We start from the raw sequence: 57,671 nt of genomic DNA on the forward strand, positions 1-57,671 counted from the left end.
ATCGCGCCGGACTTCTGGCGTGCGTTCGGCGATCCGGTGCTCGACACGCTCATTGCCGACACGCTCGCCGTCAACAACGATCTGGCGGCGGCGGGGATTCGCGTCTATCGTGCGCAATTGCAGGCCGGATTGGCGGATACCAACCTGACGCCGTCGGTAACGGTCAACGGCACCGGTACCGTGTCGCGCACCCTCGATACGCATGCGATGGGGCGCAAAAGCGCGTTGCAGGCCACGGCGTCCTACGAACTGGATCTGTGGGGCAAACTCGCGGCGCAGCGTGACGCCGCGCGCTGGGAGTATGAAGCGACCGATGCCGACCGGGAGGCAGCACGCCTGTCGCTCATCAGCACGACGGCGCAGCTTTACTGGACGATCGGGTTCCTGAACCAGCAGATCGCCAATACGCAGAGCAACATTGCCTACACGGAGCGCATTCTGGCGTTGGTGCGCTCGCGTTACGCGGCAGGCGCGGTGTCGGGGTTGGACGTCGCACAGACGGAAGGGAATCTGGCGGACCAGCGCGCGACGTTGACGCAACTGGTGCAGCAGCGCACGGAAAACCGCAATGCACTGGCAATCCTGTTCGACCGTCCGCCGGAGCAGGCGGCTGCCGAGCCGTCGGTGCTGCCGACGCAGGCGTTGCCGGTGGTGCCCGCCGGATTGCCGGCCGAGTTGCTTGGGCGTCGGCCGGACTTGCGCGCGTCGGAACTGCGTTTGCGGGGCACGCTCGCCAATGTCGACATCACTCGTACGAGCTTTTACCCGACCTTCACGCTCACCGGGCAACTGGGAACGACGAGCACGTCGCTGGAGCGCGTGTTGCAGAACCCGGTCGGATCGCTGGGGCTGGGATTGGCGCTGCCGTTCATTCAGTGGAACACGATGCAGTTGCAGATCAAGGTGTCGCAGACGCAGTACGAAGAAGCCGTGGTGAACTTCCGCCAGCGCCTCTATACGGCGCTGAGCGAAGTCGAGAATGCGTTGTCCGCGCGTGAACAGCTGACCCGGGAAAGCGAGCAACGCGCACTGTCGCTCGCGCAGGCGCAACGGGCCGAGACGTTGTTGCGCTCGCGCTATCGGGCGGGCGCCATCGGGGTGCAGCCGTGGCTGGAGCAGCTTCGGTTGCTGCGTGCGGCGCAGACGGCGGACGCGCAGACGCGTCTGAACCGTCTGAACAACCGCATGGCGCTGTACAAGGCGCTGGGCGGCGCCGGGAATGCGTCGGATGTGAATTCACGGGGTTGAGCGGGAGGATATCGTCGCCGCCGACAGGCGTGCGGCGTAGTGTCCCGTTTGCTCGGGTGTGCAGCCCCCCTGATGCGTCGATGCGAGCATTTTCCTCATGCAGCATGAAAGATCGATCAGATGGCTCGTCAGGACGTCGATTACGAGCAGAGGCATCGCGAGAGAAAAATACAATGGCATCTTTCTCTTTCGTGTCATGACGTTCGATGTCCAGTCAACGGAATACTGCGTTCGCGGCCGCATTCGCCGGGATGGTGTCGGTCCAATCCGGGGCGGCGTTCGCGAAATCGCTGTTCCCGCTGGTCGGCAGTGAGGGCGTCGCCGCGTTACGTCTCGGCATTTCCTCTCTCGTCCTCATCGCCGTTTTCAGACCGTGGAATCTGAATCTCCGGCAACTCGGTATTTCCTGGCGGACGATGTTGGCCTACGGCGTCACGCTGGCGCTCATGAATCTGCTCATCTACCGCGCCTTCGCCTACATTCCCGTGAGCATTGCGATTTCCATCGAGGTGATGGGGCCGCTGGTGGCTGCCTTGCTAAGCTCGCGAAAGACGACCGATCTCGTCTGGATTGCGCTCGCGGCCCTTGGCATGGTGTGGCTCGCGATAGGGGATGTGCACGGTGAAATCGACATTCGTGGCGTGCTTTTCGCGCTGGCGGCGGCGTTGTTTTGGGGCGTGTATGTGATTGTGGGGCGTAAAGCCTCCGGCGGCGGCGGGCGCACGGTTGCTATGGGCATGTCGATTGCCGCGTTGATTGCTGTGCCATTGGGGATGTTGCAGGCGGGCACGGCGTTGCTCGTGCCGCATGTCCTGTGGATCGGCCTCGGCGTGGCGGTATTGTCGAGCATGCTGCCGTTCTTGCTCGATATCTATGCGATGCGTCGTTTGCCTGCGCGGGTGTTCGGCGTGTTGCTGAGCGGGTCGCCGGCGGTCAGCGCGATTGCCGGATGGTGGGTGTTGCACGAGACGTTGACGATCACGCAATGCGTGGGCATTGGCTGCGTGATGGCGGCGTGTGCCGGGTGCGCGTTGTTTTCCCGACAGCAGACCGACGTCTGACCGTCCTGGTCATTTCAAATCGAAGAGCGGGATCTTGAGACCGGTTTTCACTTGATCGAGAACGATCAGGGTCCGATAGGTGAGGATATCGGGGTTGTCGGCGAAGTGTTGTCGGATGAGCTGCTCGAAGTGCTGCAAATCCCGCGAAATCATGATGATGATGAACGACACGCCGCCGTTCACGAAATAGCACTGCTGGATCTCCTCGACGTCCCGGAAATAGCGCTTGGCCCGATCCATCACGAGGCTCCGGTCTTCGACGAGCCGCGATTCGATGACAGCGGTTATCGGGTTGCCGACAAGCTGCGGATTGAGCACCGCAACGTGACTCCGGATCACCCCCTTGCTCTCCAACCGACTGATACGACGCTGCACCGACGGCGTCGAAAGCCCAACTTTTTCCGCGATTGCCGAGTGCGACAGGTGGTTGTCGGTTTGCAGCAGGTCGAGAATGTGCAGATCAAACCGATCCAGACCGTCTTTGTCGATTTTGTTTTTCATCTGAGGCGCGGGGTGGGCTTGGCGGCGGCTTGGAAGTTTAGAGGGTGCGTTAGTTTAGCGGGTATGCGCGTGAATTGATGGCCACGCTGCTTGCGGCGTCATGGAATGACGGCTCGAAGGTGAGCGTCAATTCCATGACGGCTATGCGCGTAACGGCGCGATCAGGTGGGCGCGATCAGGCGGGTGCGATCAGGCAGGCGCGCTCAGGCAGGCGCGAATGCGGCCGCATGGCGGCGTGCGAATTCGGCGGCGGACATCGGCGCGCGACCGACTAATTGCTGGAAGGTGTGGGTCATGCGGTCGTAGCGGTTCTCGCGGTGCAACTCGGCCATGACGACCAGATGTGCGACCAGATGCGCCGGCTGGTTGGCCTCCCGGAGCCTGGCTTCCCACATCGGCATCGGCACGTTGACATACTGGATGGGGCGGCCCAATGCATTGCCGAATGCCTGCGCGATTTCGGTCATTGTCAGCGACTGCGGGCCGGTCAGTTCATAGACGTTTCCGATATGCGGCGCCGGATTTGCCAGCACAGCCGCGGCGACGGCCCCCACGTCGGCGGCGGCGATCGGCGAGGTCTTGCCGTCACCGAACGGCAGGCGGATGGCGTTGTCGTCGCGGATCCCCTTGGCCGCCGGCAGGAACAGACCTTCGAAGAAGGTGGTTGGACGCAAGTACACCACAGGCAGGCCGGACCAGCGCAGCACCTGTTCGGCCAGCCAGTGCTGCTTCTGTTGCGGGCTGCCGGTGGTCTGCGTCTCGCTCATCTGCGACAGCGTCATTTGCGACAGGTTGACGAAGGCCTTCACACCCAGGCTTTTGGCGGTCACGGCGACGTTGACGGTCGCCTCCAGGAAGTTGGGCGAAACCGACATCGTGAAGTACACCACCGAGCAGCCTTGCATGGCCGCACGTACGGCGACGATGTCCAGCATGTCGGCGACCACCACTTCGGCTCCCAGATCACGCAGCATGTCGGCGCGCGCATCCAGCGTACGCACCATGGCGCGCACGCGATGACCTTGTGCCAGCAAGAGTGGAATGGCGGAGCGCGCGGTCGAACCGACGCCGCCGGCGGCGCCGGTGATGAGGATGGTGTCTTGGGACATGAGTTGCTTCCTTGTACTGGAACGAGTGAACGGGATGACGACGGCCATGGGCGACACTACGAACACTGGCGCAACCGCCGCCAGGTCCATGCTAAGATCGGTATGTTTGAAATAACATAGTGGCACGAGAATCTAACTATGTCAAAAAAAACATAGTCAGTCGGCGTGCGTGTTGACGCAGTCAAGGAGGAAATGCGAGTGAGCGATCGGAAGGAAGCCGGGGCGAGCAAGGAAAAGCCACTGAAAAACGTTCTTCTTGCAGCAATACATAACCAGCCGCGTTCTGGCTATGAACTGACCAAATGGTTGCAGATGGCGGGGCAGCATTGCTGGTCGGTTGACCATAGCTCGGTGTATCCGGCGTTGCGCGAGATGGAGAGAGATGGACTCATCGAATCGGAGCGCTTGCCGGGAACGCGGGGGCCGGAACGCTCGATCTACAGCCTGACCGTTGCCGGACGTGAGAAGCTGACGGCCTGGGTGGCATCCGCTTCGCCGCGCCCGGCCATCAAGGACGAGCAGATACTGCGGGTGTTATGTTTCGACTTGCTGCCGCGAGAGACAGCGTTGACGCAGATCCGTGCGGTGCGGGCAGACCATCAGGCCCAGCTTGATGCCTTTCTCGCGCGGCAGGCCGTGCTGACCGAGCAGCAGCTTGGGCCGCTGCTGGTGACGCGTCGCGGCGTGTTGGCGGAGCAGGCCTATATCGCGTGGTGCGACGAGGTGGCGGAAATGATCGCCCGCAGGAAACCCTGATGTCAGGCCGGATGCCGGCGGGGCGTATGGCTTGAATGCCGGAAGATCAGCCAAGCGGTGCGGCTGGGGGGTGTGCGGGAACATCGACCTCCGCCACCCGCTTCGGCAACAGCATCGTAAACGTCGTCCCAACGCCAACCTGGCTCGCGACGTTGATCGTCCCCTTATGGAATTCGATCGCTGCGTGCACCACGGCCAGTCCCACGCCGGAGCCGTCTTCCAACACCGCGTTACTCCGTGAGCGGAACGACATCTGGAAGATGTCCTTGAGTTCGTCTTCCGGGATACCGGTGCCGTTGTCGCGCAGCACCACCTCGAACGCCTCTCCCTTGTCCGATACGCGCATGTCGATCGCCGGTTGCGCCATTGTGTACTTCGTGGCGTTGCTCACCAGGTTGATAAACGCGTGGAACAGCACGTTGCTGTCGCCGATCATCCGGCTGTCCAGCCCTTGCGGGGCTTGCACCGTGATCGTCGCATTCGGGAACATGTCCGAACCGACGCCTCGCACATCTTCCAACAGCGCTACTAGCGAAAGCTCGGCGCGCCTGCCGAATTTCGGATCGTCCAGCGACGCGCTCTGCGCCGCATCCAGCCAGTTCTGGATCAGATGGTTCAGCTTCGCTACCGCCTCACGAATCTTCGTGTAACGGGGACGCGAATCCGCCTCCTCATTACGCGGGCTGAGCAGTCGCTGCGCATGACCGTCGATCACATTGAGCAGCGTGCGGAACTCGTGCGTCGCCATCGAACGGAACGTCTTCTGGAAGTTGTTCAGGCGCTCCTCGTTGGCCAATGCCCGTTGCAAAATCGTCTGCTTGGCCGTTGCGAGCTTCTGGTTGCGCACGAGCGACGCCGTGCTGTCCTGAATCTTCGATAACGTCCGGGAGAGCGTGCCGATTTCGTCGCGACGCGATAACCACGGCAGACGCAGCTTGTCCTTGCCGCCTACGGCGTTCCCCGCCATGCGAATCAGATGCGTAAGCGGGCGCAGAATCACTGCATCCACATAAATCAGACATAGCAGCGTCACGACGATCATCGCCACGATCAGCGCGTCGATCTTCAGCAGATGCTTGCGCGCGTGCGTGTTCTTCGCCTCGACATCGCGAATCAGCGACTCGGTGCTGCGAAACACCAGCGCGCCGAACGTGCTGTTCGCCTGTGTGTACCTGGCGCTCGATTCGCCCCGGTACAACTTGGCCGCGTCGGTCAGCTTGCCGCTCTGCGCGAGCTGGAACACCTGATTCGACGCCCGACGGTACTGCGCCCACTGCGATTGGAATTTCGAGAACGCCAGACGAAACTCGTCGTGCACGAGCACCTTCTGATAACGCGCCGAAGCCGCGCTGATCTTCTCGTCGAACTCATTGGCAGCCGTGCGAATGTCGGCGAGCGCCTTGGGCGACATCGGGGCGAGCGCTTCCGATTCGACGGTCCGGAAGTCCGAAATGTAGTCGTTGAGTTCTTCCAGCACGCTCAGGTTTTCGATCTGCGCCCGCTCGGCGGCAATCGCGCGCTGCTGGGCGAAATCGACCTGATAGTGCACCGCCACGCCCACGGCGATCATCGCAGCGAGACACAACGCGAGGAGAAGATACATGCGCCCCCGAATGGGAAGCGACCGGCGGGATGACGACGAGGAAGACGCTTTCGACATGCGTGAGAGGCCCGGCGCGATAGCGCGCTCAGAGCTGAATGATATTGAGCAGGGCGGCGCGAACCACGGCTTCCGTACGCGTGGCGACGTTCAGTTTTTCACGGGCGTTGTCGATGTGGAAGTCGACCGTACGTTTGCCCAGATCGAGAATGATCGCGATCTCCGCCGAGGTCTTGCCTTTCGCCGACCATTGCAACACTTCCACTTCGCGCTTGCTGAGCCCGAACGGCAGCGGTGTACCTTCGGGCGCGGCTTCATGTTCGGTGTACTTGCGAATCACCGTGTCGAGCACGTCGAAATCCACCGGTTTGAGCATGTACTCGTCGGCGCCGGTACTGTGCCCGCGCATGATGGATGCCTTGTCGGCGTTGCCCGTCAGGAAGATGAACGGAATCTTGCGCTCGCCCTGAATGATGCCGCGTGCGCTTTCCAGAAATTCGAAGCCCGTCATGCCTGGCACATTCACGTCACAGACGATGATGTCCGGCATGAACGCCGCCAACGTGGCCAGCGCTGCCGAGAAATCGTGCGCCACCTTCACGACATACCCCCGATCTGTCAGGTCCTCGCGAATCAGGTCCGCCGAATCGTGGTCGTCCTCGATGCAAAACACTTTGGTGGGAGATGACATCCCGCTGGCCCCGGTTTTTCTCATGGAATGCCGAAATCGTACTAAAAAAATCACCGGACTACGAATTTCAGAAAATGACTTGCACACGACGCACCGTGCGCCCCCAAGCAAAGGACCGTCGGGCGGTCCTCGCGGGCATGGTGGCAGCATGTGTCGTTCAGCATTGAAACGGCAGCAGATGCCCGAACTGTTGGTAAAGCTCGGCAATCCCGTAAGCGAGGGCGCGGACCATGGTGAATCTCCTTGTGTCGATCAGGGGGCGGTGTTGTCAGGTCATGCGAAGCGCGGCAGCACGTCGAGCGCGATATCGAGGCCGATGCGTGCCAGCGATTCGAGGGGCTCGATCACGATGCCCTCTCTGCGCGAGTGATTGCGTTTCCCGGTTCAATAGCCGAAGACGTGTCCAACGTGGATGGCGCACTGCATGCCGGTGTCGAGGCAGGTTTCGCTGTAGAACAGGCTGTCGACGAGGTTCAGGATGAGGTCCATGGTCGTGTTCTCCGTAAGTGGGCGGGCGCGGCGTTTCGATCAACCGAAGACCGGGGCGATGGTGCCGAGCAGGCCGAGGATCGAGGCGAAGCCGTAGGCGATGAGTGCGGGCATGGTGTGGCTCCTTGCGGTAATGAATGCCGTTGATTCCGTTGCGTTGGTCAGGCGGCTGACGCTTCGTGACGGTTTCGCTGTGTCGCTGTCGCTGTCGTTGCGTTTGCCGTTGAGTGAAGTATCGTCGTCGCCCCTTGCCGGCGAAACTGTGATTAATACAGGCGAGGCCGATATCGGAGGATTTGGGAGGTTTGGGAGGATTAACGGGCTGACGCCATGACGTCGGCAATGCGGAGATGGCGCAACTCCGATAAGCACATGAGAGTCCTGATGTATGGATTGGAGGCGATGACGTATCCGAATCGTCAGCATGAGAAGCGCAGTCAGGGCGACTATCAGGATTAACGCTTTAAAACCGCTTAATTCGTCAATTTTCCGGTGGCGCCACTCTGCACCATCGGTTCCCGGCTGCGTCATTTTGTCGCGATGTATGGAATATGTGTCTGCGTAAGATGCGTTACGCAAATGATATATACATACATAGAGGCTTAAGATGTCCATGCATAACGTCTCGCCTGCCCGGAGAGGCACGGCAGACACGACACCCGGCACGGGTTGGCGCACGGGGTGCGCCCGCGTTGCTGCGGCGATGGCGATGGCGCCCCTGAGCGGATGCACGTTGGCGTTGCTCGACCCGAAGGGCAGCGTCGGCGAGCAGGAAAAGCATCTCATCCTGATCGCGCTGGGCGTGATGTTGCTCGTCGTCGTCCCCGTCATCGTGCTCACGCTGGTGTTCTTCTGGCGCTATCGCGAGACCAACACCGCCGCCACATACTCGCCCCAGTGGTCGCACTCCACGAAAATCGAAGTCGTCGTATGGACGATTCCGGTCGTCATCGTCGTGGCGCTCGCCGTGATGATCTGGGAGACGACGCACAAACTCGATCCCTATCGCCCTATCGAGTCCGTCGCGTCGGCGGCGAACGGCAAACCGGCCGCGGCGCCCGTGCGTGTCGAAGTCGTGGCGCTGAACTGGAAGTGGCTCTTCATCTATCCCGACTACCACGTCGCCACGGTCAACAAGCTCGTCTTGCCCGTCGATACGCCCGTCGAATTCAAGATCACAGCCGAATCGCTGATGAACGCCTTCTTCATTCCGCAACTCGGCAGCATGGTCTACGCCATGTCCGGCATGCAGACGAAGCTGCACCTGATCGCGAACGAAACCGGCATCTATGCGGGCCTGTCCTCGGCCTATAGCGGCGCCGGCTTCTCCGATATGCACTTCAAGGCGCATGTCACCTCGCAGGAGGACTTCGACGCGTGGGTCAGGCAGGCGCAGGCCGCGCCCGACACGCTCGACGCACCGACCTACGTCAAGCTCGAACAGCCGGGCACTGCCGCGCCGGTGGGCCTCTACGCCAACGTGATGCCGGGGCTGTTCGACGCCGTCGTCGGCAAGTACATGGGGCCGATGGACAGCAGCTCGCAAGGCATGCGTGTCTCGGGCAACCGTGCGATCGACGACATCATCGCCGCGGCCAATTGCCGCGTGGACGGTCAACTGGACAGCCGCGCGCTCCTTGCGCAGCGTCCCGAGCGCGACGCCGGGGCACAACCCGCCGCCCAGCGCGCGCTCACGGAGTAAGTCATGTTCGGAAAACTCGATCTCGACGCCATTCCATGGCACGAACCCATCATCATGGGCACACTCGTCGTCGTGCTCCTCGGGGGCGCGGCGCTGCTCGGCGCCATCACCTACTTCCGCAAGTGGGGCTATCTCTGGAAAGAATGGATCACTTCGGTCGACCACAAGCGCATCGGTGTGATGTACATCGTGCTGGCGCTGATCATGATGCTGCGCGGCTTTGCCGACGCGATCATGATGCGCACCCAGCAAGCCATCGCCGCCGGCGGCGAAGCCGGTTATCTGCCGCCGCACCACTACGATCAGATCTTCACGGCGCACGGCGTCATCATGATCTTCTTCGTGGCCACACCGCTCGTGCTGGGCCTGATGAACGTGATCGTGCCGTTGCAGATCGGCGCCCGCGACGTGGCGTTTCCGTTCGTCAACTCGCTGTCGTTCTGGCTCTCGGCGATGGGGGCGGTCCTCGTCATGATGTCGATGTTCGTCGGCGATTTCGCCGCCACGGGCTGGGTCGCGTATCCGCCGCTCTCCGAGTTGGGGTATAGCCCCACGGTCGGGGTGGATTACTACATCTGGTCGTTGCAGATATCGGGGCTGGGCACCACGCTCACGGGCATCAACTTCATCGTCACGATTCTGCGCATGCGCGCACCGGGCATGAATCTGATGAAGATGCCGGTGTTCACGTGGACGGCGCTCATCACCAATATCCTGATCGTCGCCGTGTTCCCGGTGCTCACCGCCACGCTCGCGCTGCTCACCGCCGACCGTTACCTCGGCATGCACTTCTTCACGAACGAGCTGGGCGGCAACGCCATGATGTACGTGAACCTGATCTGGATCTGGGGCCACCCGGAGGTGTATATCCTGATTCTGCCGGCGTTCGGGGCGTTCTCGGAGATCATCGCGACCTTCTCGCGCAAGCCGCTCTTCGGTTACAAGTCGATGGTCTATGCCACGTCGTCGATCGGCATTCTGTCGTTCTTCGTCTGGCTGCACCACTTCTTCACGATGGGCTCCGGTGCGAACGTCAACGCCTTCTTCGGCATCATGACGACGATCATCTCGATCCCGACCGGCGTGAAACTGTTCAACTGGCTGTTCACGATGTATCAGGGTCGCATCCGGTATCACTCGGCCACGCTCTGGACCATCGGCTTCATGGTGACGTTCGCCATCGGCGGCATGACCGGCGTGTTGCTCGCCGTGCCGGGCGCCGACTTCGTGCTGCACAACTCGCTGTTCCTGGTGGCGCACTTCCACAACGTGATCATCGGCGGTGTGGTGTTCGGCTGCCTCGCGGGCATTACGTTCTGGTTCCCGAAGGTGTTCGGCTTCACGCTCAACGAGCGCTGGGGCAAGATCTCGTTCGCGTGCTGGCTGGTCGGTTTCTATCTTGCGTTCATGCCGCTGTACGTGCTCGGCTTCAAGGGCATGACACGCCGCATGAACCATTACGTGCAGGCCGACTGGCAGCCGTATCTGGTCGTGGCGATGGTCGGCGCCGCACTGATCGGTCTGGGCATTCTGGCCTTCGGCGTGCAACTCTTCGTGAGCATTCGCCGCCGCAACGCCAATCGCGATCTGACGGGCGACCCGTGGGATGCACGCAGCCTGGAATGGGCGACGTCCTCACCCGCGCCGTTCTATAACTTCGCCCATGTGCCGCACATCGATTCGCTCGAACAGCATTGGGACGACAAGGTGCGCGGGCTCGCCTACGCGCCGCCGACGCACTACGACGACATCCACATGCCGCGCAATACCGGCACCGGTTTCGTCGTCTCGGCGTTCAGCTTCGTCATGTGCTTTGCGCTGATCTGGCACATCTGGTGGCTGGCCGGTGCGAGCCTGATCGCCACGATCGCCACGTTCCTGTGGCGGACCTACGACCGCGACGTCGATTACTACGTGCCGGCGGCGGAAGTGGAGCGTATCGAAAACGCTCGCTTCGCCGACCTGCGTGCAGCGCTTCCTGCGCGTCAATCCCTGCAAAAGGCCGCCTGATGTCCTCGGCATCCCTTCACCCCAATCCGGTTCACGGCGCTTCGGCCGGGAGCGCCGTCCACGATCACCACGGGCACCATGATGCCGGCGCCACCACGACGCTCGGCTTCTGGATCTACCTGATGAGCGACTGCCTCATCTTCTGCGTGCTGTTCGCCACCTTCGGCGTGCTTGCGGCGAACACGGCCGGCGGGCCGAGCGGCCGCGAGCTCTTCGAGTTGCCGTTCGTGCTCGGCGAGACGATGCTGCTGCTGCTCTCGAGCTTCACGTTCGGGCTGGCGTCGCTGTCGATGCGGCCGGGCAACGAAGCGGTCGTGCAGCGCTGGCTCTGGATCACGTTCGCGCTCGGTGCGGCGTTCGTCGCCATGGAAGTTTATGAGTTCTCGGCGCTTTTGCACGAAGGCGCCGGCCCGGGGCGCAGCGCGTTCCTGTCGGCGTTCTTCACGCTCGTCGGCACGCACGGTCTGCACGTGACATGCGGCTTGCTGTGGCTCGCGGTGATGATTCACCAGATCGGCCGCTTCGGCTTCGATCCGGTGGTGCGCCGCCGCCTGCAATGTCTGAGCCTGTTCTGGCACTTTCTGGATCTCGTCTGGATCTGTGTCTTCACTTTCGTCTATCTGCGGGAGTTCGTATGACGAGCGCTCAAGTCCACGATCACGGCGCTTATGCCTCGCAAAGCCATCTGCGCGATTACGTCATCGGGTTCTTCCTGTCGCTGGTGCTCACGTTCGCGTCGTTCGGCGCGGTGATGCTCAAACTCGTGCCGCCCGGCTGGGGGCTGGCGACCATCGTCATGCTGTGCGTGGCGCAGTTGGTCGTGCAACTGGTGTACTTCCTGCACATCGGGGCGAGGCGCAGCCAGCGTCAGAACTCGGTCATCTTCCTGTGTACGGCGGGGCTGATCGCGATCATCGTCGCGGGTTCGCTGTGGGTGATGCATAACGCCAACAACAACATGATGCCCACGCACATGTCGATCGAACGGGCGAAGTTGCGCGACTGATCATGGACCGCCTCAAATGCATGGAGGTATTCGTGCAGGTCGTGCGCGCGGGCAGTCTGTCCGCCGGTGCGGCGGTCTGTGGCATGTCGTCGGCCACGGCGACGCGTCATGTGCAGGCGCTCGAAGCCCGGCTCGGCCAGCCGCTGCTGCGGCGCAGCGGGCGGTGTCAGGTGCCGACCGCACTCGGCGAGCGCTACTTCACCGAATGCGCGGAAGTGCTCGCGCGCATCGAGAACGCCGATGCGTTGGGGGAGGTCGGGCCTGCCGGCGCGTCGATGGCTTCGGCGATTGCGCGGCCCGTCGGGCAGATACGCGTGAGCGCGCCCACGACCTTGGGGGCGCACCTGCTCATGCCGGTCTTCGCCGAATACTTGCAGACGCATCCGGATGTGGCGCTCGACCTCGCGCTCAAGGACCGCGCCGTCGATCTGGAGGAGGAGGGCATTCACGCCGCGTTTCAGGCGGGCGGCCGCCCGGAGCCGGGGCTGGTCGCGCATACGCTGCGCGGCGTGACGCACGTGGCGTGCGCATCTGCCGGTTATCTCGCGCGGCGCGGCACGCCGCGTCAGCCTGCCGATCTCGCCGGACACGACTGCCTGGGGTTTCGCTACGACGACCTGCTCGGTCGCTGGGCGTTCGACCCTGCCGGCGGCAGCGCCGGCATGCCCTACATGCCCGGCATGCCTCGAACGTCCGGTTTGTCGGGGACGGTAGTGGCCTCGCGCGACGCACGCCTGACCGCGCACAATCCGCTCGCGCAGCTTCAGGCGGCGGTGCATGGCATGGGCATCGCGCTACTGCCGGAGTACCTGCTCGCGCCGGAGGTGGCGGCGGGACGTCTGGTACGTGTGCTAGAGACGCAGGCGCAACTGTGCGAGCCGATGCATCTCGTGCATCTGGCCGGACGTTACGTGTCGTCCAAGCTCGACGACTTCGTGCGGTTCGTGGTCGCGAAGCTCGGGCCGGACGTGTGTCCGGCGCCGATGTCGTGATGTCCGATGCCGATTTTCCGGCATCGCCCGCTTGCCCGCTTGCCCCCGTGCCCCCTTGCTCCTTTGCCGACGGATCGCAGGTCGGCGACTTCGGCTAAGATGCAGCCATCGACGTCGTGGCCGATGCGATATCTCCAAGCGCGGGCCGTCCGAGCCCGCCCCCTTTGATGGTTCGATGTGGCAATCATGCGATACGGCACTGCATGGCAACGCCTGCTCGCCTGCGTGAGCGCGGGCGCGGCACTGGTCTGGGCGACGGCATCGCCCGCGCAGGCCCCGCAGTACGAGAGCGAGGCTGCGTTGATGGGCGCGGCCATCGCCTCGCCCGAAGGCGTAGGGCAGGTCCTCGACCGGCTCGTGCAAAAGTGCGGCTTGTACGGCGAGGCGACGAAGGCGCGCGGCAATGCGGCGTTGCGCTCATGGCAGATGCGTCATCGCGACTACCTCGCGCAAGGCCAGCGCGTGCGTGCCGAGCTGGCCGCCGTCTACACCGAGCCTGAGGCGAAGCAGCGCTTCGACGATCTGCTGGAGAACCAGTTTCCGAGGCTCGTCGAGCGGCAGTTCGTCGTTTATTCGAACGCCATCGACGACCAGCCGACACAGGCCGCGAAAGCCGAGCTTTGCGACGGCTATTTCAAGGCCGTCGACGACCGTCAGTTCGATCTCACCGTGAACGACCCGGCACTGGCAGCGTTCTTCGACAAGCGCATCGCCGCCGAGCGGGCTTCGTCCGCTACGCCGCCCCCACCACCGCCGGCCAGTTCACCGGCCAGTTCACCGGCCGGTTCAGCCGGCAGTTCGCCCGTGAGCAAATAACGCATCAACTCGGCGACGGGGCGAATGCGCTCGCCGAACGGTAGCGGGTCGCGTCCCCGGAAGAACAGCCCGCGCGCGACGTCGCCCCGCAGCGCCTGCGCCAGCTTGAGGTCGATGCAGAACTGGCCGATGCGCGCCACGCCGTCGCGCAGTCCGCACGCCTGCAAGCAATCGAAGCCTTCCAGACACTGACGCACTTTGGCCTTCGCCTGCAACGCGGTTTCCCGCGAGAGGTACTTCGTCAGCCACGGCGTGAGCACCGCCCTTGCAGGGAGTCCTGCCACGCTGGTGAACTCCGCGATGTCCTCCGGCCGTGCGCGTGCCAGCACTTCCTTGAAATCGGGATGCGCATCGGACTCTTCGGTGACGGCGAAGGCCGTTCCCAATTGCACACCGGCCGCCCCCTTGTCGAGCCAGTGTCGCACTTGCTCGTGTCGATGGATGCCGCCGGCAACGATCAGCGGCACACGTGTCCACTCGATGCCGAGCGCGGCGTAAATCTCGCGGCATTCGTCGAGCACGCGGTCGAACGAGAAGCGCGCCTCGCCCAGATCCTCGATGCGCGATGCCCCGAGATGCCCGCCCGCATGCGCGGGATGTTCGATGACGATGGCGTCGGGCAGACGTCCCTTCTTCATCCATTTGCGCAGGACAAGGCTTACGCCACGCGAGTCCGAGAGGATCGGGATGAGCGCGACGTGCGGATACCCGGCGGTGAGTTCCGGCAGATCGAGCGGCAGTCCTGCGCCCATGACGATGGCGTCCGCGCCACTCTCGCATGCCTGACGCACCAGCGCCGCATGCGCGCTCACGGCTTTCATGACGTTGACCGCGATAAGTCCGTTGCCCCCGGCGATCGACCGGGCTGCGCGAACTTCACGGTCCAGCGCGATGAGGTTGACGGCTTCGATGGCGGCTTTGATCTCGTGAGCCGCATGGCTGCCGTGCATGCAGTCGATGCGGGCGAGCAGGTCGGGATGATGATGGCGCAGGTCGATGCTCGCGATCGTTCCCATGCCGTTGTGCTTCGCCACCGTGCCCGCCAGCCGGTGCGCGGAGATGCCGATTCCCATGCCGCCTTGCACCACCGGCACCAGCCGGCGGCCGGCCAGCGTCAACCATTGCTCGTTCATGTCAGTTCCGTTCGTCCCATTCGTCGAATGTGCCCGTGTGCATGCCTGCGGCATGTCGGCAGGGCAGTTCCGGCAGTCTGGCATTCGCGCGGCGAACGGTTTTTGCGATGGGTCAAGCGCGGCAATGCTCAGGGGGGCGCGTCGGTGCGGCATGGCGTCGCAGTGCGCGGCACCGTACCGAGGGCGATGCCGCCGACGATCAGCGCGAGCGCGATCCACACATCGAGCCCGAGCGTCTCGCGCAGCAGCAGCGCCGACGCCAGCGTGCCGACCACGGGCACGCCGAGCAGGCCGAGCGAGGTCACGCCGGCGGGCAACCGCCGCGTGACGACGCCCGCGAGCCAATACGCGATGCCGCCCCCGACCACGCCACCATACGTCAGCAGGCCCGAGAATCCTGCCCAACCGGTCACGCGCGGCGGGCCATCGACGGCGAACGCCATCGTGCACAGGATCACGCTGGCGAGCAGCAGTTGCCACGGACTGAGTTCGAACGGGCCGTTGACCCAGCGGTGCGCACGCATATGGACGATGGCGATCGCCCAGACGAACGCGGACAGCAGCACGAGCGCATTGCCGAACACGGTGGGTCGGTCGTGCCAGTCGAAGGCGAGCGGGTTGAACATCACGGCAAGCCCGAGCAGGCCGCAGGCGAGTCCGAGCAGACGCCGCGGCGTGAGCGCTTCGCCGAGCCACAGGCGCGCCGCGGGCATCACCCAAAGCGGCGTGGTGTAGGCGAGCACGGCGGAGCGTCCCGCGCTCACATACTGGAGGCTGAGCGCAACGAGCAGCGAAAACACGGTCATATGCAGCAGGCCGACGCTCAGGATCACGGGCAGGTCGCCGCGCGCGGGCCACACCAGGCGCCGGGTCAGGGCGCAGATGACGAACAGCGTCGACATGCCGATGGCCGACCGAAGCGCCGCGCTCCACCAAGGCGAGACGTGGGCGAGCAACGCCTTGCTGACGGGCCAGTTCACCCCCCATGCCACGATGACGATGGCGAAAATCACGCCGGCATGCGAGCGCACGGCCGAACGGTGCGAGGCGAGGCGTTGCAGGCTGGCAGTCAGGTTCACGCGCCCGGACTCCGCAAGGGGATGGGGGATGGGGGATGGAAGCCTACGCCGTCCCTCGCTGAAACTGTGGACGGCGCGCACGATGCCATCACGGTAAAGCAGGCGTGGACCGTAGAGAAGCGCCAGAAATGAGAAAAACGTTAGTGCCACAAGAGCGGCGTGCGGTGCGGCGAGTCCCGGGCGGTCATGGGCCACGGGACTCGGCAAGGGCGTCAGCCCCTGGGGGGCTTGCCGCCGAGCTTCATGCACAGGCCACGCAGGAAGACGCGAATGCCGTCGCGCTTGCCCAGTTGGGGGCGGTGGCGGAAGACGTCGTAATCGACCGCTTCGATCATGTCGAGGATGCGCAGCCCACCGTGCACCACGCAGCACAACTCCAGCCCGAAGCGGCCCGGCACGCGGTTGGCGAGCGGTGCGCCGCGCAGCATCATTTTGCGGGCGAAGTCGACCTCGTAGCGCATCAGGGCGCGCCAGTTGTCGTCGTACTTCTGCGCGCCGATGTCCGCATCGGTTACGCCGAAGCGCGCCATGTCTTCCTGCGGCAGATACACCCGCACCTTGCGCCAGTCGACTTCCACGTCCTGCCAGAAGTTGATCAGTTGCAGGGCCGAGCAGATATCGTCCGAGCAGGCGACGTTCTCCGGCGTGTCGAGCTTGAACAGTGCCAGCATGATGCGTCCGACCGGATCGGCGGAGCGGCGCGTGTAGTCGCGCAACTCGGCGAACGTGGCGTAGCGCTTGGTCTCGATATCCTGATCGAAGGCCGAGAGCAGGTCCGAGAAGGGCTGCACCGACAGCTTGTGCTCCGCGATCACGCGTGCGAGCGCGGCGAACAGCGGCTTGTCGGGCGACGTGGGTGCGCCGGCGGCGATCTTGTCGAGTTCGGCCTGATAGGCGGCCAGCCCGGCATGGCGCTCGGCGTTGGTGGCGTCGCCTTCGTCGGCGATGTCGTCGGCGGTGCGTGCGAAGTTATAGATGACGCCGACCGGCGCGCGCATTTCGCGCGGCAGCAGGACACTGGCGACCGGAAAGTTCTCGTAGTGCTCGATCTTGGCTTCGGAAGTCATCAGGCTGGTGAGGCAAATAAGGGCAATGCCGCCCGGAATTCATGGTGCCCGACACCGGCTCCGCCCGAAACCGGCGAGGACCGGCCGGCCCGGATCGGGGGCGGCGCGCAATGCCCCGAGATTCTATGTCATCGCCCTGCATCCTGTCGGGAAAGTCGTGCCAATCCCCGGTATACTTCACCCTTTGCCGGAATTTTCCGGCGTTTTGCAGTGTCACCCTGTTCCCCTGTACGACGAGGAGCCTCGTGAGCGTCGCCGAACCGATCGAAATTTCGCCTGAGCAAAGCAGCGCACGTGTGGCGTCGGGCAGCAGTTTTTACGCTGCCATGCGCATTCTGCCGCCCGCGCAGCGCGAAGGCATGTTCGAGATCTACGCGTTTTGCCGTGCCGTGGACGATATTGCCGACGACGGCGACGACACGTCGGCGAACCGCATGGCGCGTCTGGCCGTGTGGCGGCGTGATCTGGCCGATCTGTACGACGGTCGCCCGGCGGCCTCGCTCGCGAATCTGGCGCGCGTCGTCAAGCAATTCGGCCTGAAGCACGAGGACTTTCTCGCCGTCATCGACGGCATGGAAATGGACGCGTGCGGCCCCATCGTCGCCCCCGACCTCGCCACGCTCGATCTGTATTGCGACCGTGTCGCGAGCGCCGTCGGCCGCCTGTCGGTCAAGGTGTTCGGCATGCCGGAGCAGGACGGTATCGACCTGTCGCACCATCTCGGCCGGGCGCTCCAGTTGACGAACATTCTGCGCGATATCGACGAAGACGCCGGTATCGGGCGCGTCTACCTGCCGCGCGAGACGCTGGCCGACGCCGGCATCGTGGGCGCCACGCCCGAGGGGGTGGTGGCCGCGACGCTCGACCGCGCCTGTGCGCCGCTCGTGGCGCAGGCGCGCGAGCATTACGCACGGGCGCGCGCCATCATGGCGCGGCATCCGCGCCGTGTGGTGATCGCCCCGGCGGTCATGGCCAAGGCGTATGGCGCGATTCTCGAGAAGCTCATTGCGCGCGGTTTCGCCGTGCCCCGTGAGCGCGTGCGTGTGCCGCGCTGGCGTCTGATGCTCATGCTGCTGCGGCAGATGGTCTTCTGATGGCGGGCACGGTTCACGTCATCGGCGCCGGTCTGGCAGGACTGGCCGCCGCGGTAAGGCTCGCCACGCGTGGTGTGCCCGTGGTGCTGCACGAGGCCGCACCGCAGGCCGGCGGGCGCTGCCGCTCGTATTTCGACCGTCAGTTGAACGCCGTGATCGACAACGGCAACCATCTGGTGCTCTCGGGCAATGCGACGATGCGCGAATTCACGCGCACCATCGGCTCCGAACACACGCTCACCGGTCCCGGTCGCGCCGAGTTCGCCTTCGTCGATCTCGACAGCGACGAGCGCTGGACGGTGCGGCTGTCGGAGGGGCGTTTGCCGTGGTGGATTTTCGACAAGCACGCCCGCGTGCCGGGCACGAAGTGGTCGGACTATCTGTCGCTCGCGCCGTTGCTGCGCGCGGGGCCCGACGCCACCATGACCGACGCGATGAATTGCCCGCCCGCGCTGTACAAGCGGTTGATTCACCCGCTGTTTCTCGCGGTGCTCAACGCCGACCCGGCGGAAGGCTCGGCGCAGATGGCCGGTGCGGTCATTCGCGAGACGCTGGTGCCGGGCGGTAAGGCCTGTCATCCGCTGATCGCGAGCGACGGACTGGATGTGACGTTCGTGACGCCCGCGCTGGCTTATCTGGAAGCGAAGGGCGCGCGCGTGATGATGCAGCACCGCGTGCGGGCGTTGCACTACGCCGCCGACGGCAGCCGCGTCGACGCGATCGACTTCGGCGACGGTCCGCAATCGCTGGCGGCCGACGATGCGGTCGTGCTCGCGGTGCCGCCGAACGTGGCGGCGTCGCTGGTGCCGGATCTGACGACGCCGGATGAATACCGTGCCATCGTCAACGCGCATTATCAGGTGCCGCCCCCGCCGGGCTGCCCGCCGATGATCGGGGTGGTCAACGGTGTGAGCGACTGGATCTTCGCGTTCGATGGCCGTTTGTCGGTCACGATCAGCGGTGCGGACCATCTGCTCGACGAGTCGCGGGAATCGCTCGCGCTGCGTATCTGGGAAGAGGTCGCGAAGGCCTGCAAGATTGCGTCCACGCCGGTGCCGGTGTGGCAACTGGTGCGAGAGAAGCGGGCCACGTTCGCGGCGACGCCGGCGCAGGACAAGCGTCGCCCCGCCGCGAAGACGCGCTGGCAAAACCTCGTGCTCGCCGGCGACTGGACGGCCACGGGGCTGCCGGCGACCATCGAAGGCGCGTTGCGCAGCGGCAACCGTGCCGCCGACCTGTTGCACCGGGGCTGACCCGCACGACTTGCGCCGTGCACGCCGGGCATCGTCCCGGGGCCGCCGCAAGTGGGAATGTTCAACCGGCGCGTACCGCGCGCCGCTTTATCGTCTTTACGCCTTTCAGTAGGCAAGAACGCCATGGATACGATACGCGATGCTTCCGACAAGGAAGCGCGACGCACGGCCACTGCCACGGCCGTGGACCTCAAACTGCATACCGAACTCGCGCAAAAGGTGAGTACGGCGATGGCGACGCAGACGCTTGAAACCGGTATCGACCGTTCGATCAAGGCGCTGCTCGATCTGCAACAGGAAGACGGTCACTGGCTCTTCGAACTGGAAGCCGACGCGACGATTCCGGCGGAGTACGTGCTGCTTCGTCACCATCTTGGCGAGACAGTCGATGCCGGGCTCGAGGCGAAGATCGCCGCGTATCTGCGTCGCATTCAGGGCGAGCATGGCGGCTGGCCGTTGTTCTACAACGGCAAGTTCGACATGAGCGCGAGCGTGAAAGCGTATTTCGCGCTCAAGATGATCGGCGATCCGGTCGATGCGCCGCACATGGTGCGCGCCCGCGACGCCATTCTGTCGCGTGGCGGTGCGCAGAATTCGAACGTCTTCACGCGCATTTTGCTGGCGTTGTACGGCGTGCTCGAATGGAAGGCCGTGCCGATGATGCCCGTCGAGATCATGCTGCTGCCGCAGTGGTTCCCGTTCCATCTCTCGAAGGTGTCGTACTGGGCGCGTACGGTGATCGTGCCGTTGCTCGTGTTGCAGGCGAAGCGTCCGCTCGCGCGCAATCCGAAGGGCGTGCAGATCGACGAGTTGTTCATTGGCAGCCCGAAGGATGTCGGGCCTCCGAAGCGTGCGCCGCATCAGAGCCGCTTCTGGTTCACGTTCTTCTCCGGCGTCGATCACGTGCTGCGTGTGCTCGATCCGTTCTTCCCGAAGCAACTGCGCGAGAAGTCGGTCAAGCGCGCCGTCGAGTTCGTGGAGGAGCGCCTGAACGGGGAAGACGGCCTCGGCGCAATTTATCCGGCGATGGCCAACGCGGTCATGATGTACGACGTGCTCGGTTATCCCGAAGATCATCCGAGTCGCGCGATCGCCCGCCAGTCGGTCGAGAAGCTGGTGACGCCGGCCGATCACGAGACGTACGTGCAGCCATGCCTGTCGCCGGTGTGGGACACCGCGCTTTGCGCGCATGCGCTGCTCGAAACGGGTGACAAGCGCGCCATCGAACTGGCCGGCAAGGGGCTGGAGTGGCTCGTCCCGTTGCAGATTCTCGATGTGCGTGGCGACTGGATTTCGCGTCGCCCGAACGTGCGTCCGGGCGGCTGGGCGTTCCAGTTCGCCAACCCGCACTATCCGGACGTGGACGACACGGCCGTGGTCGCCATGGCGATGGACCGCTACGAGAAGCTCGCCGGCAAGTTCGAGAACGACAAGATCGACGCCAGCACGCGCCCGATGCGCTATGCGATCGATCGCGGCACCGAGTGGGTCATCGGCATGCAGAGCAGTAACGGCGGCTGGGGGGCGTTCGAGCCGGAAAACACGCATCTTTACCTGAACAACATCCCGTTCTCGGATCACGGCGCGTTGCTCGACCCGCCGACGGTCGACGTCTCGGCACGCTGCCTGTCGATGCTCGGGCAACTGCCGCAGTCGCCCGAGCGCCGCGCATCGGCCGCGCTGGCGCTGAAGTACATTCTCGACGATCAGGAAGCGGACGGTAGCTGGTACGGCCGCTGGGGCATGAATTTCGTGTACGGCACCTGGTCCGCCATGTGCGGTCTGGCGGGGGCGGGGATTCTGCCGGAGCACCCGGCGATGGCGAAGGCCGCGCAGTGGCTCATCTCGATTCAGAACGCGGACGGCGGCTGGGGCGAGGACGGCGACAGCTACAAACTCGAATACAAGGGCTACGAATCGGCGCCGAGCACCTCGTCGCAGACGGCATGGGCGCTGCTCGGCCTGATGGCGGCGGGCAAGGCGGAGCATCCGGCAGTCAAGCGCGGCATCGACTATTTGCTGCGCACGCAGAACGACGAAGGCCTCTGGGACGAAGCGCTCTACACGGCGACGGGTTTTCCGCGCGTGTTCTATCTGCGTTACCACGGCTATCGCAAGTTCTTCCCGCTGTGGGCGCTCGCGCGTTACCGTAATCTGACGGTACGCAACGATTGCCCGGTGCCGTGCGGCATGTAAGATCGACGCACGTCGCCCGAGTCAGTCCCCATCGCCCCGGCATCGACCGATTTTCGTGTCGCTCGCCGGGGCGATGGCGTTGTTGTCGCGCCAAATCCGGTGATCGCCGCCATCGTTGGTCGTATCGATCGCACCAATCTCACCAATCGCACCAATCGCATCCAGCCCCGATCGTCGTCATCGTTGAAGGAACCGTATGAGCCAGCCCATTGTCGTCGTGACCGGTATGCCGTTCGAAGCTCGCATCGCCCGGGGCGACGGGGTGCATGTCGTCTGTGCGCAGAACCGCACGCTGGCCGAGGAACTCGAGGCGGCGATAGCGCGCCAAGGGGCGCGCGGTCTTGTCAGCTTCGGTACGGCGGGCGGGCTCATTCCCGGCGTCAAGGCGGGGCAGTGGGTCATTGCGCACAAGGTGCTCGATATGCCGGCGCGGGGGCGGGAGTACGTCGCCTCCATTGCGTGGGCCGATGCCTTGCATCGTGCGATGCCTCGCGCGCTTCGCGCCGATATGGCGGGTGTGACGGCGCCCGTGGTGAGCGCGCAGGACAAAGCCGCGTTGTTCCGCGAGAGCGGGGCGGCGGCGGCCGACATGGAGTCGCACATCGTGGCGCGCGTGGCGCAGGCGCACGGCCTGCCGTTCGTCGTCGCACGTGTCGTGATCGATCCCGCAGAGCGGTCGCTGCCTCCGGCGGCGCTCGCGGGCATGCGCAGCGACGGCTCCACCGACATGCCGGGTGTGCTGCGTTCGCTGGCGGGCAATCCGTTTCAGTTGCCCGCGCTACTGCGGGTGGGGCAGGACGCCGCGCGCGCCAAAAAAGCGATGACGCAGGGACGTCAGATCGTCGCCCTGCGACTCGGCGACGGGTTCGGTGCGGCGGCGGCGGGGATTTGATCTATCGGTCTATCGACTTACTCTGACGCCGATTGCTGACCACGCGCCTGAGCCCGACCTTTCCACATGCCGCCACGGCCACGCCAGTGTTGCAGCGCCGAGTCGAACGTGAAGACGGTGTAGAGCGCGGCAACGAGCGGCAGCATCGGTCCGAAGCTCGACGGCTGACGATAGAAGCGCAGCATCGGCAGATACGAGATCGTCATGGCGATCCACGCGAACAGGCCCAGCCACTGGCCGATGCCCGAGCCGAAGATCGTCATGACCGGCGGCACGATGAATGTCAGCAACAACGACACGATCGTGCCCGCCAGCAGCACCGGCGAATACTGCAACTGCGCGTACGCCGTGCGCGAGACCATCTTGCGAATCTCGCCAAGGTTGTCGTACGGACGCACGCTCACCGCACGCTCCGTCAGCCCCAGCCAGATCGACCCCTGCTTTTTGAGCAGGCGTCCCATCGCGCAGTCGTCGATGATTTCGTCGCGAATCGCTTCGATGCCACCGCCCGCTTCGAGCGACGCGCGGTGAATCAGCATGCATCCGCCGGCGGCGGCCGCCATCGTCTTCTTCGGATCGTTGACCCACGAGAAGGGGTAGAGCATCTGGAAGAACAGCACGAAGGCCGGAATCAGCGTGCGTTCGAACCACGCCGTGCAACGCAGTTTCGCCATGAGCGAGACGAGTACCCGATTGTCGCCGGTGGCGCGCGTGACCAGACGGCGTACGTTGTCGGGCGAATGCGCGATGTCTGCGTCGGTGTGAAGCAGGTACGTCGGCGCGATGCCGTCGTCGTTCGTCGCGGGATCGCTGGCGAAGGCCACGCCCTGACGCACGGCCCACATCTTGCCGGTCCAGCCGCCGGGCAGCGGCTGACCGCTGAGCACGTCCACGCGTCGCGTCAGGCCGTCTGCGGCCGCACGGGCGGCGGCCTCGCGGGCGAGATCGGCCGTGCCGTCGCTGCTCTGATCGTCGACGACGACGATACGCAGGCGTCCTGCATAGTCCTGACGGCACAGCGACTCGACGACCTGACCGATCGACTCGGCTTCGTTGCGTGCCGGAATGACGACGGCCACGGCGGGCCATACCGCCGGTGCGGGCAAACGGTCCTCGTCCAGATCGTCGCGCTCACGCGCCCGCCAGAAGCCGCCTTGCGAGCTCAGCAGATAAATCCAGATAGCGAGCGACAGGGCGGCGATCCAGGCCAAAACAGTCATGAGAGGTATCCGGCAGAACCAAACCAGGCGAGCGCGTCGCGCAGGCCTTCGGGATAGGCGCGGGCGGTGTAGCCCAACTCGCGCCTGGCCTTCTCGGAGGAGAAGAACATGTGGTAACGCGACATCTTGAGGCCGTCGACCGTCACGAAAGGCTCTTTCCCGGTGAAGCGCGCCACGCCCTGCGCGGCCATCGCCAGCGGATAAAGCGGCCAGCGCGGCAGCGCGACTTTCGGGGCTTTGCGCCCGACCATGCCGGCGATGCTCGCGAGCATGTCGCGCAGCAACACGTCGTCGCCGCCGAGGATGTAGCGCTCGCCGATGCGCCCGCGTTCGAGCGCCAGCAAATGCCCTTGCGCACAGTCGTCGACGTGCACGAGATTCAGGCCCGTATCGACGAACGCGGGGATCTTGCCTTGCGCGGCCTCGACGATGATGCGCCCGGTCGGTGTGGGCTTGATGTCGCGCGGCCCGATGGGCGTGGACGGGTTGACGATCACAGCAGGCAGGCCGTCGTTGGCGATCATCCGCTCGACCAGACGTTCGGCCGCGACCTTGCTGCGCTTGTACACGCCGATGGTCGTGGCTTCATCGTTGGGGGCGGTCTCGTCGACGGGACCGACGGCGTCATGCACACGGAGCGTGGCAACGCTGCTGGTGTACACCACGCGTTCGACGCCGGCGCGCAGCGCCGCTTCCATCACGGTGCGCGTGCCGTCGATATTGGCCCGCATGATGTCGTTGGGGTCTTTCGCCCACAGACGGTAGTCGGCGGCGACGTGGAGCAGGGCGTCCACGCCGGTGAGCGCACGCTGCATGGATTGCGCGTCGCGCATGTCGCCTTCCACGACTTCGACGGGCAGGTCGGCGAGGTTCGCGCGGGGGCTGGTGCCACGCACCAGCAGGCGAACCTCATGACCGCGCGCGAGCGCCGCACGTGCTACCGCAGAACCGACGAACCCGGAGGCGCCGGTGACCAGCACTCGCGACGGCATTTACGCCTTGGCCCGGCGCAATTCGTCGAGCTTGATCTCGACGTGCTTGGAGAACACGAACTCTGCCGGACGCTGCTTGGCGAACGAAATGTCTTCGGCCATCGCGCCTTCGGTGCGCACGCCCTTGAGCGCCACGCCCAGGGCACGCAGCGGGTGCGAAATCGTTTCGTTCACCGCCGTGGCTTCGAAGCCGCTGTGCACCATGCAGTCGGCGCACTTCTCGTAATTGCCCACACCGTACTTGTCCCAGTCGGTGGTGTTCATCAGTTCCGTGTACGTCTTGGCATAGCCTTCGCCGAGCAGGTAGCACGGACGCTGCCAGCCGAACACCGTACGCGTCGGGTTGCCCCACGGCGTGCAGTGATACGAACGGTTGCCGGCGAGGAAGTCCAGGAACAGGCTCGATTGGCTGAACGTCCAGTTCTTGCCGCCGTTGCCGCGCTTGAGAATGTCGCGAAACAGTTGCTTGGTCTTCGAACGGTTCAGGAAGTGCTGCTGGTCCGGGGCGCGCTCGTAGGCGTAACCCGGCGAGACGGTGATGCCGTCGAGGCCGAGTTCCTTCGTCGAATCGAAGAACTTGGCGACCTTCTCCGGATCGGCGTTGTTGAACAGCGTGCAATTGATGTTCACACGGAAGCCGCGCGACTTCGCCAGCTTGATGGCGGCCACGGCGCGGTCGTACACACCTTCCTGCGACACGGCGGCGTCGTGCATTTCACGGTCGCCGTCGAGGTGAATCGACCAGACGAAGAACGGGCTCGGCTCGTAGTCGTCGATCTTCTTTTCGAGCAGCAGCGCGTTGGTGCACAGATACACGAACTTCTTGCGCGCGATGATGCCCTTGACGATCTGCGGCATTTCCTTGTGCAGCAGCGGCTCGCCGCCGGCAATCGAGACCACCGGTGCGCCGCATTCGTCCACGGCGTCGAGCGAGTCCTTGAGCGAGACGCGCTGGTTCAGGATGGGATCCGGATAGTCGATCTTGCCGCAGCCAGAGCAGGCGAGGTTGCAGCGGAACAGCGGTTCGAGCATCAGCACCAGCGGGTAACGCTTGTTGCCCTTGAAGCGTTGCTTCATCAGATAGGCGCCAACATACGCCTGTTGCAGGAAGGGGATGGCCAAGTTCGGCTCCTGTTCGTATAGCGTTAGCCAGCGACCGCTTGGGTTGCGGCGGCCGGCTCGTCTTTGGTCAATTCCGACGGCAAGCGGAACTGGATGGTTTCCTCGATGCCGTCCATGAGAGTCACTTCGACCGTGTCGATGCGACGCAGTGCGTCGATCACGTCTTCGACCATGCGCTCGGGCGCGGACGCCCCTGCGGTGATGCCGATGCGGGCCTTACCGTGCACCCATTCCGGATTTACCTCGGAGCCATCGGCTACGAGATAGCTCGGCAGCCCCATCTCGGAGCCGATTTCGCGCAGGCGGTTCGAGTTCGAGCTGTTCGTCGCCCCGACCACGAGCAGTACGTCCACACGCTCGCACAGCTCGCGCACGGCGGTCTGGCGATTCTGCGTGGCGTAGCAGATGTCTTTGGTATTCGGGCCGACGATGTTGGTAAAGCGACGTTGCAGCGCAGCAATGATACCGCGAGTCTCGTCGACCGACAGGGTGGTCTGCGTTACGTAGGAGACCGGCGTGTCGATGGCGAGCGGCAACGCGTCGACATCGGCTTCGGTCTGCACGAGATGCACGGGACCGTCGATCTGCCCCATCGTCCCCTCGACTTCCGGGTGCCCCGCGTGGCCGATCAGGATCACTTCGCGCCCGGCGGACACGTAGTTCTTGCCCTGAATGTGCACCTTGGTGACGAGCGGGCATGTGGCGTTGAGCACCTTCAGGCCGCGAATCTCGGCCTCCTGTTCGACGACGCGTGCGACGCCGTGTGCGCTGAAAATGGTCACAGCGCCCGCAGGGGCTTCGGATAACTCGGCAATAAAGCGTGCGCCCTTCGCCTTGAGCGAATCGACCACATGCTTGTTATGGACGATCTCATGGCGAACGTAGACGGGGGCGCCGTATTTTTCCAGCGCACGTTCTACGATCTCGATGGCACGTATGACACCCGCACAAAACCCGCGGGGTTGGGCAAGTAGGACTTGCATTCAGCTCTCCGGCTCAGGTCGGCCGGGATGGCGGTTTCTATCGGGAGCCCATGGTGCGCCACGTCTCGATACATGTGGCGTCATGGAGCACGCAAGGCCAGTTTCGATGGCAAATCACGTGCACCCGTGGGGGGACCGCCGTCCGGTCGTTTGACAAGCAGCGATTGTAACCGCCACGGCCAAATATTGCTGACGACCCCCTGTAGAAAGCCGTCGGCGAGTGTTGCGTAAATGTTGACGAAACGGCGCTTATCTGGTGAGGATCTGCGCCGTTTCGGAGGCGATTCCCGTCGAATGTCGCTGAATGCGGGCCCCACTGCCCCGGCGGGGGGCGGTTGGGATCGCTAAGTCTTTGATTTTATTTGCCGAAACGCTCGTTCTTTTCGTGGAGGTACGCAATCAGGCTGTCAATGCCGCCCTGAGCGATGCGCGCCTTGAACTGCGGCTGGTACAACTGAATGAGCCACGCGTTGGCCACGTTCTCGCCCATCATGTTGATGTCGTAAATCTTCCAGCCCTTATCGGTCTTGGCCAGACGGTAGGCAATCGACAGGTTGTCGCCGGGGCCGCTGACGGTCGCGCCGACCACCACGTCGCTGCTGCTCGCCGTGAGTTTGGCCGGATCGAACTTGAACGTGATGTCGTTGCCGCGCACCTGTGAGAGTTGCAGCGCGAACGTGTTCACGAGCAACTGCTGGAATTCCTCGAAGACCTTCTTCTGCTGATCGGGCGTGGCGGCGTCGAACACTTTGGTGCCGACGGCGTAGCGGGTCGTGCGCAGGAAGTCGGCGTACGGCAGGAAGTCGCGGGCGACGACCTTCGCCGTGGCGTTCACGTCGCCGGTTTTGGCGGCCGTGTCGGCTTTCACACCCTTGACGACGGTCTCGACGGCCGTCTTCACCATGTCGTTCGGATTGGCGCTTGCCTGTGCCCAGGCGCTCGATGCGCCACCGATGCCGCTCAATGCGACGGCGGCAACCGTCACCAGAAATTTGTTCATGCCAGCGTGTCTGAGTAGGTTCAATTCGGAGTAGGCCGTAGTGTAGTGCACGTGGTGCGCATGCGGCCCCTGTATACTGCTGCGATTTTGTAAATTCACCGTTTCGTCGCATTCCATGGGCTGATCGACGGGCCTCGACCCCGATTGGTTCCTTGTTTCCGCCAATGTTTAACCTTTCGTTACGCATTGCCCGGTTCACAGGACCCGCGCCGGGATCGACGGTGAGACTTCCACATTCTTCCGGAACCGCTACATGCTGACTTCGCTCGTCGTGCGCATCGTCCGTTTTTCGGCGAAGCACGCGTACCCGGTCATCTTCGCTTCGCTGCTGCTCGTGGTGGCGAGTTGCGTGTATGTCGCGAAGCACTTCGCGATCAACACCGACGTCTCCAGCCTGATCGATCTGAACACGCCGGCTGCCGAACGCGGCCGTGAAATCGATCGTGCCTTTCCGCAGAAGACCGATCTCACGCTCGCCGTGGTGCAGGCGCCGGCGGCCGAGTTCGCCGACAAGGCTGCGGCCGAGCTGGCGAAGAAGCTGGAGACGGAGACCGACGTATTCCGTTCGGTGAGCCGTCCCGGGGCGGGCGATTTCTTCGCGCACAACGCGCTGCTCTTCGCGTCGACCGACGATGTGAAGTCGCTCACGGGCAAGCTCGAAGACGCCAAGCCGTTGCTCAACCGCCTGGCGCAGGATCCGAGTCTGGCCGGGCTGTCGAACCTGCTGTCGGTGACGTTGCAGACACCGCTGCTCACCGGCCAGGTGAAGCTCGCGGACATGACGCATTTGCTCGACAGTGCGGCCGACGCCTCCGAAGCGGTGCTGGCCAACGATCCCGCGAGACCGGCAGGGATGTCGTGGCGCGCGCTGGTCGCGCCCGACACCGTGGCGCGCAGCTACGTACAGGTGCAGCCTGTGCTGGATTACGCTGCGCTCGAAGCCGGCGCGAACGCCGCAACGCGCATTCGCGACGCTGTCGCCGAGCTGAAACTGGCCGAGCGCTACGGCGCGACGGTGCGTCTCACGGGGCCGCGCCCGTTGTCGGACGAGGAGTTCGCGTCCGTGCGTCAGGACGCCGGGCCGAACGCCGTGATTACGTTGCTGGCGGTGCTCGTGGTGCTCTGGCTGGCGGTGCGCTCCGGCAAGATGATTCTCGCGGTGTTCATTACCTTGCTCGCGGGGTTGGCCGTCACCTTCGCGCTGGGCTTGATGATGGTCGGCGCGCTCAACATGATTTCCGTGGCGTTTGCCGTGTTGTTCGTCGGTATCGGCGTGGATTTCGGGATTCAGTTCGGCGTGCGCTATCGCGAAGAACGGCATCGTCTGGAGCATGAAGACGGCGCGTCGGGCGACGCACTGCTGCGCGGTGCGCTCACGCATGCCGGCAAGGCGATCGCCATGCCGCTCTCGCTGGCTGCCGCGGCGACGGCGGCAAGCTTCTTCTCGTTCCTGCCGACGGCCTATCGGGGCGTGTCCGAACTCGGCCTGATCGCCGGCGTGGGCATTCTGTGCGTGGCGTTCCCGTCGGCAATCACGTTGCTGCCGGCGCTCATCAGCGTGTTCAAACCCAAGGGCGAGGCGAGCCCGCCGGGATTCCGCAGCCTCGGGCCGGTCGACGACTTCACCGAAAAGCACCGCAAACCGTTGCTGTACGGCACGCTCGCGCTCGTGATCGCGGGGCTGCCGCTGCTTGCCCACCTGCATTTCGACTTCAATCCGCTGCATCTGAAGGATCCGCACACGGAGTCGATGGCGACGCTCATCGACCTGTCGAACTCGCCGCAGGCCGGTGTCAACGACGTGCAGTTGCTCGCGCCCGACCTCGCCGCCGCCGACGCGCAAGCCGCGAAACTGCGGGCAGTCCCGGAAGTGGGGCGCGTGGTCACGCTCACGACGTTCCTGCCGTCGGACCAACCGGCCAAGCTCGCGCTGATCGCCACCGCTGCGCAGTCGCTGCTGCCGGTGCTCACGCAAACGCCGCTGCCTGGCGTGCCGGACGCGACGCGCGTGTCGGCGCTCAAGACTGCGGCGGGCCAACTGGAAGACGCTGCGCTCGACTACCCCGGTGAGGGGGCGAAGTCAGCCCAACGCCTGGCGACGGCGTTGCGCAAGCTGGCGGCAGCCGACCCGGCGACCCGAGACCGTGCCGATCACGCGATTGCCGATCCGCTGAAACTCGCGCTCGGCCAATTACGCGACGCGCTGCAACCGCATCGCGTCACGCGTGAAACCTTGCCGCAGGACATTGCGTCGCAGTGGGTGGCGGCCGATGGACGCGCGCTCGTGAACATTTCGCCGCGCGTGGCGCCAGGCGCGGATCCGAGCGACGACGCGATGCTGCGCAAATTCACCGAAGCCGTGTTGCGCACCACCCCGGACGCCGTGGGTGGCCCGATCTCGATTCTTCGTTCGGCCAATACGATCATTCGCGCGTTCATCCAGGCGGGTGTGTGGGCGCTGCTGTCGATTACCCTGCTGCTGTGGCTGGCGTTGCGCAGTTTCGGCGACGTGTTGCGTACGCTGGTGCCGTTGCTGGTCTCGGCTGCCGTCACCCTCGAAGTCACGGTCCTGATCGGCCTGCCGCTGAACTTCGCCAACATCATTGCCTTGCCGCTGCTGCTGGGCGTGGGCGTCGCCTTCAAGATCTATTACGTGATTGCGTGGCGACACGGGCAGTACCGATTGCTGGCCTCCGGATTGACGCAGGCGATCGTGCTCTCTGCGGCGACGACCGGCATTGCGTTCGGCAGCTTGTGGCTGTCGCACCATCCGGGCACGTCGAGCATGGGCAAGCTGCTGGCGCTGTCGCTGGTCTGCACGCTCATCGGTGCGGTGTTCTTCCAGCCGGTGCTCATGGGCAAGCCGCGCGACGGTGCGACGCCGCCGCCCAAGTCCTGAGGACGGCGTGACGACCTTGCCCGTGCGCAGGTTGCAACGCGCACGCAGCACTTTCCAATGCAAAACGGCACCGTGAGGTGCCGTTTTCGCTCCGTCGCCAAGTATCGGCAAACGGGCGACGCGACGCTTGCCAGATTCGGCCAATTCGACCAATTGGACCTGTTCGATCTGTTCGATCTGTTCGACCGATTCGGCCTGTTCGATCTCGTCGACCGATTACACCGCTTCGACCTTGCCGCCGAGGCGTTCGGCCAGCCCACGTCGGATCGACGCGGCGATTCCCTGAGCATCGAGACCGACGGACGCAAGTTGTTGCGCGGGCGTGCCCTGATCGATGTACGTATCGGGCAGACCCAATTGCAGCACCGGGACGAGTACGCCATGCGCATTCAGCGCTTCGATGCAAGCCGTGCCCGCACCGCCCATCACCGCGCCTTCTTCCAGCGTGACGACGAGGTCGTGTGTGCGGGCCACGTCGAGCAAGGTCGCTTCGTCCAACGGCTTCACGAAACGCATGTTGACGACGCTGGCGTCGAACTCCTGCGCGACCTGTTCGGCCAGCGCGACCATCGAACCGAACGCCAGCATGGCGACGCGACGACCTGCCGGGGCGGCGCTTTGACGACGCGTTTGTGCGCGTCCGACCGGCAACGTGGACAGACCGGCTTCGATCTTCACGCCCGGCCCCGTACCGCGCGGGTATCGCACGGCGCTCGGGCCATCGATGCCGAGTGCCGTCTGCAACAACTGGCGGCATTCGTTTTCGTCGGCCGGGGCCATCACCACCATGTTCGGGATGCAGCGCAGATACGCCATGTCGTAGGCGCCGGCGTGCGTCGCACCGTCTGCACCGACCAGACCGCCACGATCGATGGCAAACACGACCGGCAGGTTCTGCAATGCCACATCGTGAATCAGTTGGTCGTAGCCACGTTGCAGGAACGTCGAGTAAATCGCGACGACCGGCCTGAGGCCTTCCGTTGCCAGACCGCCCGCAAACGTGACGGCATGCTGCTCGGCGATGCCCACGTCGTAATACCGTTCGGGAAAACGCTTCTCGAACGCCACGAGGCCGGAGCCCTCGCGCATGGCCGGCGTGATGCCGACGACACGCGGATCGGCGGCCGCCGCATCGCACAGCCATTCGCCGAACACTTGCGTGTAGGTCTTGGCCGAAACGGCACCGGGCGCTGCCGGACGAATGCCTTCGCTCGGATTGAACTTGCCCGGGCCGTGGTACAGCACCGGGTCGGCCTCGGCCAGCTTGTAGCCACGCCCTTTGCGCGTGACGACATGCAGAAATTGCGGCCCCCTGAGCGCCTTGATGTTCTCGAGCGCGGGAATCAGGGCGTCCAGGTCGTGGCCGTCGATGGGGCCGAGATAGTTGAAGCCGAATTCCTCGAACATCGTGCCCGTCGGGGACACGATGGCCTTGGCGTGTTCTTCGAGCTTGTGCGCGAGTTCGCGCATCGGCGCCGGGGCGTTACGCAGAAGATTGCGTACGCTTTCCTTGCCTGCCGAGTAAAACTGACCCGACATCAGGCGCGTGAGGTACTGATTGAGCGCACCGACCGGCGGTGAGATCGACATGTCGTTGTCGTTGAGCACGACGAGGAACGGCAGATCGTCGTACACGCCCGCGTTGTTGAGCGCTTCGAATGCTTCGCCGGCCGTCATCGCACCGTCGCCGATCACGGCGATGGCGTGACGTTTCTCGCCCTTGACCTTGCTCGCCAGCGCCATTCCCAGCGCCGCCGAGATCGACGTGCTCGAATGTGCCGTGCCGAACGTGTCGTAAGGCGATTCGTCGCGCTTGGGAAACCCCGACAGGCCCTGCCACTGGCGCAGCGTCGGCAAGGCCTCACGTCGGCCCGTCAGGATCTTGTGCGGGTACGTCTGATGACCCACGTCCCATACGATCCGGTCGTTCGGCGTATCGAAGACGTAGTGCAGGGCGATCGTCAGTTCGACCGTGCCCAGATTCGACGACAGATGCCCGCCGGTGCGCGACACATTCTCGAGCACGCAGGCGCGCAGTTCGTCGGCCACGCGTCGCAATTCGGCGCGCGAGAGGGCGCGCAATTCAGTCGGGGAGTGGATGCTGGCTAGCAAATCGGTCATGGCTGAACGTCCTGAACGCCCGTCTGTGCGCTTACTTCACCAGCCGGGTAAAGGAAGCCAGCAGGCGGTCGATGTCGGTCGTCGTGAGGTTGCCCATCGTCGAGATGCGGAATAAGGATTTCGACAGGCCGCCTTGACCTGCGTAGATCACAAAACCGTCGGCTTTCAGCCAGTCGTGCAAACGCGGGTAGTCCACACCGGCGGGCAACTGGTACGCGCGCAGCACGACCGACGATTCGTTCGGCGGCAGCACGCTGTCGATGCCCAATGCGGCCAGACCGGCGCGCACCTGCTCGGCAAGCGCCGCGTAGTGCGCGTGACGCTTTTGCCAACCGCCGGCGTCCGCCAGTTCGCGCAGGGCTTCGACCAGCGCGTAGTAGGCCTGCACGGACGGCGTGAACGGCGTGTTGCGCTCGGCTTGCAGCTTGGCCAGACGCGCAATGTCGAGGTAATAGGTGCGGCTGAAGGCCTTCGCGAGGGCGTCTTTACGCACGAGCACGAACGATACGCCCGGCACGCCATGCACGCACTTGTTGGCGGTCGCGGCGACCGCCACGATGCCCGAGTCGTTGAAATCGATGGCTTCGGCGGCAAAGCTGCTCACACCGTCGACGAGCAGATCGATGCCGCGCTCACGGCAAACGCGCGCGATACCCGTCAGATCGTTCAGACGGCCGGTCGTCGTTTCGTGGTGGATGATCGCCACATGGGTGTAAGGGCGATCGCCGGCGGCGTCGAGTCTGGCGACGATTTGCGCCAGATCCGGCGCCTGCATCCACTCGAAATGGATGACGTCGTGATCGATGCGGTATTGCTTCGCGATTTGCGAGATGCGCTCGCCGTACACGCCGTTCTCGACGATCAGCAGGCGGCCGTTTTCCGGCACGAGGCCAGCCGTCATGCTCTCGACGGCGGCCGTGCCCGAACCCGTCATCAGGACCGGCGTCCACACGGCCGGATCGAGACCGTAGACAGCGGTCAGGCGTGCTCGGGCTTCGTCTTGCAGGTCGAAGAATTCGGGCTCGCGGTGGCACAGATCGGGTTGCAGCAGGCTCTTGCGAACACGTTCGGTCAACGTCACGGGGCCCGGATTCAGTAACAGCATGGTGAAGCTTCCTCGGCGGATTTTAGCGGTTCAGCAGTCAAAGGGGACGCTCAGGTCACGCCTGGGCGCGTTGTGCAATGTGGTCCATCAGACGCGACTTGACGGCTTCCGGCGTGACTTTCGGGCGCGGCAGACCGTCCGGTGTGCCCGGCCGTGTCGTCAGGCAAGCGAAGCGCGGACCGTCGTTCAGGCTGGCAGTGCGGCCGTCGAACAGTTGCTCAATGACGTCGAGCGTATCGCCTTCGAGCGCGAGCGCGTAGCCGCTGGCAGCCGCTACGCCGGCGAACGATACCGTAGGCGATACCGTAGCTTGCGCGCCGGTCGAGTCGTGCGACGCATTGTCGAGCAGCAGATGCACGAGGTTCGAGGGACCGTAAGCGCCCAGCGTGGCAAAAGCGCCCATGCGCATTAGCGCCGCGCCGTCGCCATCGAGCGCGACCACGCGCAGGTCGGGACGCGCCAGCGCCAGACCGAGCGCCAGCGTCGTGACGCAACCCATCGAACCGACCATATACAACTGGTTGGCGCGATCGTCGAGCGCATACAGTTCGCGTCCGCAGAAGCCGGTCGACGCAAGCACCACGGTGCCTTCGAGGGGCGTGTGGGCAATGACGCGGGCGAGGGCGTCGCGACGCGTCGGCAGGTCGGACGGCGCTACGCCACGCATGACGGACACCGGCGCGGGCTGTGCCGGACGCGCCGGACGCTCGGACGGTTGCAACGGGAACGACGCTACGCTGCCCTTTTGCATCACGAGCGCGTAGGGGCGGCCGGTCTCGTCCATATGGCGCACCGCGCGCTCGAGCGCCGGGCCGATCGCTTCCGGCTCGGTCGGGAACAACTCCCACGGCACTTCCATCAGGTCGAGCATGGCCGGCGTGATCGGCCCCATGAGCGCGTGTTGCGGCTCATCGGTGATGCCGGGCTGGCCGCGCCACGTCACGATCAGCAACTGCGGCAGACGGAAAGTCCACGTGAGCGACGTGAGCGGACTCACGGCGTTGCCGAGGCCCGAGTTCTGCATCATGGTGACGGCGCGCGCGCCACGGCCCTCGCCGAGCGTCGCCCCTGCCGCGATGGCGACGGCGTCGCCCTCGTTGGCAGCCGACAGGTAATGCAGCGTCGGGTCTTGCAGCACGTAGTTGATGAACGGCGTGAGGAACGAACACGGCACGCCGGTGTACCACGTGAAGCCATGCTTGCGCGCGGCTTCGACGAACTGTCCTGCCTCAATCACCTTGCGTCTCCGGGGCGCTGCCGTTGAACGGTGTCTGGCCATGGGCGAAGTCGGCCGCACGGCGGAATTCTTCCATGTCGTTCACGCCGCGCCAGTGGCCATGCACGTATTGCACTTCGATCCTGGCGCCATCGGCGCTCAGGGCGTTGATCAGGTCCGGCATGCCGAGCTGGTCGAAGTCGGCGCGTGTCTGCAAGGCGGCGAATACGCGTTGCAGTTGGGCGCGGCCTTGCTCGCCACGCACACCCAGCAGGCCGATCCAGCGCCCGTTCGGCGTGCGTCCGGCGTCCGCGACGTCGCCGCTGATCTTCTCGAGCAGCACTTGCTGACCGAACAGGCCGCGGTCGTCGCCGGACGAGCAGTACGCGAAGTCGCGCACGCTGGCGTTCGCGGCATGGGCCGTGGCGGCGGCAGTGGAGTCGACCACGACGGTGAAGCCCGCGTCGCTCTCGACCAGATCGCGCACGATGTAGCTGCGGAACAGCAGGTCGCCGTACGAGATGACGGTGTCCTGCGTGAAGGCGTTGGCCACGCGGGCGAGCGACGCCAATTCGCCGGTTTCGGCGTGACGTTCGTTGATCGCGAGCGTGATGCCGGCGGTGTCGATGGCGTCGGCGCGATAGCCGCCTACGACGGTAATGTCGTTCATGTTCTGCTTCTTGAAGCCGTCGACCAGCCAGCGCAGCAGCGGCTTGCCGGCGACCGGCAGCATGACCTTCGGACGGTCGGTCGTCACGCTTTCCAGATTCTTGCCGCGACTCGCCGCCAGCACGATGGCCGAGCGCGGTGCGTTCGCGGCGGACAGGTAGCGGTCTTCGGCCTGGGTGTACTCGTCGGCGTCTTGCAGACGGAAGATTTCATCGACGGTCGCGACGCGATCTTCAACGTTGATGAGCGTTTGGTTCCGGTAGATATCGGCTGCGACCGACTGCATGGCCGAGGTGGCTGCGCGCATCAGATGGTTCGCCCAGATCACGAGGCTGATGCCCGCCTCGCGGAACACGTCGGTCGGCGTGCTGTAGTACTTCGTCGGCACGATCACCAGCGGGCAGCGGTTGCCCCACTCGCGCGCGAATTGCACGATTTCGTCAGCACGTTTGAGCTTGCTGTGGATCAGGATGGCGTCGGCGCCGGCCTGGTGATAGGCCTCCGCACGACGCAGCGCTTCTTCCATGCCCCAGCCGGCGATCAGCGCCTCGACGCGGGCGACGATGGAGAAATCGTCGTCGGCCTGCGAATCCTTGCCGGCCTTGATCTTGCCGCAGAACTCGTCGATGTCGGCAAGCGGTTGACGTTCGCCGCCGATAAAGCTGTTGGTCTTCGGGAAGACCTTGTCTTCGATACACACGCCGGCGATGCCGCGTTGCTCGAGCTTGCGCACGAGACGTCGCATGTTGTTGAAGTTGCCGTAGCCGGTGTCGCCGTCGAGCAGAATCGGCAGATCGCTGGCGTCGGCCATGAACTCGAGGTTGTCGACGACTTGCGTCCAGCTCGCTTCGTTGTTGTCGCGAACGCCGAACTGCGCCGAAATGGTCAGGCCGGACCCCCAGATGCCCTTGAAACCGGCTTCACGCACGATACGTGCCGAGATGCCGTTATGGGCTTCCATCAGGAATTCGAGCTGATCGCTGCGCAGCATGGCGCGCAGTTGCGCCGCGCGTGTCGCGGTCGGCGAGAGGGGGAGTGCGTCGGGAGCGTTCATTCTGACACCATCGTGAGCGGTTCGAGTTGCGGCAGCACTTCCTGTGCGGCGCGCTTCACATCTTCAGGGTAGTCGATTTCGATCCACGGGAAGCCCGTGACGTCGGCGGTCTCAAACTGTGCGCCGCGCTCGAGCAGCAGGTCTCGCACGGCTTCTTCGTGCGGCATCTTGGCGCGGCCGGACGCGACGTAATCGCGCGTGATCTCGGCCAGACGTGCGGCGGTCGCTTCGTTGAAACGGAAGAAACCGACCGATTCGCCGACGGTGTCGTATTCCAGACCGACCATGACCTGCTTGCGCAACTCCACGGGCACGCCGTCTCGCAGGCACAGCTTGACCGGCTCGTCGCCCACTTCGAAATCGCGGTCGATCAGCAGGCGGTTGGCCGTCTCGCCCGCCACGAGCGCATTGAAAATGCGCTGGTCGTAGAGCACGTCGGCGTCCATCACGAGCACGTCGCCACCGGCGGTCATCGCCTCGGCCGTGACATGCAGCGTGAGCACGCTGCCCAGATTGAATTCCGGGTTCAGGTAAATCTTGGGGCGCGGCGTCCAGTTCAGACGGTCGAGTTCCTCGCTCACTTGTTCGTGATGGAAACCGAGCGCGAGCACGACGTCCGTGATGCCGGCAGCCGCCAGCATACGAAGGTGGCGCTCCAGCAGCGACATGCCGTCGAACTTCAGCAGGCACTTGGGCGACTGCTGGTTTTCGGGCTGGAGCAAACGCAGGCCCATGCCTGCTGCGAGAATGATGGCCCGCATGGTCGATATCCTTCTTTAGAGCGGTGCAGTATCCGTGGCGGTCGGCATCGACACGCTTTGTTGCGCGGCGCGTTGGCGGCGCCAGCCACGTTCGGAGAAATGCAGATAGACGAGGCCCGGCACGCCGAGCAGCAGCTCGCGCGTGCGCTTGGCGAGCGACAGGGCCAGCGCGGTATCGGCCGGCAACCCCACGAGGGGGGCGAGCAGCAGGTAGCCGCCTTCCTGCACGCCGAGCGAGCCCGGCACGAAGAACGCGGCGCCGCGAATCGCCTGCCCGAGACTTTCGAGCAGCAGGGCGTCGACCCAACTCACGGGGTGCCCCATGAATTGCAGAATCAGCCAGACCTCCGCCGTGCCGACGATCCAGCCTACGAGGCTGAGCAGGAAACTCGCGAGTACCTGACGGCGGTGGCCGTACATGCGCTGCACGATTTCGTCGACGGCGTCTGCGCGGTCGAGCAACGACGACCAGTCGCGCTTGGACGACATTTTCGAGAGCATGCGGAATGCCCAGCCGAAAATGCCGCGACGTTGTGCGACATAAAACGCGTAGAGCAATGCCGAGACGAGCGCCGTCGCCAGCAGCATCGGCAGCCACAGGCTCTCACCTGCGCTGTGCGTAGCACCGATACCGAATACGGCGAGCCCCAGCAAAGCGAAAACGATCTGAGCGACGGCTTGCAGCGTGGTGCTCACGGTGATGGCGGCCGCAGCCTCCCGACCGGCCATGCCGCGCTGTTTCATCTGGCGCACCATCGCGATCGGGCCGCCGATCTGGCCGGCGGGCAGCAGGCTGTTGACCGACTCGCCGACCCAGCGGGTGAGCGTGGCGCGCCCGAGCGTGCACGACTTCGAGACCAGCACCTGGATGGCAGCAGCGTCGAGCACCAGCGGCACGAGGTGGAAGGCAGCGATGGGCAGCAGACCCCAGCCGGCGACAGCGAGCGTGGACATCACCGATCCCGTGCCCTGCCAGATCAGCAGGGCGACGAAAAGGGCGAAACCGAGGGTGAGTGAGACGATGGCGGTCCGGTTCATTTAGCGTTTCGTCCGTCCAAAAATCTGACGAAACACTTGCCGGAAACCGAAATAGGCAATCGCGTCCTTCATGTTCGAGATGAAACGCTGCCAGGCGCCCATGCGCGGGTCGGTCACGTACTCGAACGTGAGCGAGATTCGCTCTTCGTTATCGCCGAGCGGCGTGATCCGGTGATGCAGTTTGTCCCCGTCGAAGAACACCAGCGCGCCAGGCGGATACGCCACGGCGCCATCGACTTGCGGCACGCCCGGATTACGCGTGTGCAGCCGGTATTCGAGCTTGCAGCTCGACTGATCGACTACACCGAGCAGCAGCGTGTAGCGGCGGCCCTTGTAGTACGACGTGTCGTAATGCCAGCCGATGTGATCGCCCGGACGCGTGTAGTAATACAGCGCGTAAGCATGCGGGTCGTCCTGCGGCGATGGCAGCAGTTTCTCGCCGGCCAGACGCTCCAGAAAGCGCATCAGGGCGGGGGAGCGGTACAACTCGGCCACGAACGGCGCCCGCTCGTCGAGCGTATGGCGGCTCACGCTGCCGCCCTGCTTGTGACCGGGGAGGTAATTGCGGTTGACGTTCGGCGTGACCGCGCGCGCCGCCGCGATCAGTTGCTCCGTGACCGACGGCGGCAGGAACTTCTCCATATAGAGGAAGGCGTCCTGCGACTTGAACTCGCGTGTCACGCTGTCGAAGTCGACGGTGTCCAGCGCGCGTTCGATTTCGGCGTCCGCGGCGAAGGCTGCCGGCGCCATGGGGGCCATGGGTGCCGTGGGTGCGACCGGCTCCGCCGACGCGCCGTCGCCGGCCTTCACCGGAAGGGGGCGGCGCATCACGCGCACGTAATCCGCGATCACCAGCAAAGCGAAAAGCGGCGCGCCGATGGCCGCCGCGATCAGAAAACCGCGCGTGCCGTCGAACAGCGTGACGAGCGGCATCAAATACAGCACGTCTTCCGTCTCGAACCCACCCACCGACGCCTGCTTCGTGCCCGATTTGCCCACCCGCTCTTCGATGCGCATACGCAGGAAAAAGATCAGCGCCACCGCCACCCCGGCGATCCAGCCGAGCGCCGAGGCCGACAACGGCACGGGCAGCGGAAATTTGCCGGGCGCGGCCGCCGCCACCCCCATGCCGATGCCGCCGAACAGCAGCACGGTCACGAAGGCGTCGGACGCGAGATCGTAAAAATGCCCGATACGGCTGGTCTTACCGCTGATGCGGGCAAGCTCGCCGTCCGTATGATCGATGAAATTCGACAGCACGAGCAGTATGGCACCGAGATTGGCCATCGCGTAGCTGCCTTGCGCGAACGCCCACGTGCACGCCAGCCCGACGATCAGACGGACGGTCGTGAGGTGATTCGGCGTGACCCGCGTATTCACGAGCGGCGTGACCAGCCAGCGTGCCAGGCGCGCGTCGTATTGACGCGGGCGTGCAGGCACGGGACGTGCGGTTTTGCTTGTGGCCGACGCAGCAGATGGCGCCGAAATAATTTTCGGTATCGTTTCCATGAGGGGGGAATATATACCCATAAGGCGGTAATGTGCAGTGCACTTAAAACCCCTGTCTTTACCGCGACAACCTTGGTGATTCAGGGCATTGACGCGCGAGAAATCTCTGCGCTGCACGGCGAGCCGACCGTTCTGGAGGTCTTCGCCGGATGCCTTGATAACAGGCTAGGTGATAAGCGTTCCGAGTTCGCGATTATATTCCGCAATAGTCCATTTCGCTTCGGAACCGCCCGGCGTCGTTTCGACGCACTGCCGAGCGCCTCATCGCCGTGTTTTCGCGGATTTCGGGCCGTTCGTGCGAAAAAACGAACATGAGTCGATATAGCTAGGTTGGGGCGATACGCGGATAATGGCGTTCCTGTCTGCCTATTTTGCGGCGTTGTCCGACCGCACTTCTCCTCATGTCCCAAACGATTGCGATTCTTACCGGCGCTTCGCGCGGCCTCGGCGCGGCGCTCGCGCGTGGTTTGCTCACCCCCGGCACCCGGCTCGTGACGCTGGCGCGTCGCACGGACGACGAGCTCGCCGCGCTCGCCGGCGCGAAGGGCGTCGCGCTCGAGCAGATCGCCGTCGATCTTGCCGACAGCGATGCTGCCGCGCGGACGGCCGAGCGCATCTTTGCCGCGTTGCCGCGCGATGCCGGCCGCTATCTGCTCATCAATAACGCGGGCACCGTCAATCCTGTCGCGAATGCCGCGGCACTCGACGATCCCGCAGGGATCAATGCCGCTTTCGCCCTGAACGTCACGTCCGTCATGCTGCTCACAGCGCGCTTTCTCGCCGCGACGCAAGGCCTTGCCGCCCAGCGCCGGATCGTGAACATCTCGTCGGGCGCCGGCCGCAATCCGAACGCCGGCTGGGCGGTCTACTGCTCGACCAAGGCGGCGCTGGATATGTATACGCGCGTGGTGAACGCAGAGCATCGCGAGCACGGTGTGCAAGCCGTCTCGCTTGCGCCGGGCGTTGTGGACACCGGTATGCAGGAGACGATTCGCAGCAGCAGCGTGGAGAGCTTCCCGGCGCTGGCGCGCTTTCAGGAAATGAAGGCGAGCGGCAAGCTGTCGTCGCCCGAAGACGTCGCCCGCCGCATTCTGGCATTCATCGAGCGTGACGATTTCGGTCAGACCGAGATCGACGACATCCGCAATTACGCCTGAAAAAAGCCCCGGCCAGCGTTGCGGCTGGCCGGGGCTTTTTTCCTGACGGCGCAAATCCGGCTTCCTCGCTTCCCTACGTCTGGCGGGCCCGCGCGTGTCGCCGAGATCGACGCAGCCGGGGCGCGCCTATTGCTCCGTACTCGTGATGAAGACGCTGCCGTTGCGCTCCGGTGCGTAAAGGATCAGCGTGGGCGCGTGAATGTCGAAGGCGCGCTCGCACGCTTCAGCGAAGGAATCGAACTGCACGGCCCAGGCACCGTTGCGCACGTAGCAATGCGTGATGGTGTCGGTGCGCCGGTCGAACTCCTGGCCGAGAAACACGCCTTGTGTGTAGCACCAGACGACGAACCCGTGAAAGTCCGCTTGCTCCGGCGCGCGAAAGACACGCCAGCGGGCGTCGTCCCGCCCGGCCTGACGTGCCGTCGCGCCCGCTGCCCAACGTTCGAAGCCGTCGTGTCGTTTGCGTTGCTCCATGTCGTCGTACCCCCTATGGGTGAACCGCCCTCCGGGTGCCGAAATTCGACATCCCCGGGCGCGTTTTCATAGTCGGAATTTGTTCCCGGCATTTCTATCAGGCAATTCCGAAAGACGTCAGGGAATTTCTCCAAAGGGACAACGGATGGCGCGAAAAGCGGGACGGCCGGTGCCGCTCAGTCGTAATGAATCGCCAGCCAGACCGTGGTCTCGCCTTGTGCGGTCCATTCGACCCGGTGACGGCGACCCGCGTCGATCGTGATGGCATCGCCGGGGCGCAGCACGAGTGTCTGTCCGGGCGCGTCGTCGAATGCCAGCCCTGCGCTGCCCGTCAGCAATACGACCCACTCGTGCTGGGGCTGGTCGTACCAGAAGCCTGCGGGCGATGCCTGTCCGGTCGAGACGATGCGCTCGACACGCATGCCCGGGCGGGCAATCAGCGTGTCGAACTGTTCGGCCGCGGCCGGGTCGGCCCGCGAGGGCAGGCCGGCGAACAGGTTATGTTCGGGCAGCAATGGCTTATTCATGCGTAGCAAGCGCTTTTTCGTCAGCGGGGGATAGAAAGCATACACGCGCTGCCCCCGGGCTTAGTCGTCCAGATTTTCGTGGACAGCGGCGTCGCCGCGACGCCAATAGGCCGCCGCTTTGACCCATTTCGGATTCAGCCCGCGCGCTTCGACGAGGTGATGTCGCACCGCTTTCGCCACGCCCGCTTCGGCGGCGACCCACGCATGCAGGTCGCCGGCCGGCAGTGTGGCGACCCGAAGGGCATCGATGAGCGCCGTGCTTTGGTGCGCCGGCGTGCCGTCGCGATAGATCCATTCGACCACCACATCCGCTTCGCTTGTAAAACGCAGGCGGTCTGCCGGACGGTCGATTTCCGCGAAGACGAAGACGAGCGCCCCGGCGGGCAATTCGGCCAGGCGCCGCGAGATGGCGGGCAGGGCCGTGTCGTCGCCGATGAGCACGTAACCGTCGAAGTTCATCGGAATGACGAACGAGCCGCGCGGGCCGCCTACGCCGAGCTTGTCGCCCGGTTTGGCCGAGCGGGCCCATTGCGTTGCGGGGCCGGACTCATGCATCGCGAAGTCGATCACCAGCGTTCTCGCGTCGGCGTCGTACCGGCGCGGCGTGTAGTCGCGCATGAGACGCGGTGCGTCCCCCGGCGCGGGTTTCGCGAGACCTTCCGGGCCGATCTGCGGCACGGTCAATTCGCCAGTCTCGGGGTTCGGGAAGAAAAGTTTGACGTGATCGTCGAAGCCGGGGCTGGTGAAGCCCGCGAGATCGTCGCCGCCGAGAGTCACGCGCAGCATGTTCGGCGTGAGCGCCTCCACGCTGCGCACTTCCAGCAGACGAAAGCGCAATTCGTGGCGCACGCGTTGCGGCGTGCGATCAGGGGTGACGTTCAGTGCAGCGGTGTCTTGCATCAGAGTCGCTCCAGTTGTTGCGCGGCTGCGTCGAGAATCGCGGCGAACGCGTTGGCTTGTTCGGTCGTGAGCGGCTCGGCACCCAGACGCAAATGCACGGCGTATTTGAAGTTGTGCAACGCGCGCATGACTTGCGGCGGCATGTCTTCCGAGCGCTCGCGACGTGTCGCGAGCCGTGCCAGCAACTCCGTCACCGAGTCGTCGTTCTCGGCCAGATATTCGCGGCCGTTATCGGTGATTTCGTACGACTTGCGCTGGCTGTCGCCGGTGTTTTCCTGCACGCGGATGTAGCCCATTTCCTCGAGCAGCGTGAGCGTCGGGTAGACAACGCCGGCACTCGGGCTATACGTTCCGTTCACGCTTTCTTCGATGGCTTTGATCAGTTCGTAGCCGTGACGCGGTTGTTGTGCGATCAGATGCAGCAGCACGAGGCGCAGGCCGCCGTGGCTGAACAGACGGCCACCGCCGCGTCCACCGCGGCCACCGCGCTGCGCGCGCTCGCCGCGGCCTTCGTCGCCACGTCCGAACCGACCCTCGCCATACCCGTCGCCACTGCCGCGCCGTCCATGACGCTCACCGCGTCGTTCGTCGCCAAAGTCCATCCTGTCCAGGTCCAACGGGCCCCGGCCCATGAAATCGCCACGTGATCCACGCATGATGCGACTCCTTATCGATGTAGTTAAGACGTGTTTACGATATATCTAAATTGCATCGAAAGCAAAGCTATTTTTTGATGTCGCTATGATCGGTAGGGGAGATGGCCGTCGAATAAGGGAGATGGCGAGCTTCGCGACACCCGCTGGTGTATCGAAATCGTCAGAAAACTATATCGAAATGCCGTTTTCGATACGGTTGTCAGCGCCAGGGGCGCGGGAAACGGAAAGGAGAGTCGCGTGCGCCGCCTGAACGCGTTTCGTCACAGGCGGCGCTGAGCGTCGGGAGTGCGGGGCGTCCTGGCAGGCAGGCGCGGGATGAAGCGCGGCACGAGGCGCGACATGATGGACGGCACGAGGGCCTTTACGACAGTGGCGGCAAATCCGTCTGAAGCCATTTGCGATAGAGCGAGTTGAGTTCGCCATTCGCCGTATTGCGCGTGACGAAATCATTCACGCTCGCCAGCAACTCCGGCTGGTTGGGACGCATGGCAATGCCCATTGCCTGTTGCAGCAAGTTGAACTTCGGCTCGAACTGGCCGGGCGCGCGCGTGTTGATGACGTTCGCGACAGTCACCGAGCAACCGATGGCATCGACCTGACCGGAGAGCAGGGCCTGCATCGCGGCCGCGTCATCGTCGAAGCGGCGGATTTCGGTGCCTTCCGGGGCCGTCTTGGTGACGGCAGTGTCTTGTGTACTCGCGCGCGCCACGCTCACGCGCAAGCCTTTCAGATCTGCCGCCGATTGGATTCGCGTGCCCTTTTTGCCGAGCAGCAGGATCGTCGCTGCCGCGTACGGTTTCGAAAACTGCACCTGTTTGGCGCGCTCGGGGGTGATGGCCAGGGATGCGACGAGGACATCCACCTTGCCGGAGAGTAGATAAGGAATGCGGTTCGGCCCCGTCACCGGCACGATGTTCACCTTCACACCCAGATCCTTGGCCAGGAGTTTGGCGACATCGGCGTCGTATCCGTCGGGCTGCGCTTGTGCGTTGGTGGTGCCATACGGCGGGAAGTCGATCAGCATGCCGACGTTGATCGTGCCTTTCTTCTTGATGTCGGCAACAGTCTGCGCGTGCGCCGGCGTGGCGAACAACGAGACGGTGCCGGTCAGCAGGCTGCCGAGCGTGCCGCCCAGCGAACCGACGAAACCGGCAGGCATGGCCGCGACGCCGAGCGTGGCGAGGAAGTCGCGGCGCGATTGCGTGCTCGCAATTTTCGTTGCCGTGCGATGTGCATTCGGATGAAGGGGCGACGACTCGACCTGAGCCGGGTCACGCGAAAACTTACGGGGCATGCGCAATCTCCTGAGTTCGCGAAGACGTCGCCGGTGGCAAGCATGTCGTGCGCGCGCGAGCCCGCTCATGCGACGGGGAAGTCCCGAGCGATGGTAGCGGCGCGTTCGGCAGGCGTCCACTCCGCACAAACCCCAGAGAAAACCCTGGGCATGTGGGCCGCGATCGAGCGTTCCGGGCATCGTTGAACAGGACGAAATTCGCCGTGAGCCGCGCTGTCGCGATGGCCGCCGGTGCGGCCGTGGATACCGCATTCGATACATCTGTCGCGATACGGTGGCCCTGCGCCGTCATCGCGATGCGTTACCGAGAGTTAGGGGCAGGGACGAAAAAAAACGGTGCCGAAACATCGGCACCGTCTTCAGGAACTGCTGTCAGATTCTGACCGTTCGCGCTGCGGTGAAGCGCACTGCCGCGCGAGGGCAAGATTTACTGGGCGGCGTCCTTGACCTTCTTCAGCGGGCGAACCTTCACGCGCACCGAAGCCGGCTTTGCCGGGAACCAACGCTCTTCGCCCGTGAACGGGTCCTTGCCGAAACGCTTCGCCTTGGCGGCGATTTGTTGCGACGTGACCTTGAACAGGCCGTGCAGCGTGAATTCACCCGCGCCCTTCTTGTGCAGTGCGCTGATGATCGTGGTTTCGAGAGCGGCGAGCACAGCCTTGACGTCCTTGACGGCGACAGCCGAAGTTTCGGCGATGTGTGCTGCGAGCTGGGTCTTGTTGAGGGCTTCCTTGATCGGCGAAACCTTAGCGGCTGCCTTCGGAGCCGCCTTCGGGGCTGCTGCCTTCTTCGCTGCCGGAGCCTTCTTTGCTACCGGAGCCTTCTTCGCCACAGGGGCCTTCTTTGCTGCTGCTTTCTTTGCCGTTGCCATATCGATCCAATCGATGAGAATAAGAAAGTGCCGTCGGAGAACGGCCACCCGAATGATACGTCTTGCTGCGCCGACGATTCTACCTAAGAAATCGCTTTATGCGAGTAGTGCGCGCATTATGTTGCGCGCTTGCCGCACAAGGCTGCGCGGCGTTCGCGATGCATGTCGACGCGATTTCGATTCGTTCGGCTCGCACCGTATCGCGCCGCTTCCGTCCCTCAATTCACGCCTCGATTCAGTCCTCGATTGATTCCTCAATTTCACCCCTCGTTTTCGATTGTCTTTCGACGCATTTTCGGGGCGAATTTTGATGGGATTTTTGTGCGATTTCGACGATCTCGCGCTGCGTCGTGCGAGATCCTCACCAGCCGTAAATCCTCAGAAACGCTGCATTTCACAGGTTTCGCAGCGACCGTCGCCGTTGCACCAGGCGTCGGTGAGCGTCGTGCCGTCGGCGCCGAAGGTGATGTCGTGCTTCGCGCCGTAACTGCCTGCGAGTTGCAGACGGTCGCCCGCGAGGGTGCCCTGCACCGTGGTGTGGACATTCGGTTCGACATCGTCGACGCTGCCCGTCACTTGCGATCCGTTGAGCGCGAGCGCCATCAGACGCGTCATCGGTTTGCCGAAGAATCCCCACCACGGCGGCGCATTCGTACACAGGCCGCGCCAGCGTCCCGACGGATTGACCCGTTGCAACGGCGCGGGGGCGTTCGCCTGAACGATACCCTGTGCGTTCGATGCAATCGGCGGTGTGACGACCGTCGTGCCGGCCGGGGCGGGCGCATTGATGGCGGCGACATCGCGCGCGACCTCGGGCGAGTTCGTTGTCGTCGCGCTCGTGGCATTCACGGCATTGAGCCCTGCCGTGTCGCCGATGGTGCTCGGCAGCGGGGTATCGGGCGACGCTGGCGTGTTGGCCGCGACGGTCGTGGCGATGCTTGCGTTTTGCGCGGCGGTCGCCGGCGGTGCGTAGGTCGTGACGGCCGCTGACGGCGCCGCTGTGTTTGTCGGTGCTGCGGCGCCGGGTGCGGCGCTGAAGGTGCCCGGTGCGCCGTCGACGCGCACCATGTCGGCGCTCAGTCCGTCGTTGGGCACCGGTGCCGGTGCCGCAGCGCACACGTGACACGACATGTGCGTGAGGCTGTTGCGCGTGAGCGGACGCGTGCCGTACAGGCGCTGGCTGCCTTGAGCACCTTCGCGCAGGATCGTGACGTAAGGCGTGTCGTCGAGTCGATAATCGATCTTGGCGCATGAGGGCGCGTCGGTCTGCAACGTGATGTCGGCGGAAAAAACACCGTTGAGCGCCCGTGTCGGAAGGACCGACACCGACGCCGAGCAGTCCGCGACGATCTGCGCGCAATTACACGCGGCGCCCTGTGTACGCGATGCGCCCGGCGCGCCGCCGGACTGCGCATGTGCTGCGCCGGCGATGCCGAGCATGCCGGCGACGACCCAACCCGTCGCCCTTCCCAAAGATTTGAAACCCCGCATGATGTTTCCCCGAATGTTGCGGCATGTCCTATGCTGCGGATAGTCGATCAAAAGACGTCGGCTGACAAGCGCCGAAAGCGACGAAAGCGACGAAAGCGACGAAAGCGAAGAAAAACAAAGGATAACGGGTCCTTTTCAAGAGAGGCGCACGTCGCGTCGAACATCGCGGCGTCACGCAAAATTCGGATTCCTCTCGTATCCCGGCATCGATAGTGCGGTCTACACTGCAGGGACTTGCCCCCTTCATTGAGCTTTCAACGCGCAGTTGCCGTTGTCCACTGGAGCCATGCATGCCTGTCGACCGCACACGTGATCCTGTTGCTTCACCCGCGTCTTCACCCGCATCTTCACCGGCTTCGCCGCCCCCCTCTGCGGCTGCCGCGGTTTCTACGGCGGCTTCCAAGGCTGCCGCCGATCCCTCTGCCCAACGTTCGACGACGCCCCTCATGCCTTCCGCCAACCGCGTACTGGCAATGCTGGCGACGCTCTTCTTCGCCATGGGGCTCATTACGTCGCTGAACGACATTCTGGTGCCGCATTTCAAGGCGGCCTTCGATCTGACGTTCCGCGACGCGGCGCTCATTCAGTCGAGTTTCTTCGCTGCCTATTTCGTGGTGTCCTACCCGGCGGGGCAATACACCGCACGTGTCGGCTACCGGCGCGCGCTGGCCAGTTCGCTCTGGTTGGCCGGGCTCGGGTGCGCGCTGTTCTTTCCGGCGGCGGCGCTCGTGTCTTACCCCTGTTTTCTGGCGGCGCTATTCGTGCTCGCGAGCGGCATCACCTTGCTGCAGGTGGCGGTGAACGCCTATGTGGAGACGCTCGGCTCGCGAGGCGAAGCGGCCAGCCGTCTCACCCTGGTACAGGCGTTCAACTCGCTGGGCACAACGGTCGGGCCACCGCTTGCGGCGCTCTGGATATTGGCGCCGCAGGTCGGTTCCGCTGCGTCGGCGAACGCTCACGCGGTCGATACCGTACGCGGTCCCTACGGAGGGCTCGCCGCGATACTCGTGCTCGGCGGGGTCGTGCTGTGGCGCCTGACCCTGCCGGAACAGCGCGGCAGCGACGCATCGCCGCCGGGGCTGCTCGGTAACGTTCGCAGCCTTCTGGCGCACCGTCCATTGCGTTACGGCATCGTGGCGCTATTTCTTTACGTCGGCGCGGAAGTCAGCATCGGAAGTTTTTTGATCGTCTATCTGACGCAGACGGACACAGGCATCGTCGATCACGCGCATGCGAGTCGATATCTGGCGTTGTACTGGGGCGGGGCGATGGTGGGGCGCTTCATTGGCGCATGGTTGCTGCGCAAGGTATCGCCGGGGCGGATGCTGAGCCTGTGCGCGCTATATAACCTGATGCTGATTCTGGCATCGCTGGCGCTGCCGGCGTCGCTGGCCATGTGGTTGTTGCTGGCGTGCGGTTTGGGCAACGCGATCATGTTCCCGACGATCTTCTCGCTTTCGGTCGGCGGCCTGCGGGCGCGCGTGAGCGAAGGCGGCGGCCTCATCTGCATGGCGATCGTGGGCGGCGCGGTCTTGCCTTATCTGCAAGGTGCGTTGGCGGACGGATGGGGGATCGTGTTGTCTTTCCTCGTGCCCGCCTTCGCGTATTGCTACATCGCCGGGTTCGGTGCATGGTGCGCACGCACCATGAGCGGGTTGGAGGTCGATGCGCCGCAGGCCGGCGGCGCATCGGCTTCCGCAGATCAGCCCGGCTTGCCGAACGTGTAACGTCCGAAGATGAACAGCACGTTGCCGTTGCCTTTGCCGCCCGGCACGTAAGCCGTGGCGACTGCCGCGCGTCCCATGCCGATTTCGGCGAGGGGGAGCGCGGCGGGGAAGGGCACGCCGCCGAGGGTGTCGGAGCGCGACATCAGGAACACCGTGTAGCCGAGGCCGAACCGGACCGGCCCCGCATTCGCGACGTTCCAGATCCGTCCGTAGCCCGCCATCGGCGACCAGTCGTTGTGCGAGTCCTTGAATGCCATTGCGTACAGCATGCGAGAGCCGTTCTTACCGTCGGACAGCACGCGGCCATAACCGAGGCCCCATGGGTTCTCGTTGAACTGGGCAATCTTTTCGCTCGTGTAGGCGAAGCGAAGATGATGCGTATGCAGCGGCACGTACAGATCGCTCGCGCCTTCGGTCGCAATCTCGCGAAACTCGTCCGCGATGGCGCCCGTCCAGGTAGAAATGACGCCGGGCGAATCGTCTGCCTGCGCGTTCAGGGCCGTCAGGCAAGTGAGCAAGCCCAGTGCGGCAGTCGTTGCAGCAAGCCGTTTGAGGGGGAAAGTTCGGGAACGTGTGGCAAGCGATGCGAGTGAAATCGATGGCGCGAGCCGCCCGGTGCATTGGGGGTTCGTAGTCATGGTTGAGTGCGACTTGTTGCGAGAAGCGTGTCGGTCGAGATCGTCGACATCGCGTGTGAAACCGAAAGGCGTCGAGTGCTGCGGGCGCGCCGATATGCCACGCGATATCCGTCAATACCGAGCCTTCCAGAGACCGTTCCTAGACTGCCGGGGCTTCACGAAAGTTCTCAGCACGTCGCTTTTTCACGGAATTTCATTTCACCGTCAGCGTGCCATGCACGAATTGACCGAAGTGGCTGCGCGACAGCGAAGTCCTTTTGCATCAATGACATACCGCGGATATCGACGCGTTATTCACCGGGTTGTGAACATTTTCTGTGGATAACGCCCGGTCGGCGCGCGCGCGACCGCTCCTGTTTGTGCGATCGGGACCGGTGCGCCCGAGTGCCGACGCGCTCACGTCATGGCGCAGCAAATGCGCGCCACATCTTTTTCCCTTCCGATCAAGCACTTGAGATAGCTATCCGCGAGTTGTCCACTGGTTTGCAAACAGATTCTGTGGATAACGATGTGCCCTGAAAACCGCGCCACGCCTCGTTTTGCAGCAGGTGGCCCAACTTTCGCGCGCGAGAAATCTTCTTTGTCGGATCAGTCACTTGCGATGCTTTTCCGCAAGTTATCAACGGGCTTGTGAACAAAAAATGTGGATAAACCGTCAATCTCTTAAATCCCAATATATGGGACTAATTTTTACATATTGACATTTTTATTCTCGCGGAATTACGATGCGCCTCATACCGGTGGACGGACAGGTTCAGGAGACGACAGTGACGGAACGACGCAAACAGAAAGTGGCGATCATTGGCTCGGGCAATATCGGCACCGACCTGATGATCAAGGTGATGCGCAACAGCGAGCATCTGGAGATGGGCGCGATGGTCGGTATCGACCCTGCCTCTGACGGTCTGGCGCGCGCGCAGCGTCTGGGCGTGCCGGTGACGGCGCACGGCATTGACGGTCTGCTTGCGATGCCCGGTTTCGAGGACATTCGCATTGCGTTCGATGCGACGTCGGCGAAGGCTCACGCGCATCACAACGCATTACTGCAAGCGCGCGGCGTGCAGGTCATCGATCTGACACCCGCCGCCATCGGTCCGTATGTGATTCCGTCGATCAACCTCGACGCGCATCTCGACGCCCGCAACATCAATATGGTGACGTGCGGCGGTCAGGCGACGATCCCGATGGTCGCCGCCATCTCGCAGGTCGCGAAGGTGCACTACGCAGAAATCGTCGCATCGATTTCGAGCAAGTCGGCGGGCCCCGGCACGCGCGCCAACATCGACGAATTCACCGAGACGACGTCCAAGGCCATCGAGGTGCTGGGCGGGGCCTCACGCGGCAAGGCGATCATCGTGCTCAATCCGGCCGAGCCGCCGCTCATCATGCGCGACACGGTGTTCGTACTCTCCGAACCGGGCGATCAGGCCGCCATCGAGGCGAGTATTCAGGCGATGGTCGACAAGGTGCACGCTTACGTGCCGGGCTATCGTCTCAAGCAGAAAGTGCAGTTCGAGTTGTTCGACGCTTCGCGTCCGCTCAACGTACCGGGCCTGGGCAAGCGCACGGGGCTGAAGACCTCGGTATTCCTCGAAGTGGAAGGCGCTGCGCATTATCTGCCGGCCTATGCGGGCAACCTCGACATCATGACCAGCGCCGCGCTGGCTTGCGCCGAGCGCATTGCCGCTACCCGTCTGGCGCTCGCGGCCTGAACCTCGCACGCGCTCTCAGGAGACACACACCATCATGATGCAGAAAAAGCTCTATATCTCCGACGTGACACTGCGCGACGGCAGCCACGCGATTCGTCACCAGTACAGTATTGCCAACGTAAAGGCGATCGCTGCGGCGCTCGACAAGGCCAGAGTCGATTCGATCGAAGTGGCGCACGGCGACGGTCTTGCCGGGTCGAGCTTCAACTATGGGTTCGGCGCTCACACCGACCTCGAATGGATCGCGGCCGTGGCCGAAACGGTAACGCATGCGAAGGTCGCCACGCTGTTGCTGCCGGGGGTGGGCACCGTGCACGACCTGCGCGCCGCCTATGACGCGGGCGCGCGAGTGGTGCGCATCGCCACGCATTGCACCGAAGCCGATGTGTCGCGTCAGCACATCGCGTATGCACGTGAGCTCGGTATGGACACCGTCGGCTTTCTGATGATGAGTCACATGACCACGCCGCAGCATCTGGCCGAGCAGGCCAAGCTGATGGAGTCTTACGGTGCGCAGTGTATCTACGTGGTCGATTCGGGCGGCGCGCTGGGCATGAACGACGTGCGCGACCGTTTCCGCGCCTTCAAGGACGTACTCAATCCCGAAACGCTCACCGGCATGCACGCCCACCATAACCTGAGTCTGGGGGTGGCGAACTCGATCGTGGCTGTGGAAGAGGGCTGCGACCGTATCGACGCGAGCCTCGCGGGCATGGGCGCGGGGGCCGGCAATGCGCCGCTGGAAGTGTTCATCGCGGCGGCGTCGCGTCTGGGCTGGAACCACGGGTGCGATCTGTACACGCTCATGGACGCTGCCGACGACATTGTGCGTCCGTTGCAGGATCGCGCCGTGCGTGTGGACCGGGAAACGTTGGCGCTGGGTTACGCGGGCGTGTATTCGAGCTTCCTGCGTCACGCGGAAGCGGCGGCGGCGCGTTACGACCTCAAGACCGTCGACATTCTGGTGGCGTTGGGCGAGCGTCGCATGGTGGGTGGCCAGGAAGACATGATCGTCGACGTCGCGCTCGATCTGCTCAAGCGTCGCGCGGCTTGAGCGATGAGCGAGCGGGTCACGGCATGCCGTCGCGCTTCGTCGAAGCGTCACCGCGCACGGCGCGTCAGGCGTGCGCGTGCCCCGACCAGCCCAGTTGGCGGCTGATCTGCGCGGCGGCCTGCTTCACGCTCGGCACGAGTTCCTGCATTCGCTCGCGACTCATGTACTTGGTCGTACTGGAGACGCTGATGGCGGCGACGATGCGCTGACTGGCGTCGTACACCGGTGCGGCCACGCAGCGGATTTGCGGCGTGTCGTCTTCCAGATCGAACGCGTACCCGTTGCGCGCATAGTCGTGCATGCGCGCGAGCCACGCCGCCGTGTCGACGCGATGTGACGGGACTTGCGTCTGGTAGTGCGCGAGCTGCGCGCGCCATTGCGCTTCGTCTTGATCCAGCAGTAGCGCCTTGCCGACGCCCGTCACGCAAATCGGTTTGCGTCCGCCGATGCGAGAGCTGATCTCGACGGCGCGCTGTCCGGGCAATTTGTCGAGATACATCACTTCCCAGCCGTCGGCGACGGCCAGGTGCACCGTGTCCTGCGTTTGGCCAGCGAGCGTTTCCAGCGTCGGACGCGCCACACGCGGCAAGTCGATCTGGCGATACGCGAGAAACCCCAATTCGATGAGCTTATTCCCAAGTCGATAGCCGCGACGCGGTTCGAAGCGCAGATAGCCGGCGTGCACCAGGGCCGAGGCGATCCGGTGCGTGGTCGACAGCGAGATGCCTGTGTGTGTCGAGAGCGCCGGCACCGTATCGATGCCGGCGGCGACGGCCTCCACGATGTCGAGGCCGCGAAACAGCGTCTGGCTCGCGAGCGTACGGGGGCGCTCGACCTCGGGGGCCTTCGACTTGGCCATCAGGCGCCCCCGAGCGCGAGCAGCCGCTCATACACATAGCACTTGAGCGCGACGTAATGCGACGGTTCGAGTGTCGGTAACTCAATGCCGTGCATATGGCCGTCGTCTCCCTGTTGCACGCCGCGAATCGTGCCGGTGGCTTCGATCGGCATGTCGATGTCGCCCACTCGCACGCGAAAGGCCAGTTGTACGTTGTCGCCAGGCGCGCCGAGCGCCGTATCCGAGAGCAGCGAAACCCCCTCGGCGCTGACGTCCTGGAGCAGCGCCAACTGCTGTACGTCGGCAGGCCCGACGAGCCCTACCGACGCGACCAGTTTGGTGGGCACACGCTGCGAGCGGCGCAGCACCTTGCGGCGAATCTGCGCCGGCGCCGACAGCACGACGTATTCGAACGGCATACGCTCCACGCGCTCGACCGTGCATACGAAGTGATAGATGTCTTCGCCAGAGAACGTCCACAGTTCGAGCCGTTCGCTCACCTGAAGGGTCGGCGGGGCAGCGCGACCGGTCGGCGCGGTGACGAACAGCATCTGGTTCGGGGCATGGCCGATCACGCGGGTGCGCACACGTTGCGATCCCGCACCGGGCGGCAGTTGAATTTGCAGCCAGTCGCCGGGACGCAGATTCAGGTCGGTGAGTGCGTACTGGGGCGGCGTCGATCCCGATGCGGTGGGGGGCGCGGGGTCAGTGGGGACTTGCGTCGGCGCCTCGGTGTCGGCCGACACCGCCTCGTCGCCGCCGAGGGTCGCCACGCGATGCGGAGCGAACGACGTGAATAGCCAGTCGCGCCCGGCTTGTGTCGGCACGATATCGCCGGCGGCCAAAAGCGGCTCGCCGTTGCGGTCGACGATGGCCCAGGGCAGCGCTTCGCCCAGCGGGATTTCGTCGGGCGTCAGCGGCACGAGGGGCAGGCCCGTCGGGAGTGCGGCAGACGCTTGAGCAGGTGTGTTGGTCATAGGGCGAAAGTCTACCGCGACGCATTGGCACTTGGCGAGAGGGGACGCGTTCCCACTGGCGGAACAAGCACACAAGTTGCGTAAGTGGGTACTCGCTGGGGTGACACCGTGCCGGCGCGTGCGGCGGGCGACGGCACAGCCGCATCGGGTCTGCGCGCGTGTCCGCTCGACAAGGCGCCGCGCATTCGATGTCGTCTGCCTATAGTCGACGGTTTGCCGGCGTGCCCGGCGACGTTCGTGCAGGAGGACGCGATGTGGTACCACCAGTGTGCAGGCGCAAGCGGATCGGGACCCGACTGGGGAATGAAGCACCGCCCTGAAGTGGCGATCGAGTTGGCCGGTATGCGCGAGGACGCCGCCTATCAGCGTGCCGAGCGGGCTGATTTCGGCAGTCGGCTGACGTTGGCGTCGAACGCGGCGCGAAACGCGGCGCGCAACGAGGCGCGAAACGAGGCGCGAAACGAGGCGTGCAACAAGGCAAGCCATGCGCAGCGCAATGACACAGGAACGCCCGTCGCATCGCGTCGCGTCGATCCCCGACTGGCGCGAGCGTTCGCCGGGGCATGGGCCGGCGTGTGGGCGACGACCGGAGCATGCCAGCACTTCTATCGTAAAGAATTCGAACTCGCGCATGCGCGTGACGCACGTCTGGCGCAAACCGGGCAGCGAGTGGCGGCGATGTTGGCGCCCACTGACATGGCAGCGTCGTCGTCTTCTTGTGACGCCATCCCCGAACAGGTCGGCGCGGAAGTCGCCGCGTGGCTCGAGGCGATCGCCGCCACGGGCACCCGGGGATGGCGCTTCCGGGCGGCGCGCGACGCCATGTCGCTCGTCGGCAATCTGTCGCTGCTGGCGATCATCGCGGCGTGTTTTTATCCCCGACAGCAGGGGGTGCATGGCCTCAACGAGGCTGGCGCGGGCAACGACCCTGCCGCCGATCGCATTCGCGACATGGCCGCCGCCAATACGCCGTTCGGCATTCCTTGGGCAGACTGGACGTTGTTGGCGTTCGAGGGGGCGAAGGGGGTCCTCACTCAGTCGTTGGGATCGCCCACGCTCATTCGTCACCACGCGGTGGACGAGGTGCTCAAGCGTATGGAGGCGGGCTGCCGTCTGCTTGAAGCCTGTGTCGTGTCGCCGTCGCCCCCGGCGGCGACTTCCTGGCGTGCCACCTTGGGCAAACTGACCCGTTCGCGCGATGTTGCAACGCTCTTCACGTTTGCCAACTCGGCCATTCCGCCAGCGCGGTTGGGCTTATGGATGCCATCGTGGTTCACCGGCACGTCTGCCGTGACCGACGGTTACCGGGGCATGCTGCGCGTGGCGGGGCTGATGCTCGACTCGTGCCGTGCGGTGACGAGCTTGCTCGGCACGTGGGCGCGCAATGAGGCGTTCACGCACGATGCCAGCGCGCTGACGCAGCGGTGGGAGGGGCTCTACGCGAGGCTTGCGCACGTGTCGCCGGGCGATGTTGCGACCATGCTCGACCGCGTTGCCCGGGTGACGCAGCTTGCCCGCCACTGCGACACGCCGTTGCTCGCGAAGCTTGCGTCGCACACGACGTTACGCGAGTGCTTGCTCGCCTCTCGCCACGTCTTGACGGCGAGTCAGATCAAGGCGGCGTGCAGCGAGTTCGACGTGCCGTGTCATGCCTCGTGCGTCGATGGGTTGAACTACCTCAGTCTGCATCCCGCCGAGAGTCCATGGGGGCAACGCTGGACCGGCGACGCCTGGGAGAGCGGCAGCGCGACACCGGCGCGCGCGTCATATCGCCTGTTGTTGCTCTATCAGCACTGGAGCGCGGCGTTGCTGGAGCGGGTGGTGGGGGCGTCGACCGGAGCGGGGCACAGAGAGACGCGCGCGGCGGAGCCGTCGGATGCCGAATCGACGGGCGTCGCCGCAAGGGATGCCGGTGCGCCGTATGTCGATATTCAATCGACGTGGCTTTGAGCGTGTGAACGCCGGGCGGGGCGGGCCGGCATGACAGGCGGTTTTTCGCCCCAGTGTGCCGTCGCGGCCGGACGCCCGGGGGGCGCGAGCGTTCTGGAAAGTGGACCGGCCAGCCTTTCGCAGACATCTTCGAGCCTCAATTTATGGCAACCGGGGAGGTCACCATGAGCCGCAGGCGGTACACGGATGAGTTCACGATTGAGGCAGTCAAACAGCTAACCGAACGGGGTCATTCGGTGGCGGATGTGGCGCAGCAGCTGGGCATCACGACCCATAGGCTTTACGCTCGCAAACTGAAGTTCGGCAGGCCCGACGTCGTGCGGAGAGCGGAGTTGGATCAGAGCACCGAGGTTCAGCGACTGAAGACCTCGCTCAAACGCGACACTGAGAAGCGTGACATTCTGAAAAATGTATGGTTCGTCCCGGATTTGTAAAGGGGTAACGGCAAGGTACGCATTCATGCGTTCCCATATCAACGAATTAAGGCTGCGCGCGATGTCTCGGGTGCCCAACGCTAATTGCAGCGGTTACTAGGTCTGGCAGCGCCAAGCATCCAGCGCTCTCCAGCGCGAGGACGATCGGCTGCTGGCTCTGATCAGGCATCACGGGCCGGCCAGCGGCGGTCTCTATGGCCACCGCAAGACCTCGGTAGATCTGCGCGCGAATCAGGCGAAGCGTGCAGCCACCACCGCGGGCGTCGACTGATGAAAGGCGAAGGGCTGCGTGCGGAGGTCAGCTACGGTAGCAAGCCTCGTTATCTTGGCTGTCCGGTCGGTATGGTGGCCCATGTCTTGAATCGGGAGTTCGCCCCCAACGCCCCGAACAAGGCCAGGGTTACCGGCATCACATATAGCCGAATCTACGAGAGCTGGCGGTATCTGGCTGCAGTCATCGACCTGTACTCGCATCGGATCGTCGGCTGGGGCACGCGCTCAACGATGACTATCGAACTGGAATTGCAGGCTTCGCTCGCCGCAGTATGGAAACCCAAACCGATACCCGGCGTAATGGTGCATTCGAA

General features: G+C 64.2%; 48 protein-coding genes and 2 pseudogenes (2 of these 50 cut by a window edge). 19 read left to right on the forward strand and 31 right to left on the reverse strand.

The window, feature by feature from the left end; genetic code table 11:
• Positions 1-1,248 carry the 3' portion of an efflux transporter outer membrane subunit gene (locus tag PAN31108_RS20780; protein ID WP_150670714.1) on the forward strand. It extends 273 nt beyond the left edge of the window, so only the last 1,248 of its 1,521 coding nucleotides appear in the window; the start codon falls outside the window, past its left edge; it ends in the stop codon at positions 1,246-1,248.
• Positions 1,249-1,454: 206 nt separating this feature from the next.
• Positions 1,455-2,309: an EamA family transporter gene (locus tag PAN31108_RS20785; protein WP_150670668.1), complete on the forward strand. Its 855-nt coding sequence runs from the start codon at positions 1,455-1,457 to the stop codon at positions 2,307-2,309.
• Positions 2,310-2,318: 9 nt separating this feature from the next.
• Here the strand turns inward: PAN31108_RS20785 and PAN31108_RS20790 are convergent, their stop codons facing one another.
• Positions 2,319-2,810, reverse strand: coding sequence for an Lrp/AsnC family transcriptional regulator (locus PAN31108_RS20790; RefSeq protein WP_150670669.1), 492 nt, complete (start codon positions 2,808-2,810; stop codon positions 2,319-2,321).
• Positions 2,811-3,013: 203 nt separating this feature from the next.
• Positions 3,014-3,919: an NmrA family NAD(P)-binding protein gene (locus PAN31108_RS20795; protein ID WP_174995080.1), complete on the reverse strand. Its 906-nt coding sequence runs from the start codon at positions 3,917-3,919 to the stop codon at positions 3,014-3,016.
• 192 nt (positions 3,920-4,111) lie between these two features.
• Between PAN31108_RS20795 and PAN31108_RS20800 the strand changes: the two genes are divergently transcribed.
• On the forward strand, positions 4,112-4,675 hold the full coding sequence (locus PAN31108_RS20800; RefSeq protein ID WP_150670671.1) for a PadR family transcriptional regulator: 564 nt from the start codon (positions 4,112-4,114) through the stop codon (positions 4,673-4,675).
• A 46-nt stretch (positions 4,676-4,721) separates the two neighbouring features.
• Here PAN31108_RS20800 and PAN31108_RS20805 read toward each other — a convergent pair whose 3' ends face one another.
• The 3 genes from PAN31108_RS20805 to PAN31108_RS20815 form a co-directional block, all read right to left on the reverse strand.
• A complete protein-coding gene (locus tag PAN31108_RS20805; RefSeq protein WP_150670672.1) occupies positions 4,722-6,335 on the reverse strand; it encodes a sensor histidine kinase in 1,614 nt (537 codons plus the stop codon).
• A 28-nt stretch (positions 6,336-6,363) separates the two neighbouring features.
• Entirely contained in the window at positions 6,364-6,966 is a 603-nt protein-coding gene (locus PAN31108_RS20810; protein ID WP_150670673.1) for a response regulator transcription factor, read from the reverse strand.
• Positions 6,967-7,494: 528 nt separating this feature from the next.
• Complete coding sequence (locus tag PAN31108_RS20815; protein WP_150670674.1) at positions 7,495-7,986, reverse strand: hypothetical protein; 492 nt, start codon at positions 7,984-7,986, stop codon at positions 7,495-7,497.
• 172 nt (positions 7,987-8,158) lie between these two features.
• Between PAN31108_RS20815 and cyoA the strand changes: the two genes are divergently transcribed.
• The 5 genes from cyoA to PAN31108_RS20840 are packed head-to-tail and all read left to right on the forward strand — an operon-like array spanning position 8,159 to position 13,165.
• The gene (gene cyoA, locus PAN31108_RS20820) at positions 8,159-9,157 is read left to right on the forward strand and encodes a ubiquinol oxidase subunit II (protein ID WP_246184068.1); all 999 of its coding nucleotides are present in this window, start codon (positions 8,159-8,161) and stop codon (positions 9,155-9,157) included.
• Positions 9,158-9,160: 3 nt separating this feature from the next.
• Positions 9,161-11,167, forward strand: a complete 2,007-nt coding sequence (cyoB, locus tag PAN31108_RS20825) for a cytochrome o ubiquinol oxidase subunit I (protein ID WP_150670675.1) — start codon at positions 9,161-9,163, stop codon at positions 11,165-11,167.
• Entirely contained in the window at positions 11,167-11,805 is a 639-nt protein-coding gene (gene cyoC / locus PAN31108_RS20830; RefSeq protein WP_150670676.1) for a cytochrome o ubiquinol oxidase subunit III, read from the forward strand. The genes cyoB and cyoC overlap by 1 nt, the downstream gene beginning before the upstream one ends.
• Complete coding sequence (gene cyoD, locus PAN31108_RS20835; protein WP_150670677.1) at positions 11,802-12,173, forward strand: cytochrome o ubiquinol oxidase subunit IV; 372 nt, start codon at positions 11,802-11,804, stop codon at positions 12,171-12,173. Before cyoC ends, cyoD begins: the two co-directional genes overlap by 4 nt.
• A 2-nt stretch (positions 12,174-12,175) precedes the next feature.
• Positions 12,176-13,165, forward strand: a complete 990-nt coding sequence (locus tag PAN31108_RS20840) for a LysR family transcriptional regulator (RefSeq protein ID WP_150670678.1) — start codon at positions 12,176-12,178, stop codon at positions 13,163-13,165.
• Between the two features lie 653 nt (positions 13,166-13,818).
• On the opposite strand, the gene PAN31108_RS20850 is transcribed toward PAN31108_RS20840, so the two are convergent.
• The 3 genes from PAN31108_RS20850 to hpnC form a co-directional block, all read right to left on the reverse strand.
• Positions 13,819-15,114: an NAD(P)H-dependent flavin oxidoreductase gene (locus tag PAN31108_RS20850; protein ID WP_246184065.1), complete on the reverse strand. Its 1,296-nt coding sequence runs from the start codon at positions 15,112-15,114 to the stop codon at positions 13,819-13,821.
• A gap of 128 nt (positions 15,115-15,242) precedes the next feature.
• Positions 15,243-16,193, reverse strand: coding sequence for a DMT family transporter (locus PAN31108_RS20855; protein WP_246184066.1), 951 nt, complete (start codon positions 16,191-16,193; stop codon positions 15,243-15,245).
• A gap of 212 nt (positions 16,194-16,405) precedes the next feature.
• Positions 16,406-17,260 carry a squalene synthase HpnC gene (gene hpnC / locus PAN31108_RS20860; RefSeq protein ID WP_150670680.1) on the reverse strand — a complete coding sequence of 285 codons (855 nt, stop codon included), beginning with the start codon at positions 17,258-17,260 and terminating at the stop codon, positions 16,406-16,408.
• Positions 17,261-17,505: 245 nt separating this feature from the next.
• On the opposite strand from hpnC, the gene hpnD reads away from it, so the two are divergent.
• From hpnD to PAN31108_RS20880, 4 genes are all read left to right on the forward strand, one after another.
• Positions 17,506-18,354 (forward strand): presqualene diphosphate synthase HpnD, encoded by an 849-nt coding sequence (hpnD, locus tag PAN31108_RS20865; RefSeq protein WP_150670681.1) that lies wholly within the window; start codon positions 17,506-17,508, stop codon positions 18,352-18,354.
• Positions 18,354-19,607 carry a hydroxysqualene dehydroxylase HpnE gene (hpnE, locus tag PAN31108_RS20870; RefSeq protein WP_150670682.1) on the forward strand — a complete coding sequence of 418 codons (1,254 nt, stop codon included), beginning with the start codon at positions 18,354-18,356 and terminating at the stop codon, positions 19,605-19,607. Before hpnD ends, hpnE begins: the two co-directional genes overlap by 1 nt.
• A gap of 231 nt (positions 19,608-19,838) precedes the next feature.
• A complete protein-coding gene (gene shc, locus PAN31108_RS20875) occupies positions 19,839-21,803 on the forward strand; it encodes a squalene--hopene cyclase (protein WP_150670717.1) in 1,965 nt (654 codons plus the stop codon).
• A gap of 196 nt (positions 21,804-21,999) precedes the next feature.
• Complete coding sequence (locus tag PAN31108_RS20880) at positions 22,000-22,695, forward strand: phosphorylase (protein ID WP_150670683.1); 696 nt, start codon at positions 22,000-22,002, stop codon at positions 22,693-22,695.
• Between the two features lie 17 nt (positions 22,696-22,712).
• Here the strand turns inward: PAN31108_RS20880 and PAN31108_RS20885 are convergent, their stop codons facing one another.
• The 5 genes from PAN31108_RS20885 to PAN31108_RS20905 all read right to left on the reverse strand — a co-directional run bounded on the left by PAN31108_RS20885 (position 22,713) and on the right by PAN31108_RS20905 (position 28,012).
• Positions 22,713-23,915 (reverse strand): glycosyltransferase, encoded by a 1,203-nt coding sequence (locus PAN31108_RS20885; protein WP_150670684.1) that lies wholly within the window; start codon positions 23,913-23,915, stop codon positions 22,713-22,715.
• Positions 23,912-24,907 carry a hopanoid-associated sugar epimerase gene (hpnA, locus tag PAN31108_RS20890; RefSeq protein WP_150670685.1) on the reverse strand — a complete coding sequence of 332 codons (996 nt, stop codon included), beginning with the start codon at positions 24,905-24,907 and terminating at the stop codon, positions 23,912-23,914. Before hpnA ends, PAN31108_RS20885 begins: the two co-directional genes overlap by 4 nt.
• Positions 24,908-26,029 carry an adenosyl-hopene transferase HpnH gene (hpnH, locus tag PAN31108_RS20895; RefSeq protein WP_150670686.1) on the reverse strand — a complete coding sequence of 374 codons (1,122 nt, stop codon included), beginning with the start codon at positions 26,027-26,029 and terminating at the stop codon, positions 24,908-24,910. It lies immediately after the preceding gene.
• 23 nt (positions 26,030-26,052) lie between these two features.
• Positions 26,053-27,012, reverse strand: coding sequence for a 4-hydroxy-3-methylbut-2-enyl diphosphate reductase (gene ispH / locus PAN31108_RS20900; RefSeq protein ID WP_150670687.1), 960 nt, complete (start codon positions 27,010-27,012; stop codon positions 26,053-26,055).
• Positions 27,013-27,370: 358 nt separating this feature from the next.
• Positions 27,371-28,012: an MlaC/ttg2D family ABC transporter substrate-binding protein gene (locus tag PAN31108_RS20905; RefSeq protein ID WP_150670688.1), complete on the reverse strand. Its 642-nt coding sequence runs from the start codon at positions 28,010-28,012 to the stop codon at positions 27,371-27,373.
• Between the two features lie 253 nt (positions 28,013-28,265).
• On the opposite strand from PAN31108_RS20905, the gene hpnN reads away from it, so the two are divergent.
• Positions 28,266-30,911, forward strand: coding sequence for a hopanoid transporter HpnN (gene hpnN / locus PAN31108_RS20910; protein WP_150670689.1), 2,646 nt, complete (start codon positions 28,266-28,268; stop codon positions 30,909-30,911).
• A 216-nt stretch (positions 30,912-31,127) separates the two neighbouring features.
• Here hpnN and dxs read toward each other — a convergent pair whose 3' ends face one another.
• The 8 genes and pseudogenes from dxs to PAN31108_RS26860 all read right to left on the reverse strand — a co-directional run.
• Positions 31,128-33,032, reverse strand: coding sequence for a 1-deoxy-D-xylulose-5-phosphate synthase (gene dxs / locus PAN31108_RS20915; protein WP_150670690.1), 1,905 nt, complete (start codon positions 33,030-33,032; stop codon positions 31,128-31,130).
• Between the two features lie 31 nt (positions 33,033-33,063).
• Complete coding sequence (locus PAN31108_RS20920; RefSeq protein WP_150670691.1) at positions 33,064-34,137, reverse strand: 2-aminoethylphosphonate aminotransferase; 1,074 nt, start codon at positions 34,135-34,137, stop codon at positions 33,064-33,066.
• Between the two features lie 55 nt (positions 34,138-34,192).
• Positions 34,193-35,374 (reverse strand): phosphonopyruvate decarboxylase, encoded by a 1,182-nt coding sequence (gene aepY, locus PAN31108_RS20925; RefSeq protein ID WP_150670692.1) that lies wholly within the window; start codon positions 35,372-35,374, stop codon positions 34,193-34,195.
• Positions 35,367-37,076 carry a phosphoenolpyruvate mutase gene (aepX, locus tag PAN31108_RS20930; RefSeq protein ID WP_150670693.1) on the reverse strand — a complete coding sequence of 570 codons (1,710 nt, stop codon included), beginning with the start codon at positions 37,074-37,076 and terminating at the stop codon, positions 35,367-35,369. Before aepX ends, aepY begins: the two co-directional genes overlap by 8 nt.
• Positions 37,073-37,837, reverse strand: a complete 765-nt coding sequence (locus tag PAN31108_RS20935) for a phosphocholine cytidylyltransferase family protein (RefSeq protein WP_150670694.1) — start codon at positions 37,835-37,837, stop codon at positions 37,073-37,075. The genes aepX and PAN31108_RS20935 overlap by 4 nt, the downstream gene beginning before the upstream one ends.
• A 15-nt stretch (positions 37,838-37,852) precedes the next feature.
• A complete protein-coding gene (locus PAN31108_RS20940; protein WP_150670695.1) occupies positions 37,853-38,875 on the reverse strand; it encodes a flippase-like domain-containing protein in 1,023 nt (340 codons plus the stop codon).
• Entirely contained in the window at positions 38,876-39,703 is an 828-nt protein-coding gene (locus tag PAN31108_RS20945; protein ID WP_150670718.1) for a HalD/BesD family halogenase, read from the reverse strand.
• Positions 39,680-40,384: pseudogene (locus PAN31108_RS26860) on the reverse strand (CDP-alcohol phosphatidyltransferase family protein); the annotation flags it as partial. The pseudogene PAN31108_RS26860 and the gene PAN31108_RS20945, both read right to left, overlap by 24 nt.
• Positions 40,385-40,785: 401 nt before the next feature.
• On the opposite strand from PAN31108_RS26860, the gene PAN31108_RS20950 reads away from it, so the two are divergent.
• Positions 40,786-41,541: an SDR family oxidoreductase gene (locus PAN31108_RS20950; RefSeq protein ID WP_150670696.1), complete on the forward strand. Its 756-nt coding sequence runs from the start codon at positions 40,786-40,788 to the stop codon at positions 41,539-41,541.
• Between the two features lie 126 nt (positions 41,542-41,667).
• Here the strand turns inward: PAN31108_RS20950 and PAN31108_RS20955 are convergent, their stop codons facing one another.
• From PAN31108_RS20955 to PAN31108_RS20985, 7 genes are all read right to left on the reverse strand, one after another.
• A complete protein-coding gene (locus PAN31108_RS20955; protein ID WP_039409540.1) occupies positions 41,668-42,015 on the reverse strand; it encodes a hypothetical protein in 348 nt (115 codons plus the stop codon).
• Positions 42,016-42,191: 176 nt separating this feature from the next.
• Positions 42,192-42,542 carry a cupin domain-containing protein gene (locus PAN31108_RS20960; protein WP_150670697.1) on the reverse strand — a complete coding sequence of 117 codons (351 nt, stop codon included), beginning with the start codon at positions 42,540-42,542 and terminating at the stop codon, positions 42,192-42,194.
• A 60-nt stretch (positions 42,543-42,602) separates the two neighbouring features.
• On the reverse strand, positions 42,603-43,442 hold the full coding sequence (locus PAN31108_RS20965) for a siderophore-interacting protein (RefSeq protein WP_150670698.1): 840 nt from the start codon (positions 43,440-43,442) through the stop codon (positions 42,603-42,605).
• Positions 43,442-44,098 (reverse strand): PadR family transcriptional regulator, encoded by a 657-nt coding sequence (locus tag PAN31108_RS20970; RefSeq protein ID WP_150670699.1) that lies wholly within the window; start codon positions 44,096-44,098, stop codon positions 43,442-43,444. The genes PAN31108_RS20965 and PAN31108_RS20970 overlap by 1 nt, the downstream gene beginning before the upstream one ends.
• Positions 44,099-44,459: 361 nt before the next feature.
• On the reverse strand, positions 44,460-45,257 hold the full coding sequence (locus PAN31108_RS20975; RefSeq protein ID WP_150670719.1) for a transporter substrate-binding domain-containing protein: 798 nt from the start codon (positions 45,255-45,257) through the stop codon (positions 44,460-44,462).
• A 562-nt stretch (positions 45,258-45,819) separates the two neighbouring features.
• Positions 45,820-46,263, reverse strand: coding sequence for an HU family DNA-binding protein (locus PAN31108_RS20980; protein WP_150670720.1), 444 nt, complete (start codon positions 46,261-46,263; stop codon positions 45,820-45,822).
• A gap of 378 nt (positions 46,264-46,641) precedes the next feature.
• On the reverse strand, positions 46,642-47,754 hold the full coding sequence (locus PAN31108_RS20985; RefSeq protein WP_150670700.1) for a hypothetical protein: 1,113 nt from the start codon (positions 47,752-47,754) through the stop codon (positions 46,642-46,644).
• Positions 47,755-48,200: 446 nt separating this feature from the next.
• Here PAN31108_RS20985 and PAN31108_RS20990 point away from each other — a divergent pair, with 446 nt between their 5' ends.
• Positions 48,201-49,481 (forward strand): sugar MFS transporter, encoded by a 1,281-nt coding sequence (locus tag PAN31108_RS20990; RefSeq protein ID WP_150670701.1) that lies wholly within the window; start codon positions 48,201-48,203, stop codon positions 49,479-49,481.
• On the opposite strand, the gene pagP is transcribed toward PAN31108_RS20990, so the two are convergent.
• Positions 49,457-50,119, reverse strand: coding sequence for a lipid IV(A) palmitoyltransferase PagP (gene pagP, locus PAN31108_RS20995; RefSeq protein ID WP_150670702.1), 663 nt, complete (start codon positions 50,117-50,119; stop codon positions 49,457-49,459). The genes PAN31108_RS20990 and pagP overlap by 25 nt on opposite strands.
• A 725-nt stretch (positions 50,120-50,844) precedes the next feature.
• Here pagP and PAN31108_RS21000 point away from each other — a divergent pair.
• Together PAN31108_RS21000 and dmpG are read left to right on the forward strand one after the other, a co-directional pair.
• Positions 50,845-51,831, forward strand: coding sequence for an acetaldehyde dehydrogenase (acetylating) (locus tag PAN31108_RS21000; protein ID WP_174995082.1), 987 nt, complete (start codon positions 50,845-50,847; stop codon positions 51,829-51,831).
• 34 nt (positions 51,832-51,865) lie between these two features.
• Positions 51,866-52,885 carry a 4-hydroxy-2-oxovalerate aldolase gene (dmpG, locus tag PAN31108_RS21005; protein ID WP_150670703.1) on the forward strand — a complete coding sequence of 340 codons (1,020 nt, stop codon included), beginning with the start codon at positions 51,866-51,868 and terminating at the stop codon, positions 52,883-52,885.
• 64 nt (positions 52,886-52,949) lie between these two features.
• On the opposite strand, the gene PAN31108_RS21010 is transcribed toward dmpG, so the two are convergent.
• Both PAN31108_RS21010 and PAN31108_RS26480 read right to left on the reverse strand, forming a co-directional pair.
• Positions 52,950-53,744, reverse strand: a complete 795-nt coding sequence (locus tag PAN31108_RS21010) for an IclR family transcriptional regulator (RefSeq protein WP_150670704.1) — start codon at positions 53,742-53,744, stop codon at positions 52,950-52,952.
• A complete protein-coding gene (locus tag PAN31108_RS26480) occupies positions 53,744-54,700 on the reverse strand; it encodes a flagellar brake protein (RefSeq protein WP_174995083.1) in 957 nt (318 codons plus the stop codon). The genes PAN31108_RS21010 and PAN31108_RS26480 overlap by 1 nt, the downstream gene beginning before the upstream one ends.
• 84 nt (positions 54,701-54,784) lie before the next feature.
• On the opposite strand from PAN31108_RS26480, the gene PAN31108_RS26485 reads away from it, so the two are divergent.
• Together PAN31108_RS26485 and PAN31108_RS21025 are read left to right on the forward strand one after the other, a co-directional pair.
• Positions 54,785-56,650 carry a hypothetical protein gene (locus tag PAN31108_RS26485; RefSeq protein ID WP_174995084.1) on the forward strand — a complete coding sequence of 622 codons (1,866 nt, stop codon included), beginning with the start codon at positions 54,785-54,787 and terminating at the stop codon, positions 56,648-56,650.
• A 164-nt stretch (positions 56,651-56,814) separates the two neighbouring features.
• A pseudogene (locus PAN31108_RS21025) lies at positions 56,815-57,671 on the forward strand (IS3 family transposase); it runs 266 nt beyond the window's last position.

Origin of the sequence: Pandoraea anhela (assembly GCF_902459655.1) — a bacterium.
GTDB classification, from domain to species: Bacteria; Pseudomonadota; Gammaproteobacteria; order Burkholderiales; family Burkholderiaceae; genus Pandoraea; species Pandoraea anhela.

Excerpts from the sequence above, each read along its gene's own strand:
- PAN31108_RS20785 (WP_150670668.1), top strand. The coding sequence starts at position 1,455 with ATGTCCAGTCAACGGAATACTGCGTTCGCGGCCGCATTCGCCGGGATG.
- PAN31108_RS20790 (WP_150670669.1), bottom strand. The coding sequence starts at position 2,810 with ATGAAAAACAAAATCGACAAAGACGGTCTGGATCGGTTTGATCTGCAC.
- PAN31108_RS20795 (WP_174995080.1), bottom strand. The coding sequence starts at position 3,919 with ATGTCCCAAGACACCATCCTCATCACCGGCGCCGCCGGCGGCGTCGGT.
- PAN31108_RS20800 (WP_150670671.1), top strand. The coding sequence starts at position 4,112 with ATGCGAGTGAGCGATCGGAAGGAAGCCGGGGCGAGCAAGGAAAAGCCA.
- PAN31108_RS20805 (WP_150670672.1), bottom strand. The coding sequence starts at position 6,335 with ATGTCGAAAGCGTCTTCCTCGTCGTCATCCCGCCGGTCGCTTCCCATT.
- PAN31108_RS20810 (WP_150670673.1), bottom strand. The coding sequence starts at position 6,966 with ATGTCATCTCCCACCAAAGTGTTTTGCATCGAGGACGACCACGATTCG.
- PAN31108_RS20815 (WP_150670674.1), bottom strand. The coding sequence starts at position 7,986 with ATGACGCAGCCGGGAACCGATGGTGCAGAGTGGCGCCACCGGAAAATT.
- cyoA (WP_246184068.1), top strand. The coding sequence starts at position 8,159 with ATGGCGATGGCGCCCCTGAGCGGATGCACGTTGGCGTTGCTCGACCCG.
- cyoB (WP_150670675.1), top strand. The coding sequence starts at position 9,161 with ATGTTCGGAAAACTCGATCTCGACGCCATTCCATGGCACGAACCCATC.
- cyoC (WP_150670676.1), top strand. The coding sequence starts at position 11,167 with ATGTCCTCGGCATCCCTTCACCCCAATCCGGTTCACGGCGCTTCGGCC.
- cyoD (WP_150670677.1), top strand. The coding sequence starts at position 11,802 with ATGACGAGCGCTCAAGTCCACGATCACGGCGCTTATGCCTCGCAAAGC.
- PAN31108_RS20840 (WP_150670678.1), top strand. The coding sequence starts at position 12,176 with ATGGACCGCCTCAAATGCATGGAGGTATTCGTGCAGGTCGTGCGCGCG.
- PAN31108_RS20850 (WP_246184065.1), bottom strand. The coding sequence starts at position 15,114 with ATGAACGAGCAATGGTTGACGCTGGCCGGCCGCCGGCTGGTGCCGGTG.
- hpnC (WP_150670680.1), bottom strand. The coding sequence starts at position 17,260 with ATGACTTCCGAAGCCAAGATCGAGCACTACGAGAACTTTCCGGTCGCC.
- hpnE (WP_150670682.1), top strand. The coding sequence starts at position 18,354 with ATGGCGGGCACGGTTCACGTCATCGGCGCCGGTCTGGCAGGACTGGCC.
- shc (WP_150670717.1), top strand. The coding sequence starts at position 19,839 with ATGGCGACGCAGACGCTTGAAACCGGTATCGACCGTTCGATCAAGGCG.
- PAN31108_RS20880 (WP_150670683.1), top strand. The coding sequence starts at position 22,000 with ATGAGCCAGCCCATTGTCGTCGTGACCGGTATGCCGTTCGAAGCTCGC.
- PAN31108_RS20885 (WP_150670684.1), bottom strand. The coding sequence starts at position 23,915 with ATGACTGTTTTGGCCTGGATCGCCGCCCTGTCGCTCGCTATCTGGATT.
- hpnA (WP_150670685.1), bottom strand. The coding sequence starts at position 24,907 with ATGCCGTCGCGAGTGCTGGTCACCGGCGCCTCCGGGTTCGTCGGTTCT.
- ispH (WP_150670687.1), bottom strand. The coding sequence starts at position 27,012 with ATGCAAGTCCTACTTGCCCAACCCCGCGGGTTTTGTGCGGGTGTCATA.
- PAN31108_RS20905 (WP_150670688.1), bottom strand. The coding sequence starts at position 28,012 with ATGAACAAATTTCTGGTGACGGTTGCCGCCGTCGCATTGAGCGGCATC.
- hpnN (WP_150670689.1), top strand. The coding sequence starts at position 28,266 with ATGCTGACTTCGCTCGTCGTGCGCATCGTCCGTTTTTCGGCGAAGCAC.
- dxs (WP_150670690.1), bottom strand. The coding sequence starts at position 33,032 with ATGACCGATTTGCTAGCCAGCATCCACTCCCCGACTGAATTGCGCGCC.
- PAN31108_RS20920 (WP_150670691.1), bottom strand. The coding sequence starts at position 34,137 with ATGCTGTTACTGAATCCGGGCCCCGTGACGTTGACCGAACGTGTTCGC.
- aepX (WP_150670693.1), bottom strand. The coding sequence starts at position 37,076 with ATGAACGCTCCCGACGCACTCCCCCTCTCGCCGACCGCGACACGCGCG.
- PAN31108_RS20935 (WP_150670694.1), bottom strand. The coding sequence starts at position 37,837 with ATGCGGGCCATCATTCTCGCAGCAGGCATGGGCCTGCGTTTGCTCCAG.
- PAN31108_RS20940 (WP_150670695.1), bottom strand. The coding sequence starts at position 38,875 with ATGAACCGGACCGCCATCGTCTCACTCACCCTCGGTTTCGCCCTTTTC.
- PAN31108_RS20945 (WP_150670718.1), bottom strand. The coding sequence starts at position 39,703 with ATGCGCCGCCCCCTTCCGGTGAAGGCCGGCGACGGCGCGTCGGCGGAG.
- PAN31108_RS20950 (WP_150670696.1), top strand. The coding sequence starts at position 40,786 with ATGTCCCAAACGATTGCGATTCTTACCGGCGCTTCGCGCGGCCTCGGC.
- PAN31108_RS20955 (WP_039409540.1), bottom strand. The coding sequence starts at position 42,015 with ATGGAGCAACGCAAACGACACGACGGCTTCGAACGTTGGGCAGCGGGC.
- PAN31108_RS20960 (WP_150670697.1), bottom strand. The coding sequence starts at position 42,542 with ATGAATAAGCCATTGCTGCCCGAACATAACCTGTTCGCCGGCCTGCCC.
- PAN31108_RS20965 (WP_150670698.1), bottom strand. The coding sequence starts at position 43,442 with ATGCAAGACACCGCTGCACTGAACGTCACCCCTGATCGCACGCCGCAA.
- PAN31108_RS20970 (WP_150670699.1), bottom strand. The coding sequence starts at position 44,098 with ATGCGTGGATCACGTGGCGATTTCATGGGCCGGGGCCCGTTGGACCTG.
- PAN31108_RS20975 (WP_150670719.1), bottom strand. The coding sequence starts at position 45,257 with ATGCCTGCCGGTTTCGTCGGTTCGCTGGGCGGCACGCTCGGCAGCCTG.
- PAN31108_RS20980 (WP_150670720.1), bottom strand. The coding sequence starts at position 46,263 with ATGGCAACGGCAAAGAAAGCAGCAGCAAAGAAGGCCCCTGTGGCGAAG.
- PAN31108_RS20985 (WP_150670700.1), bottom strand. The coding sequence starts at position 47,754 with ATGCGGGGTTTCAAATCTTTGGGAAGGGCGACGGGTTGGGTCGTCGCC.
- PAN31108_RS20990 (WP_150670701.1), top strand. The coding sequence starts at position 48,201 with ATGCCTTCCGCCAACCGCGTACTGGCAATGCTGGCGACGCTCTTCTTC.
- pagP (WP_150670702.1), bottom strand. The coding sequence starts at position 50,119 with ATGACTACGAACCCCCAATGCACCGGGCGGCTCGCGCCATCGATTTCA.
- PAN31108_RS21000 (WP_174995082.1), top strand. The coding sequence starts at position 50,845 with ATGCGCCTCATACCGGTGGACGGACAGGTTCAGGAGACGACAGTGACG.
- dmpG (WP_150670703.1), top strand. The coding sequence starts at position 51,866 with ATGATGCAGAAAAAGCTCTATATCTCCGACGTGACACTGCGCGACGGC.
- PAN31108_RS21010 (WP_150670704.1), bottom strand. The coding sequence starts at position 53,744 with ATGGCCAAGTCGAAGGCCCCCGAGGTCGAGCGCCCCCGTACGCTCGCG.
- PAN31108_RS26480 (WP_174995083.1), bottom strand. The coding sequence starts at position 54,700 with ATGACCAACACACCTGCTCAAGCGTCTGCCGCACTCCCGACGGGCCTG.